Below are 57,358 nucleotides of genomic sequence, written 5' to 3'. Positions count from 1 at the left end.
AGGCGCGGCAGTTCTTGGTTATGTCGCCGATTTGACCAGTATCGAGCTGGTCTACCAAATCTGTGCTTTCCTGCCGCTGATCGGCATTATCACGGTGCTACTGCCCAATATGGAACATAAAGCGCAATAACCCCGCCGAACACCCGGATGAAATTATTTATTCATCCGGGTTATCCCACGGATAAACCAATGTTATTTGGCTTATCTGACACAAAATTGCCTCATTGCCGCGCCTTAAGTGAAATCCTCTGCTTTTTTACAAAAAAGGCCAAATTAGCCAAGCAAGCCGCGAACAAATGCAATAAACTAAATGTATCTTTTCGTAACTTTGTTGCGTTTCTCCCGTGCCGCGATGCATAGCCAGAAGGAGTATGGATGCATAATTCAACACCGCTCATTACCACCATCGTCGGAGGGTTAGTACTCGCCTTCCTCCTCGGCATGCTGGCGAACCGCCTGCGCATCTCCCCTCTGGTGGGGTATCTGGCCGCAGGGGTGCTCGCCGGCCCGTTCACCCCCGGTTTCGTCGCCGATACCTCACTGGCGCCGGAACTGGCGGAAATCGGCGTTATCCTGTTGATGTTCGGTGTTGGCCTGCACTTCTCTTTGAAAGACCTCCTCGCAGTAAAATCTATCGCCATTCCCGGCGCCGTGGCGCAGATAGCCGTCGCGACCCTGCTCGGCATGGGGCTGTCCAAGCTGCTCGGCTGGGATCTGATCTCCGGCCTGGTGTTCGGCCTCTGCCTCTCCACCGCCAGCACCGTGGTGCTGCTGCGCGCCCTGGAGGAACGGCAGCTGATCGACAGCCAGCGCGGGCAAATCGCCATCGGCTGGCTGATCGTCGAAGATTTGGCGATGGTGCTGACGCTGGTATTGCTGCCGGCCTTCGGCAATATGCTGGGCAACGACAACGCCAGCAGCAGCCAGCTGCTGATGGAGCTGGCGCTGACCATCGGTAAGGTCATCGCCTTCATCGCGTTGATGATCGTGGTCGGCCGCCGCCTGGTGCCGTGGATCCTGTCGAAAACCGCCAGCACCGGCTCGCGCGAGCTGTTCACCCTGGCGGTATTGGCGCTGGCGCTCGGCATCGCCTACGGCGCGGTGAAGCTGTTCGACGTCTCCTTCGCGCTGGGCGCCTTCTTCGCCGGCATGGTGCTGAACGAGTCCGAGCTGAGCCACCGCGCGGCGCACGACACCCTGCCGCTGCGCGACGCGTTTGCGGTGCTGTTCTTCGTCTCGGTCGGCATGCTGTTCGATCCGATGATCGTGATTAACGAACCGCTGGCGGTACTGGCGACGCTGGCAATCATCGTGTTCGGCAAATCCGCCGCCGCGTTCCTGTTGGTGAAAATGTTCGGTCACTCCAAGCGCACCGCGCTGACCATCTCCGCCAGCCTGGCGCAGATCGGCGAGTTCGCCTTTATTCTGGCGGGCCTCGGCATCGCGCTCGGCATGATGTCGGAACACGGGCGCAATCTGGTGCTGGCCGGCGCCATTCTGTCCATCATGCTCAACCCGCTGCTGTTCACCCTGCTGGAACGCTATCTGGCCAAGACCGAAACCATCGAAGAGCAAATCCTCGAAGAGGCGGTGGAAGAAGAGAAGCAGATCCCGGTGGACATGTGCAATCACGCGCTGGTGGTCGGCTACGGCCGCGTCGGCAGCCTGCTGGGCGGCAAACTGGCCGAGGCGGGCATTCCGCTGGTGGTGATCGAGAACTCCCGTCCGCGGGTGGAAGCGCTGCGCGAACAGGGCATCAAGACGGTGCTGGGCAACGCCGCCAATCCGGAAGTGATGGACCTGGCGCGGCTGGACTGCGCGCGCTGGCTGCTGCTGACCATCCCCAACGGCTATGAGGCCGGCGAGATCGTCGCCTCGGCGCGCGCCAAACGGCCGAACATCGAAATCATCGCCCGCGCCCACTACGACGACGAAGTGGCCTACATCACCGATCGCGGCGCTAACCAGGTGGTGATGGGCGAACGGGAGATCGCCAACAGCATGCTGAACATCCTGCAGCTGGACACCCTGAGCGAAGAAGAAAAAATGGGCGGCTGCCCGATCTGAAGCGCCACGGCGCACAAAAAAAGGTCCGGCATTGCCGGACCTTTTCTTTTTCAGCGGGTTAACGCTCCCAGTAAGACTCTTCCAGGCTGTCTTCCCGCTCCGGCAGGCCACGGGTGAGGCGCGGCGAATGCTGGTTCAACACCTGGTAGCTGACGCGGTTGGCGTATTTACACACCTGCGCCAGGGAGGAGTAAGTCAGGTAGCTACGCACGTGCTTGCTGGAATTCGGTACGTTATGGCGGTGATAGCCGTTGGCGGCGATATCGTGCAGCAACGCCGACAGCGCGCCGTCGCCGGCGCCGTTGGTGTTCATGATCCTCTCCGGCCCGCCCATATACGGCGCGATGTGCGAATAAACGCGCAGCGGATTTTCACAGTGTTCGCGGCGCATGGCGCGGCTGAACTCGTAGCGGTTGAACTCGGCGATATGCCCCGGCAGCAGCGGGTGCTGGGTCTGGCGCTTGTTGGCTTCTTCGGTGTAACCCGCCATGTACAGGCCGTTCGGCCCGGCGGTGCACAGCACCAGATCCACCCACTCCAGCGCCATGTCCGAGGCGGTCAGCGGATCGCTCAGCCCGGTCAGCTCCAGCGCTTCGTCTTCGTTCATCGCCAGAATCGTCACGTTTTCCTTCAGGAAGTCGCGCCACCACTGCGGGTTGTCGGCGATCACGTACTTGGTGCCCAGCGTCAACACCACCGGCACGTCGTGCTTTTTGGCGTATTCGATCGCCTGCAGGGTGGCGGCCTTCATCGGCTCTCCCTCCTTGCAGCGCACCAGATAAGAGCTCAGCACCAGCGCCGACGCGCCGGCGATCACCTCTTCAGGAATGCTTTCCGGGCGCAGCTGGTTCATTTGGCCTGGGTTGATGGCGAAGGTGCGCTCGCCGCTTTCACCGATCAGCGTGAAGCAGCGGCCGATGGCGCCGTCTACGCCCTGCAGATAGTTGAGATCGGTACGGCTGGAGGTATTGCACAGATAACGGTAGGCATAGCTGCCGATTTTCACGTTGCTGCACATCACGCCGAGCAGCACCGAGCGATCGTCCGCCAGCACCGAATAGTTGTGCATGGTATTGCCGATGGTGCCGCCGGCGAACTGATGGGTAACCAGGTTGTTTTCATTCAGTTCCTGATACAGCGCCTCGGCGACGTCGTCTTCGATCACCAGAGAGTGGCCCAGGCTCAGGCCGTAGCGCTGGACAAAAGCGTCGTCCACCTTCGCCTCGATATCCACCAGCGTCTGGTCGATGCCGACGATATACGAGGTGCTGATTTCACTTTCGGGCTGAGCCTGCTGCAGAAGCGGATCGCGGGCGCTCACCGGGAAATAGTGTTTGGACTTGCGTTTACCAGGAAATTTCATGTGATTGGCGGTGGTGGCGGTTTAACAAGCGGAGAATGTTAACACATTCCCGCCCGATCACGATGATTCTAATATACAGATTATGGATGATTAGAGGCGCTGCGCCACCAGCTGCTGCATCATATCGATATGCGCCGGCTCGTCGTTCAACGCCGAGATATACTCAAACTTCTCGCCGCCGGCCTTGAGGAAGATCTCGCGGTTCTGTTCTTTGATCTCTTCCAGCGTTTCCAGGCAGTCCGCCGAGAAGCCGGGGCAAATCAGCTGAATGTGCTTCACGCCCTGCGCCGGCAGCCCCTTCAGGGTCTCATCGGTGTACGGCGTCAGCCACGGCTCGCGGCCGAAGCGCGATTGGTATGTCATCATCACTCGTTCCGGCGCCAGCGGCAGCGTGGCGCTCAGCGCACGCAGCGTATCCTCGCAGCGTTGCGGGTAGTCGTCGCCCAGGCGCGCATAGCGTTTGGGAATGCCGTGGAACGACAGCAACAGCCGGTCCGGCTGGCCGTGCTCGGCGAACGAGCGCTCCACGCTTTGCTGCAGCGCGGCGATGTAGGCCGGGTGTTCGGCGTAATCGCGGATGAAGGCCACAGAAGGCAAACGGCGATAGCCTTTCAGCACCCGCGCTACGCCATCCCATACCGCCGCGCTGGTGGAACAGGAATATTGTGGATAGAGCGGCAGCACCACCAGGTTGGTCACGCCCTGAGCCAGCAGCTTGTCGATGGCTTCCGCCAGGCTCGGCGAGCCGTAGCTCATACCCAGCTCCACCGGCGTATTCGGCATGCGCGCCGCCAGCGCCCGCTGTTGGCGGCGGCTGAACACCAGCAGCGGCGAGCCCTCTTCCATCCACACCGACTGATACAGCTTCGCCACGCGCGGCGAGCGGATCGGCAAGATCGCGCCGTTGAGGATCGGCCACCAGATCAGCGGCGCCGTGTCGACCACGCGATCATCACTGAGGAATTCCTTCAGATAGCGTTTGACCGCCGACGAGGTCGGCGCATCTGGCGTGCCCAGGTTCACCAGCAATACGCCGTGTTTCTCTTGCTTCATCTCAGTTCCCCTCATTTCCTTTCCGGCCGGCATTCCGTTCTGGGTCGGGATGTCAGCAGCCATTAATGCCGGCTATTGTAACGGAAAAGTCCCGCGTCGGAACCGATAACAGCAACAGGCTATGCCTGTGGGCCTTCCCTTTGCGCCAATTGCCATACCGCCGCCACGTTGCGCGCCGTCACCTGCAGATTGCGATCGGCGTCCGCCAGCGCGTCTTCCAGCGTCACGATGCGGTCGAGCACCGAAAACGCCGCGTCGATACCGTGTTGATGCACCACCGAATAATCCGGCGTCAGGCTGCCGGCGATGGCGATCACCGGCACGCCGTGGCGCTTGGCCACCCGCGCCACGCCGATCGGCGTTTTGCCGTGGATCGACTGGCTGTCCAGCCGCCCTTCGCCGGTGATCACCAGATCGGCATCGCGCACCGCCTCATCCAGGCGCAGGGTTTCGGTGACGATCTCGATGCCCGGCCGCAAACGTGCATCAAGCATGCCGAGCAGCGCCGCCCCCATGCCGCCCGCCGCGCCCGCGCCCGGCTGGGTGAGCACCGCGCGGCCGGTTTCCCGTTCCAGCAGTTCGCCATAGTGATGCAGCGCCGCATCGAGCTGCGCCACCATCTCCGGCGTCGCCCCCTTCTGCGGCCCGAACACCGCCGAGGCGCCCTTTTCGCCGCACAGCGGATTATCGACGTCGCAGGCGGCGGTTACGCTCACCCGTTGCCAACGCGCATCCAGCCCGGCGAGATCGAGATGCGCCAGCTGCGCCAGCGCCGCCCCGCCCACCGGCAGCGATCGGCGCTCCTTATCCAGCAACTTCACGCCCAGCGCCTGCATCATCCCGGCGCCGCCGTCGTTGGTGGCACTGCCGCCGATGCCGAGAATGATCGCCTTCACGCCGCGCTCCAGCGCCGCCAGCATCAGTTCGCCGGTGCCGTAACTGGTGGTGATGCGCGGATCGCGCCGGCCGGGCGGCGCCAGGTGCAGCCCGGAAGCGGCGGCCATTTCAATCACTGCTGTTGCGCCGTCGCCCAGCAGGCCATAGAACCCCTGCACCGGCTCCCCCAGCGGCCCGGTGACCGTCACCTGAACGATTTCACCGCCGGTGGCCGCCACCATCGACTCCACCGTGCCTTCGCCGCCGTCCGCCATCGGCAGCTTCACATAGTGCGCCTGCGGGTAAATTTGGCGGAATCCCCGCTCGATGGCGTCGGCAACGCCGAGCGCGCTCAGGCTCTCCTTGAAAGAATCCGGGGCAATAACCACTTTTTTCAGCGTTTTCATCACTGTTCCTTATCCCGCCAGGTTAAATACGCCAAACATCAGCGCCGAGATTGCCGCGATGGTGAATCCCACCAGCGTTTCATACGGCAACAGCTTCAGCCGCTCGTGCACCGCCATATTGACGCTGCCGCCGGTAGCGTGGAAGAAGCTGCCGTGCGGCAGGTGATCCAGCACCGTGGCGCCCGCATGGATCATCGCCGCACCGGCCAGCCCGCTCACGCCCAGCTCGAGCAGCGTAGAGCTGAACACCCCGGAAGCCACGGCGGTGCCGGCGGTGGTCGATGCGGTCGCCATCGACATCAGCGCGCCGGACAGCGGCGCCAGCAGCCAGGCCGGCAGCCCGGTGTGCGTTAAGCCGTTAATCAAGACATCCTTCAGCGCCGAGTTGGCGATAATGCCCGCCAGCGTGCCGGTGCCGAGCAGCATGATCGCTACCGGTGCCATGCGCGACAGGCCGGAAACCATAAACTGATTGCATTGGCGGATGCGCCCCATCAGCAGCGCGCCCGCCAACCCGCCGGCCGGCAGCGCGATCAGCGGATCGACGGCGATACCGGCGATCGGCCGCAGCGACAGCAGCAGGATCGCCACCAGCGGCGCGCTGATCGCCGCAGCGAAGCCCGGCCGCGCCCCTTCGGCATGCTGAGTCAGCTCTTCGGCCATCACTTTGCTGCCTTTATCGCTCAGGCGACGCGCCAGCAGATAGGCCACCACCAGGCCGCACAGCCCCGGCACGATGCCGGCCATCATCACCGAGGTGAGCGGCACGTGGAAGTTGTCCGCCGCCGCGATGGTGTTCGGGTTAGGCGACATCACGTTGCCGGCCTTGCCGCCGCCGATCATCGCCAGCAGGATCGCCGCGCGCGAAATGCCGGCCTTCTGGGCGATCGATAGCGCGATCGGCGCGACGGTGATCACCGCCACGTCGATAAATACCCCCACCGCCGTCAGGATCAGTGTAGCCACCGCCAGCGCCAGCAGCGCGCGGGTTTCACCCACCTTGCGCACAATGGTTTCGGCGATGGTGTGCGCCGCGCCGGATTCGATCAGCACCCCGGCCAGCACCCCCGCCGCCAGAATGCGCATCACGGCGTTGGTGATGCCCTGCGCCCCGCCGATCATCAGCGTTACGGTCTGCACCAGATCGGCACCGCCGCACAGTCCGCCCGCCAGCGCGCCGGCAATCATGCCGTAAGCCGGTGGCACCTTGCGTAAAATCAGGACGATGGCGACGGCTAACGCCACCAGCGCTCCCAGAGTGGATACGGTTGTCATTGTTGTTTTCTCCGTGGTTGATGTGCAGGCCAACATATCCCGCGCGCCCGGCGTTAGCCTGAGGGGAAACAACAAAAAATCGCCGAAGGAACGGCATGGAATTTGTGGGTTGGCACAACTCAGTCGTGCATCAACATACCGATATACAACCGCAGAGCGTCGGTTAATTGATTGATTTTCATGCCGGTTATCGCTTCGATGCGCTGCAGGCGATAGCGCAGGGTATTGACGTGGATATGCAGCTGCGCGGCGGTCTGTGTCTGATCACAATTCTGCGAAAAATAGTGGCGCAGCGTGCCGCGCAGCACGCCTTTTTCGTCCTGTTCGCCCAGCGTCCGCCAGGGGCGCCCCAGCTCCTGCGCGCGCCAGTCCTCCCCCAGATCGCACAGCAGCGACGGCAGCGGATAGTCGTGGTAGAACAGCGTGGCGTGGCGCAGTTTCAGGCGCTGCGCCATCGCCTGGGTGGCGCGCGCCGTCAGGCTGGAACGGTAGGCGCTTTGCGGATCGTCATAAAAACCGCCGACGATCAAGCGCACCCGAAAGCGGTGTTTGAGCTGGTTTTGCAAACGCTGGGCCTGTTGGCGCTCCAGCTTCAGGCTCCATTCGCCCTGCGCCATACAGGCCGGGCGCAGCAGGGTCATTTCATTGAAGCCGGTAATGGCGATCAACGCGTCGCGCTGGGTGGCTTCCAGCTCCGCCAGCAACTCGCGCAGCAGGTGCGGCTGCGCCTCTTGCAGCTCGACGATCCACACGATGCGCGCCTGGCGCAGTTCCAATCCCAGGTACGCCGCCATCGCCGCCAGCGACGCAGTGTTCGGCTGCGGTTGCAGCAGCTGATTCGCCAGCTCTTCCCGATAGCGTTTTTCCCACTGGTGCTGATCCAGCAGCGCCGCCTGCTCTACCATCATCTCCGCCGCCATCTTCACCAGCTCGGCGTAGGCACGCACCTCGGCCGGTTCACCGGAGATGCCGATCACCCCCACCCGCTGGTTGCGAAAGCTGAACGGCAGGTTGATGCCGGGCCGCACGCCCTTCAGGTGTTCGGCGGTGACGCGGTCGATTTCCACCACCCGGTTCTCCGCCAGCGCCAGCACCGCGCCTTCGTGGCGCTGGAACAGGCGCTGCGGGTTGCCGGAGGCGATGATCACACCGTTGCTGTCCATCACGTTGACGGAATGGCTGATGATGCCCATCGCACGCTGGACGATCTGGCGCGCGGTGGCTTCCGCCAGAAGATTGGTCTGTCTGAACATGCCCGCTCCCTGCTGAGGGTGAAAACGCAGCCCTGTTATACGCCATTTGGCGTAAGCGATTAACGGGCACGGCCGCAACAAGCTGCCGCGATCACAATTTGGCGGGAAAACGGCAAAAAAAAACGCCGGGCCACGGGCCCGGCGTCATGCACAATGCGCTTGCGATCAACCGAGGATGGTCGCCAGCTCTGCGCTCACTTCGGCGACCTTGCGGGTGCCGTCGATTTTGCGGTATTGGGTGTTGCCCGCTGCCGCTTCTTTGCTGTAGTAAGAGATCAGCGGCGCGGTCATCTGATGGTATTCCACCAGGCGCTTGCGCACGGTCTCTTCCTGATCGTCCTTGCGCGTGGTCAGCTCTTCGCCGGTCACGTCGTCTTTACCTTCCACCTGCGGCGGATTGAACTTCACGTGGTATACGCGGCCGGACGGCGCGTGCACGCGGCGGCCAACGATGCGGTCAACGATCAGCTCGTCCGGCACGTCGAACTCCAGCACGAAGTCCACGTTGATGCCGGCTTCTTTCATCGCGTCAGCCTGCGGAATGGTGCGTGGGAAACCGTCCAACAGGAAGCCCTTGCGGCAATCTTCCTGAGCGATGCGCTCTTTGACCAGCGCGATCACCAGCTCATCGGTCACCAGCTTGCCGGCGTCCATGATCTCTTTCGCCTGCTTGCCCAGTTCACTGCCGGCCTTCACGGCTGCGCGCAACATATCACCGGTGGAGATTTGCGGAATGCCGTATTTCTCCATGATGAATTGAGCCTGAGTACCTTTACCAGCGCCCGGAGCGCCCAGCAGAATGATACGCATTGCGTAAATCCCCTTGCTATGTAGTTTTTATAAAATTGCGAAAACGCTCAACGATACCATTTCAGGGGGGGCAGGCTCAAGGCGCGCGAAGGAAATCGATTGCGGAATGTGCAAAAAAGCGGACAAGCAAAAGGCGAGAAAAAGCGGGGAAAAATCGGCAATGCGCCCCTAACGGTGCCGTTAAGGGCGCATACCTTCAGCTTTAGGCGGACAGTAACTTATTCATGCGACGGATGAACAGGTTCGGATCCTCCAGCGTGCCGCGTTCAGCCAGCAGCGCCTGATCCAATAACAGGTCGATCCATTCGGCGAAATGTTCGTTATCGCCCACGTCAGATGCGCGTTTGACCAACGCATGCTCAGGATTTAGCTCGAAAATGTACTTCACTTCCGGCGCCTGCTGGCCGGCGGCGGCGAACAGCTTGGCCATCTGGGTGCTCATTTCGTCGGCGTCGGTCACCACGATCGCCGGCGTATCGGTCAGGCGGTGCGTCAGGCGCACATCCTTCACGCGCTCGCCCAGCAGGGTTTTCACGCGTTCGATGAACGGTTCCAGCTGCTTCTCGGCGGCCTTCTGCTCTTCGGTTTCATCCGCCAGTTTATCCAGCGCTTCATCCGCTTTGCTGACCGACTGGAACGGCTTGCCGTCGAACTCGGTCAGGTAGCTCATCATCCACTCGTCGATGCGATCGGACAGCAGCAACACTTCGATGCCTTTCTTGCGGAACAGCTCCAGGTGCGGGCTGCTCTTGGCGGCGGCGTAGCTGTCGGCGGTGATGTAATAAATCTTCTCCTGCCCTTCCGCCATGCGGCCGACGTACTCTTCCAGCGACACGGTCTGCGCCGAACTGTCGCCGTGGGTGGAGGCAAAGCGCAGCAATTTGGCGATCGCTTCCTGGTTGCCGTTGTCTTCCGCCGGACCCTCTTTTAGCACCAGACCGAACTGCTGCCAGAATTTCTGGTAGCCTTCGGCGTCGTCTTTGGCCAGCTTATCCAGCATCTGCAGCACGCGCTTGGTCAGCGCGCCGCGCAGGTTTTGCGTCACGCGGCTGTCTTGCAGGATCTCGCGCGACACGTTCAGCGGCAGATCGTTGGAATCGATCAACCCGCGCACGAAGCGCAGGTAGTTCGGCATGAATTGCTCGGCGTCGTCCATGATGAACACGCGCTGCACATACAGCTTCAGGCCGTGCTTGTGATCGCGGTTCCACATGTCCCACGGCGCCTGCGCCGGGATATACAGCAGGCTGGTGTACTCCTGCTTGCCTTCCACCCGGTTGTGGCTCCAGCTCAGCGGATCGGTGAAGTCGTGGGCAATGTGCTTGTAGAACTCTTTGTACTCTTCGTCGGTCACGTCCGCCTTGCTGCGGGTCCACAGGGCCTGCGCCTTGTTGATCTTCTCCCAGGTGACGGTATCGTCTTCTTCGTTTTTGCTTTCGATCTCTACCGGCAAGGCGATGTGATCGGAATATTTGCCGATCACCGAGCGCAGGCGCCAGGCGTCGAGGTACTCATCTTCGCCTTCGCGCAGATGCAGGGTGATTTCGGTGCCGCGGGTCTCTTTGGTGATATCGGCGATGGTGTAGTCGCCTTCGCCGGCAGACTCCCAGAACACGCCTTCGTCATCGGCGGCACCGGCGGCGCGGGTGCGCACGGTCACTTTGTCCGCCACGATGAACGCCGAGTAGAAACCGACGCCGAACTGGCCGATCAGCTGGCTGTCTTTCGCCTGATCGGAACCGATGGATTCCAGGAACGCTTTGGTGCCGGACTTGGCGATGGTGCCGAGGTTTTCGATCACTTCTTCGCGGCGCATGCCGATGCCGTTGTCGGCGATGGTCAGGGTGCGCTGCTCTTTATCGAAGGACAAACGTACGCGCAGCTCGCCGTCGCCGGCGTACAGCTCTGGCGCGGACAGGGCGCGGAAGCGCAGCTTGTCGGCGGCGTCAGAGGCGTTGGAAATCAGCTCGCGCAGGAAAATTTCTTTGTTGGAGTACAGCGAATGGATCATCAAATGAAGCAGCTGTTTTACTTCAGACTGGAACCCGCGGGTTTCTTGACCTTTCATACTCATTGATTACCTCAAAAGACAATGGCTACCAAAATCGAACAATGAGGATCAGATGAGGGTCAGGGTCTTGTTTTTCAAGCGGACGGCGGGAGATTTTTGGCAAAAAAATGACGGGGCCGAACGGCCCCATCCGGGAAAACATCAGAACTTGATGGCGTGACGCCCGGCCAGCGAATGCGACAGCGTGGTGCCATCGACCATTTCCAGCTCGCCGCCCACCGGCACGCCGTGGGCGATACGGCTGGCGAGCACGCCATACTGGCCGCACATCTCAGCGATGTAGTTGGCGGTCGCTTCCCCTTCCACCGTCGGGTTGGTGGCGAGGATCACTTCGGTGATGCTTTCCTTTTCCAGCCGTTGCTCCAGGCGATCCAGACCGATATCGCCCGGCCCGATGCCGTCCAGCGGCGACAGATGCCCCATCAACACAAAGTAGCGCCCGGCGAACTGGCCGGTCTGCTCGATGGCGTGGATATCCGCCGGGCTTTCCACCACGCAAATCTGGCCGTTTTGCTGACGGCGCGGGTTGGCGCAGATGGTGCAGACGTCCTGTTCGGTGAAGGTGCGGCAATCGGCGCAGTGGCCGATCTCCGACATCGCGCGCGTCAACGCCTGCGCCAGGCGCATACCACCGCTGCGATCGCGCTGCAGCAGCTGAAACGCCATGCGCTGCGCCGATTTCGGGCCAACGCCCGGCAGGCAACGCAGCGCCTCCATCAGGGATTCAAGGAGCGGGCTGGTTTGCATCAGAACGGCATCTTGAAGCCAGGCGGCAACTGCATGCCGCTGGAAACGGAGGCCATTTTCTCTTTCTGGGTCTCTTCGATACGGCGCGCGGCGTCGTTAAACGCGGCGGCGATCAGATCTTCCAGCATGTCTTTGTCGTCTTCCATCAGGCTAGGATCGATCTCCACGCGGCGGCAGTTGTGCGCGCCGTTGATGGTGACCTTCACCAGGCCCGCGCCAGACTCGCCGGTTACTTCCAATTTGGCGACTTCTTCCTGCATCTGCTGCATTTTTTCTTGCATTTGCTGGGCTTGCTTCATCAGGTTGCCCAGACCGCCTTTACCAAACATAGTCGTCTCTCGTCGCTAGGGCCGCGCACCTCGCGCGGCGTTTAAAGGGGGCGGATACTCTCTTCATCCAGATCCGCGTCGAAGAACCGGCACAGCGTCTGAATATGGGTATCCGCAACGATGGACTGGCGCGCCTGCGCCAGCTTTTCTTCATAGATGGCTTGTCGCCACTCCAGCGGGGTGCGCTCCGCCGGATTATCGTCCTCTATCACGGTCAGCTCGATCGGGCTGCCGTACAGCTCACCGAGCGCTTCGGCCAACGTCTTCTGCGCCGAAGGCGAATTCAGATGACGCTGCGAAGACCGCAGATGGAGGCAAATCTTGCCCGCTTCCGGCTGCTGCTTGAAGGCGTTCAACGCCAGCTGCTGCACCAGTTTCGGGATCTTCAGCTTGTCGATTTCCGCCGCCCAGGCGTCGCGCTCCAGCGACTCCACCACCAGCTTGGCGGCCAGCTCCGGCGTTTTCTCGTGCTCCAACGCCGTGCGCAGCGCTTTCGGCGTCGCCAACGGTTCCGGCGCCGCTTCCGGCTCGGTCTGCGCGCGCCAGCGATAGGCTTCCGGCTTGGCCGGTTTTTCCGGCACCTTCTTCTCCGCCAGGCGCTGCTGGCTACGCTCGGTCACGGAAGCCAAACGCCCCAGTGCCGAGTTTGCCGGCCGCGCTATTCCTGGCGCCGCCGGCTCATTCTTTTTTGGTGTGGATGCTCCCTGCTGCCGTTGCAGCTGGGACCGCGCTTTCAACAGCTGGGCGGTGGCATCCGGTAATGGGGTCGATGATTGTCGCTGTGGCGCGGCCGGCTGCCCTAACGGCGGCGGCGCGTCCTGAAACTGCGGCGGCTGTTGCGCTGCGGCCGCCTGCGGTTGCGCCATCGGCGCCGGCGCGGTCTGCACCAACGCCACCGGCTCCGGGATCACCGCTTTCGGGTGAAACGCCAGCGCGCGCAGCAGGGTCATCTCAACCCCCATGCGGCGATCCGGCGCATAGGCCAGCTCTTTGCGGCCCACCAACAGCGTCTGGTAGTAAAGTTGCACATCGGCCGGCGGCAGGGTGCGCGCCAGCTCGCGCAGCCGTTGTTCCACGGCGGCGTAGTGGTTGTCGAGCATCGAAGGCAGCAGCTGCACCATCGCAATGCGGTGCAGCAGCGCCAGCGTCTCCACCAGCAGGTTTTCCCAGTCCACGCCGCGCGAAGCGGCCTGCGCGACCTGCGCCATCACCTTTTCGCCGTCGGCGCTGACCAGCGCTTCGAGGATCGCCAGCGGCTGCTCATCATCGAGCGTGCCGAGCATCTGGCTGACGGTGGCGGCGGTCACCTGCCCCTGCCCCATGGCGATCGCCTGATCGGTCAGGCTCAGCGCATCGCGCATGCTGCCGTCGGCGGCGCGCGCCAGCAGCTGCAGCGCGCGGGCGTCGCTGGTGATCTGTTCCGCCGTCAGCACCGTTTCCAGCTGCTGGCGGATCTGATCGACGTCCAGCGCCTTGAGGTGGAACTGCAGACAGCGCGAGAGAATGGTCACCGGCAGCTTTTGCGGATCGGTAGTGGCCAACAGGAATTTGACGTGCGGCGGCGGCTCTTCCAGCGTCTTCAGCAACGCGTTGAAGCTGTGGCGCGAGAGCATGTGCACTTCGTCGATCAGGTAGACCTTGAAGCGGCCGCGTGCCGGCGCGTACTGGACGTTGTCCAGCAGATCGCGGGTATCTTCCACCTTGGTTCGGGAAGCGGCGTCGATCTCGATCAAATCGACGAAGCGCCCCTGCTCGATCTCGCGGCAGTTGTCGCATTGACCGCACGGCGTGGCGGTGATGCCGGTTTCACAGTTCAGGCCTTTGGCCAGCAGGCGCGCGATAGTGGTTTTCCCCACGCCGCGGGTGCCCGAGAACAGATAGGCGTGATGGATCCGCCCCAGCGAGAGGCCGTTGGCCAGCGCGGTCAGGACATGTTCCTGGCCGACCACGTCTGCGAACGTTTGAGGGCGCCACTTACGGGCGAGAACCTGATAGCTCATTAATACCGGAGAAGTCGAGGAATCTGGAGGGTCATGCTAACACAGCCCCGCGGCGATCCGCGAGGCCGTTGTGCCCAAGGGGCGTTGCCGCATCAATGGCCGGCGAAGTCCACCAGGCAGTAGCAGTCGATGCCCAGCTTGTTCAGACGCGCTTCCCCGCCCAAATCCGGCAGGTTGATGATGAACGCGGCGTCTTTCACTTCACCGCCCAGGCGGCGGATCAGTTTGGTGGTCGCTTCGATGGTGCCGCCGGTCGCCAGCAGATCGTCCACCACCAGCACTTTGTCACCCGCGGTGATGGCGTCGGTGTGGATCTCCAGCTTGTCGGTGCCGTACTCCAGCTCATAGCTTTCGCTGAGCGTGGCGCGCGGCAGTTTGCCCGGTTTGCGCACCGGCACGAAACCGACACCCAATGCCAGCGCGACGGGCGCGCCGAACAGGAAACCACGCGCTTCGGTACCCACCACCTTGGTCACGCCCGCTTCGCGATAGCGCTCAACCAGCAGCTCGATGCTGGCGGCGTAGGCCAACGGGTGTTCCAGCAGGCTGGTCACGTCGCGGAACAGGATGCCCGGCTTCGGATAATCCGGGATGGTTTTGATACTGTCTTTAATAAACTGAAGCTGCTGCGCAGTAGCGGTCATAATTGTTGCCTGATAAAACTGCCTGAAAACCGGCGCGCCGCTCACCCACCGCCCCCGGGTGAAACACACCGGAGAAGAAATGGCAGGCGATCCGCGCACGAAAACGCCCAAATCTATGCAAACTGGCGGACAAATGCAACTCTCCCCTGCATCTTTCAACCCGCAGCGTTGCTGACCGCACGCATTCCCCCCCGGTCACTCACCTAAGTCAGCTCTTGGAGATGCCTGCGTTTGTCGCCTGGCTGCGGCTTGAAAGCTATTGGGGAGTTTAAGGGACAATCAGCGCTGTTTTTGTTGCGGCAGATCAATAACCGGCAGGCGCAGCATAAAGGTCAGCAAAATAGCCAGCATCAGCAGCAACAGCCCGCGCACCCACCAGATTTTCACCAGCCACAGCGAACAGGCGAAGGTGAGCACGATCACCAGCACAGCCTTCCACTTCGCCCCCGGTGGCAGCGCGCGATGCTGCTGCCAGTGGCGCAGATAGGGGCCGAACCAGGAACGGTGCAGCAGCCAGTGATGAAAGCGCGGCGAAGAGCGGGCGAAGCACCAGGCGGCCAACAGCAGGAACGGCGTGGTCGGCAGCAGCGGCAGCACCACGCCCAACGTCGCCAGCACCACCGCCAGCCAGCCTAAAATGATCAATAACCCACGCGCCATGCGGCTCTTCGCTCCTCAATCGGTTGCCGCCTACTGTAGCATCGGCGCCGCGCAGGTGGAATATGCGTGCGGCGCTTGTTTCACGGCAGGATCGCGGGCAAGCTTACGCCAGTTGAAATCAAGAGGGAGCTTATGTGAGCACTCAGCGTCTATTACAGGTGTTGGCACAGCAGATCGCGGCGCTGGCGGCCGAAGTGACCCCGCGCGGCGACGCCCCGATCCCGCAGGCACGCTTCGACGCTGCCCTGTTCGCCAACCGCGGCACGCGGCTGCGCGACTATTTGGCCGAAGTGGAGAAGAATTTCGCCCAGTTGCAAAGCGCCGCCAACGACAGCCGCACCAGCCAGGTGGCCTTTCTGGCCGAAAAACTGGTGGCTCAGATCGCCGCCCTGCAGCGCGAGCTGGCAACCCAGGCGCTGCGGCGCAAGAACCAGCCGAAAGAAGCCCCCGAGGCCGATCTGTACCACAAGCTGGCCGAGCATCAGGACTACGAACGCCGGCTGATCGCCATGATTCAGGATCGGGAAAGCCTGCTCGGCCGCCAAACCACGCTGGCGGCGCAGCAGAAGCTGCAGCACGAGCTGGCGGCGTTGGAGGGGCGCCTGATGCGCTGCCGCCAGGCGCTGGCGCGCATCGAGCGCAATATCGAGCGCAAAGAAAACGGTTTTTGAAGATTTATCACAATATTTTAATGATTATTCCCGGTTGCGCGCCGGGTTCACTATACTCTGCCGGTACGCGAGTGATTCATCCCATTAATTAATATAAGCGCAGGTGCTATGTCTCTGGAAAACGCCTCACCCGAACTGCAGCTGGCGGTAGACTTGATTTACCTGCTGGAGTGCAACGAGATCGATCCGGCCACCGCGCTGGCGGCGCTGGATATCGTCAAACGGGATTATCAGGAAAAACTGCAGCGCGCCGGCGTCACCTCTCCCTATCTGCCTGCCGGACAGTAATCAGGGACAGCGACGCTGTCCCTTTCGTCTTTCAACGCTTATCAGCCCGCCGTCTGGCCGCCTTCATCCGGCGACAGCGTTCTTTTCACTTCCTGCACTTCGTTGCCCTGCTGGTTATGCAGATAGACCTCCAGCTGGTTGAAGGCGATGTCGATGTCGTTCTCCCGACACAAACGATCGATTGAGCGGTTCAGCTCGTCGACGGTGTAGCTGCGATCGCGCAGTTCGCGCACATACAGCCGCAGCTCATGATCCAGCGTGCTGGCGCCGAAATTGAGGAAGAACACCTGCGGTTCGGGATCGGTCATCACCCGCGGGTTGTCGTGCGCCGCCTGCAGCAGCACCTTTTTCACCTTGTCGAGATCGGAACCGTAGGCCACGCCCACCTTGATCAGCACGCGGGTGATGGTGTCCGACAGTGACCAGTTGATCAACCGCTCGGTGACGAACGCCTTGTTCGGAATGATCACCTCTTTGCGATCGAAGTCGGTAATGGTGGTGGCGCGAATGCGGATCTTGCTGACCGAACCGGAGAAGGTGCCGATGGTGATGGTATCGCCGATGCGGATCGGGCGTTCGAACAGAATGATCAGGCCGGAGACGAAGTTGGCGAAGATCTCCTGCAGGCCAAAGCCCAGCCCGACCGTCAGACCCGCGGCCAGCCATTGCAGTTTGTCCCAGGAAACGCCCAGCGATCCCAATGCGACCACTGCGCCCACGGCGGTGATCAGGTAAGTGAGCACGGTGGTGATGGCATAGGACGCACCCTGCCGCAGCTGCAGCCGCGACAGTACCACCACCTCCAGCAGACCGGGCAGGTTGCGGGTGAGCACATAGGCGACGATCACCGCGGCGAACGCCACCATCATGTTGCCCAACGTCACCGCCTGCGACACGCTGCTGCCCGCCACGGTGCTGGTGTAATGCCACAGCGTGATGCTGTCCAGGTAGGCGATGACCGTCACCAGATCCGACCAAATGGCGTAGAAGGCGCTGGCGAAGATAGCAAACAGCACCAGGGTGGTCAGGCGCAGCGACTGCTGGTTGATCTGATCGAGCGCCAGCGGCGGCTCTTCCACCACCGGCTCGCCGCCTTCGGCCCCCTCCTTCGCCACGTTTTGCCGCCGCGCCAACGCGCGCCGGTAGGCCAGGCGCCGCGCCGCCACGCTCAGGCCGCGCAGCGCGGTCAGGTACACGATATTCCACAGGAAGAACAGATACAGGCTGTCTATCCAGCGGCTCGCCAGCCGCAGCGTGGTATAGAAGTAGCCGGCAAACATCAGCCCCAGCAGGATCAGCGGCGTGGCGGCGAGCGCGGTGACCACCACCAGCCGCACGGCGTGCGAGCCCTTTTCACGCCAGCTGTCGCGGCACAGCGGGAACACCAGCACCGTGAGCAGCGCCAGCGTCAACATCACCACGATCTGGCCGATGACGTCTTCCACCAGGCGCAGCGGCGCTTTTTCGCCCAAGACCGACCAGAAGATCAGCGGCTGCAGCGCCAGCCCCAGCCGCAGCGTCTGGCGGCGGTAATGCGCGCACAGGTTGGCGCCGAAGTTGAAATGCCGCTCGGCGATGCCGCCCGGTTTCAGCATGCGGTAGCTGAAGCCGAACACCAGCCACGACAACGCCAGCTGCTGCGACAGCGCCCAAATAAAGTCGCTGATGCCGAAATCCGCGCGATACATCCAGAAACCGACGCCGAGCAGCAGCGCGGCGCCGGGCAACACCTTCAGCAAGGTCAGCGCGATGGCCTTCGGCGTATGCAGTTGGCCGTCGCGTTTAAGCTGCCCCACGTCGTTGGCCAATTTTTGCAAATGGCCGTCGATCAGCCGATAGCGCCAGCGCAAAAGCCCGATCGCCAGCAGCATCGGGATCAGGAACACCAGCGCATTCAAGCCGCCCTGCAATAGCTTGCCGCCGTCGAATTTGATATCGAGCCCGGCGAGCTGATCGCGCACCGCCTCCGGCATCGCCTTCAGCCAGGCCAGATCGACCGGCTTGTTGCTGTTGACCCAGAAAATCTGCTGGGTCAGCGTATCCTGCAACGAACCGTAGACGCTGGTGAGCTGCTGCTGGTTGATCTGCAGGTTGATCGATAACGACAGCTGGTTGCTGAGCTGCTTGTTCAGCTGATCCAGCAGCTCGCGGCGCATGTCGATAATTTCCTTCAGCGCGTCGATCACTTCCGGGCCGGCCTTTTCCTTGCTTTCGGCCACCAGCTGGTTGATGTAATCCTCTCCCTTGAACAGATCGTCGCGTTGCTGATTGATATCGAACTGCTCCAGCCGCAGATCGGCGATGCGCGTGTCTATGTCCGCCAGCAGCGTGCCCTGCGGCAGGCTCTGCTGCTGCTGATACAGGATGCGCGACAGCACCAGGCTGCCCTTCAGCACCTGGATCTGCTCTTTCAGGTTACGTTCCGCCTGCAGACCGCGATCGAGCCAGTTTTTGACCCGAATATTCTGCTGGAACAGGGTGTTGCTCTCTTCGGTGGCAGCGATCAACTGCTGACTCAACTGGCGGTTGACGTCCAGCTGCTTGCTGACCAACTGATCGTGCTGGATATCGGTGGCGTCTTCCGGGTTCTGCGCCTCTTTGGCGGTTTTTTCAGACAGCGTCAGGCGCTTACTGTTGACGAGCTCCTGCAGCAGCTGCACCGACCGATCCAGCGCGTCGATATGCGCCGTGGTGTAATCGCGCTGTTTTTGCAGCAGATCTTGTAGCGTGGTGTTGGCTTCCAGACTCTTGCGCTGCAGCTCCAGCTGCGCGTTGAGCAGCGCCTGTTCGGTGTTCAGCATCACCTGCTGGCTGTTGCGCAGCGAATCTTGCCCCGGCGTCTGGCCGCTGAGCTGGCTGCGGATCTCCTGCAGGCGCTGCGAAGCGGCGTACATGGTGCTTTGCACCCGCTCGGGCTGGGTTTGCAGCGACACCAGTTGGCTGTTGTAAGTGGAGAGGCTCTCCTGCGCGCTTTGCAGCTCGTCGAGCGTTTGATACAGCCGGCTTTCCAGCTGGCGCAGCGACAGCGGCAACAGCGCGGCGCGCGCCGCCGCATTATCCACCGGCTGCTTCAGCGCATCCAGTTCGGCGGTGACCTGATTGAGCTTCGCCGGCGCCTGCTGCACCTGCTGTTTAAGCTGTGCGGTGTCCTGCCGGTTGCGCTCGATGGCGTCCAGCAGCTCCAGCGTGCGGGTCAAATCCTGCTGGGAGAGTTTTTCGACCGGCGTCAGGGCTTTTTGCTTGTTCAGCGTTTCCAGCTGGCTTTGCACGTCGCTGCGCTGCGGCAGATCGCCGTTCAGCGCCGCCTGCGCCGGCAAGCTGAGCGCGCAAATCAGGAAAAGGAGTGTCGCGGCGGCGATACGCCGCCGGCATGCGCCGACAAACGTGAGCGGCGCCAGAAAAGGCAGAGTCAACCAGCGATGCATGATTTAGCTTCGGATCGGTTAAGAAGCCTGAAGATTATCACGATCGCCGGCGGGCAACGAACAACAAAAGCGTTGCCGGTGATGTCCCGTTGTCGCGAAATCAGAAAGTCAGCACTTTCTCCGCCGCCAGCGTCCATTGCGCCAGCTCGACCAGCGTGCCGATCGCCACGCCGTCCGCCAGCGGCAAGCGGCTGACGCCGCGCGCGTCGGCGCAGGTCTTGCACAGCTTGATCGGCACCTGCTGCGCGGTGAGGATCTCCAGCATCTGCTGCAGGTGATACCCTTCATGCGGCTGCTGCCCGGCCAGCCCGGCCACCACCGCATCGGACATCAGAAACAGCCGCAGATCGAGGCTGCTCTGCTGCTCTTTCAGCGCAATGGCCAGCCGCAGCGCATTGAACAAGGATTCATGGCCATAGGCGGCGCCATTGGCGATGAGAACGATGGATGACATGAAATTTCTCCTTATAAAGGAAGGCGGTCGGCGCCAGGCGTCGCCGCGTCGGGTTTGAGGCGCAAGGTGGGGCAAAACTGCAGCATCTCCAAAAACGCGTCCACCAGCGCTTCGGCTTCGGCCCGCAGATCGAAACTTTCCGGCATAAACAGCCAGTTTTCCATCAGGCCGGTGATATAACCGCGCAGGATGATCGCCGCACGGCGGGTATGTAAATCGGCGGGCAATTGCTCGTGGTGAATGCAGTTATACAGCACCGCTTCTATGCGTTCGTAGCCGGCGAGGTACAGCACCTTGCGCGAATCCAGCAGCGGCATCATTTCACCGACAAACTCGCATTTGTGGAATATAATTTCCATCAACGCCCGCCTACGGCCGTCTTCAACCGTAGACGTCAGAATGTAAATCAGAATTTCTCGGATAACCCGCAGTGGATTATCGGGAAACTTTGCCTGATACTCTGTTTCGAGCTGGTCAATTTTCGGCTCGGTAGATTCCCAAACTTCATTAAACAGGTCTACCTTATTCTTGAAGTGCCAGTAGATGGCTCCACGCGTAACCCCGGCAGCGGTGGCAATATCTGTCAGTGACGTTGCAGCAACGCCACGTTCAGAGAACTCTCTCACCGCAGCATCAAGGATTTGCTGTCGGGTTTCTTGCGCCTGCTGTTTGGTTTTTCGTGCCATGGCATTGTTATTTAGGGGGAGTGTGATTTACATACATTCGCGAATGTATGTACCATAGCACGCACATATAATTAACGCAGCAATGGGTTTTAAAGCTTGTGATCCATTGATCATTTTGAAATCGGACACTTGAGGTTTTTCTATGAACAAAAACAGAGGGTTAACGCCTCTGGCGGCCGTTCTGATGCTTTCAGGCAGCTTAGTGCTAACAGGATGTAACGATAAAGAAACCCAACAGCAAGGCGCCCAACAACAGGCTCCTGAAGTGGGCGTAGTCACCTTGAAGGCCGAGCCTCTCAACATCACTACCGATCTTCCTGGCCGCACCGCTGCGTATCGTATCGCCGAAGTTCGCCCTCAGGTCAGCGGCATCATCCTGAAGCGCAACTTCGTTGAAGGCAGCGATATCAAGGCCGGGACGTCTCTGTACCAAATCGATCCCGCCACTTATCAAGCCAGCTACGACAGCGCGAAAGGCGATTTGGCCAAAGCACAGGCCAGCGCTTCCATCGCACGCGTGACGGTAAACCGCTACAAGCCATTGCTGGGCACGAGCTACATCAGTAAACAGGACTACGACAACGCCGTCTCCACGCTGCAGCAGGCGGACGCCGCCGTGGTGGCCGCCAAGGCCGCCGTGGAAACCGCGCGCATCAACCTGGCGTACACCAAGGTGACCTCCCCGATCTCCGGCCGCATCGGCAAGTCCGCCGTGACCGAAGGCGCACTGGTCAGCAACGGCCAGGCAACCGCACTGTCTACCGTGCAGCAGCTGGATCCGATGTATGTCGACGTCACCCAGTCGAGCACCGACTTCCTGCGCCTGAAGCAAGAACTGGCCAGCGGCGCGCTGAAGCAGGAAAACGGCAAGGCCAAAGTGAAACTGATGCTGGAAAACGGCACCGAATACGCGCAGGAAGGCACGCTGGAGTTCTCCGATGTCACCGTCGATGAGACCACCGGCTCCATCACCATTCGCGCTTTGTTCCCTAACCCGAACGATACGCTGTTGCCGGGCATGTTCGTACGCGCCCGTCTGGACGAAGGCGTGCGCAGCGATGCGCTGCTGGTACCTCAGCAAGGCGTTACCCGCAACCCGCGTGGCGACGCGACGGCGTTGGTGGTAGGGGCAGACGACAAAGTTGAGCTGCGCACGCTGAAGGCAGACCAGGCGATTGGCGACAAATGGCTGGTTACCGATGGCCTGAAAGCCGGCGATCGCGTGATCGTCACCGGCCTGATGAAAGTGCATCCGGGCGCGCAGGTAAAAGTGCAGGAAGTTGACACTCAGGCGCAAAAACAGCCGCAGTCTGAAGCGCAGAAGTCATAAAAAGGAGCCTGTAATACATGGCTAAGTTCTTTATAGACCGCCCAATTTTCGCCTGGGTAATCGCCATCATCGTCATGTTGGCGGGGGTGCTTGCAATAATGAAACTGCCTATCGCGCAGTATCCCACTATTGCACCGCCGGCGGTGAGTATTTCCGCCAACTACCCGGGCGCAGATGCCAAAACGGTGCAGGATACCGTCACGCAGATTATCGAACAGAACATGAACGGTATCGATAACCTGATGTACATGTCCTCCACCAGTGATTCCTCTGGTAGCGTCACCATTACCCTGACGTTTGATTCCGGCACCGATCCTGACATCGCGCAGGTTCAGGTCCAGAACAAACTGTCGTTGGCCACCCCGTTGCTGCCGCAAGAAGTTCAGCAACAGGGCCTGAAAGTAGAAAAATCCAGCAGCAGCTTCCTGATGGTGGCCGGCTTCGTTTCCGACGATCCGAACATGACTCAGGACGATATTGCGGACTACGTGGCGTCCAACATCAAGGACCCGATTAGCCGTTCGTCCGGCGTGGGTGAAGTGCAGCTGTTCGGTGCCCAGTACGCGATGCGTATCTGGCTGGATCCGAACAAGCTGAACAACTACCAACTGACGACTACGGACGTGACCTCCGCCATCACCGAGCAGAACAACCAGATCGCCGCAGGCCAGCTGGGCGGCCTGCCGCCGGTGCCGGGGCAGCAGTTGAACGCCTCGATCATCGCGCAGACCCGTCTGACTTCGCCGGAAGAGTTCGGCAAGATCCTGCTGAAGGTGAATACCGACGGTTCCCAGGTGCGCCTGCGCGACGTCGCTCACATCGAGCGCGGCGCGGAAAGCTACGCGGTTACGGCTCGCTATAACGGTAAGCCTGCCGCCGGTCTGGGTATCAAACTGGCTACCGGTGCCAACGCACTGAACACCGCCAAAGGTGTGAAAGACGAGTTGGCCAAGATGGCGCCATTCTTCCCGCAAGGGATGAAAGTGGTTTATCCGTACGACACCACCCCGTTCGTTAAAATCTCCATCAACGAAGTGGTGAAAACGCTGATCGAAGCCATCATCCTGGTATTCCTGGTGATGTATCTGTTCCTGCAGAACTTCCGCGCGACGCTGATCCCAACCATCGCGGTGCCGGTGGTACTGCTGGGGACGTTTGCGATCCTTGCGGCGTTCGGCTTCTCGATAAACACCCTGACGATGTTCGGCATGGTGTTGGCGATCGGCCTGCTGGTGGATGACGCCATCGTGGTGGTGGAAAACGTCGAGCGCGTCATGTCCGAAGAGGGGCTGCCGCCGAAAGAAGCGACCCGTAAATCGATGGGCCAGATCCAGGGCGCGTTGGTGGGTATCGCCATGGTGCTGTCGGCGGTATTCGTGCCGATGGCGTTCTTCGGCGGTTCAACCGGTGCCATCTATCGCCAGTTCTCGATCACCATCGTGTCCGCGATGGCGCTGTCGGTGCTGGTGGCCTTGATCCTGACGCCGGCGCTGTGCGCCACCATGCTCAAACCGATCCCGAAAGGCGATCACGGGGTTAAAACAGGCTTCTTCGGCTGGTTTAACCGCATGTTCGAGAAGAGCACGCATCACTATACCGACAGCGTGGGCAACATCCTGCGCAGCACCGGTCGCTACCTGATCATCTACCTGCTGATCGTGGTTGGCATGGGCCTGCTGTTCCTGCGCCTGCCTTCCTCGTTCCTGCCGGACGAAGATCAGGGCATCCTGTTGACCATGGTGCAGTTGCCTGCCGGCGCCACCGAGTCCCGTACCAACAAAGTGCTGGAAGAAGTCTCCGACTACTTCCTGAACAAGGAAAAGGACAACGTGGTTTCGGTGTTTACCGTCGCGGGCTTCGGCTTCAACGGTAACGGCCAGAACAACGGCCTGGCATTCGTCAGCCTGAAAGACTGGGGTGAGCGCCCAGGGGCCGGGAACAAGGTCGAGGCGATCGCAGGCCGTGCCATGGGCGCGTTCTCGCAGATTAAAGAAGGCCTGGTGTTCCCGTTCAACCTGCCGGCGATTATCGAACTCGGTACCGCAACCGGCTTCGACTTCGAGCTGATTGACCAGGGCGGCCTGGGGCACGAGAAACTGACCGAAGCGCGTAACCAGCTGTTGGGCATGGTTGCTCAGCACCCGGACGTGCTGGTGGGCGTGCGCCCGAACGGCCTGGAAGATACGCCGCAGTTCAAACTGATCGTCGATCAGGAGAAAGCCAAGGCGTTGGGCGTCAGCATCACTACCATCAACAGCACGCTGAGCACCGCACTGGGTGGCTCGTACGTCAACGACTTCATCGACCGCGGTCGTGTGAAGAAGGTGTACGTACAGGCCGAGGCGCCGTTCCGTATGCTGCCGGAAGACATCAACAAGTGGTACGTGCGCGGTACCAGCGGCCAGATGGTGCCATTCTCCGCCTTCTCTTCGGCGAAGTGGGAATACGGCTCACCGCGTCTGGAACGCTATAACGGCTTGCCGTCGATGGAAATTCTGGGCCAGGCCGCACCGGGCAAGAGTACCGGTGAAGCGATGAACCTGATGGAACAGCTGGCGTCCAAACTGCCAAGCGGCATCGGTTACGACTGGACCGGCATGTCCTATCAGGAACGTCTGTCGGGCAACCAGGCGCCGGCGCTGTATGCCATCTCGATTCTGGTGGTGTTCCTGTGTCTGGCGGCACTGTATGAAAGCTGGTCTGTGCCGTTCTCGGTCATGCTGGTATTGCCGCTGGGGGTTATCGGTGCGTTGCTGGCCGCGACGATGCGCGGCATGAACAACGACGTGTACTTCCAGGTGGGGCTGCTGACCACCATAGGTCTGTCGGCGAAGAACGCCATCCTGATCGTGGAATTCGCCAAAGACCTGATGGAGAAAGAAGGCAAAGGCCTGATCGAAGCGACGTTGGAAGCGGTGCGTATGCGTCTGCGTCCAATCCTCATGACGTCTCTGGCCTTCATCCTCGGGGTTCTGCCGCTGGTTATCAGCAGCGGTGCGGGCTCCGGCGCACAGAACGCGGTAGGTACCGGCGTAATGGGCGGGATGATCACCGCCACCGTCTTGGCGATCTTCTTCGTACCGGTGTTCTTCGTGGTGGTTCGCCGCCGCTTCAGCAAGAAGAACGAGGACCTGGAACACAGCCATCCGGTAGAGCACCACTGATCGCTCAGTGATATGAGCTCCACCCGATAATCGAAAGGCCGCGCATGCGGCCTTTTTCTTTTGCTTCAGCTGCTTAATGCAAACCGTTCTCATTAATTCACTCTTGTGTGCAATTTGCGCTTGATCGCGATGCCAGGTCGGCGCATAATTGATGTTATAGTATAACATTACATGAGAGGGCCATTATGAAACCCGGCATACATCCCGATTACCGCACCGTGGTGTTCCACGACGTCAGCGCCAACGCCTACTTCAAAGTGGGATCGACCATCAAAACCGATCGCACCATCGAACTGGACGGCGAAAGCTGGCCATATGTCACCCTTGACGTCTCTTCCGCTTCGCATCCGTATTACACCGGCAAGCAGAAAGACTATTCCAAAGAAGGCAGCACGGCGCGCTTCCAGCAGCGCTTTGGCCGCTTTATCGGCAATAAGTAACAAGGAAATCCCATGCAGGTATTGAGTTCATTGCGTTCGGCGAAAAATCGCCACCCGGATTGCAAAGTCGTGCGTCGTCGTGGCCGCATCTATGTGATCTGTAAAAGCAATCCGCGATTCAAAGCGGTACAGGGACGTAAGAAAAAGCGTTAACTCCCCAGTGTCATCTGTCGCCAAGCCCCGTTGCTGCTCAACGGGGCTTTTTTTATGGCGAGAAAGTGCCTGCAAGCCGTCCCCCGCCGGCAGGCGGGGGCGGAGATTACTTCATGCTGCTCAGCAGCGCGTCGACATTGTGCTTGAACGCCTGCTCATAGGTGGCCGCCGGGCCGCCCGCGCGGGAGAGCGCTTCAGGGTACAGCTCGCCGCCCGCCTTGGCGCCGGTGGCGGCGGCAATCTGTTTCACCAGCCGCGGATCGGTCTGATTTTCGATAAAGTAAGCGTTAACCTTTTCCTGTTTGATCTGCTTGATCAGGCCCGCCACGTCGCTGGCGCTGGCTTCGGCCTCGGTGGAAAATCCGACCGGGGCAAGGAAGGTGACGCCATACTCTTGCCCAAAGTAGCCAAAAGCGTCATGGCTGGTCAGCACCTTACGTTTCTGTGGCGGCACTGCGGCGAACTGGGTTTTGGCCCACAGGTCCAGCTTTTGCAACTGCTGAATGTATTCGGCTCCGCGCTGGCGAAAATAGTTGGCATCCTCGGGGTCGGCGGCAATCAGGGCGTTCATCACGTTGGTGGCGTACTGCACGCCGTTTTTCATGCTGTTCCAGGCATGGGGATCGGTAATCGGTTTGCCGTCCTCCTCCATCTGGCGGGTGCTGATCCCCTGTGAAGCGGTGATTACCTGCCCTTTATAACCCGAAGCTCTGACCAGGCGATCGATCCACCCTTCCAGCCCCAGGCCGCTGACGAACACCACATCAGCCTGAGCCAGCTTCTTGCCGTCCTGCGGCGAAGGTTCGAAACTGTGCGGATCGCCATCCGGCCCCACCAGCGTGCTGACCTTGACGTGATCGCCACCCACCTGTTTGACGATATCGCCCAGAATGGAAAAGCTGGCGACGGCGTCGACGGTCTTCGCCATCGCCCATGGGCTGGCCAGCAGAGCAGCAACCGCCAGCGATATAGGTAAACGTTTCATACTTTCTCCTTGCAAATGGCACTTCTCAACGGCGCGCGAAGGCGCAAATGCCTCCGCGCGTTCCAAACAGGATCGAGACGAAAAAGATGACGCTGGCGCTGAGCACGATCGCCGGGCCGGCAGGCAGCGACGCATAATAGGACCACACCAGCCCAATCAGGCTGGAAAGCGCGCCGATGCCCATCGCCACCGCCAGCGTCTGCGGCAGATTGCGCGCCCAGAAGCGCGCGCTGGCGGCGGGCAGCATCATCAGCCCCACCGACATCAGGGTGCCGAGGATCTGGAATCCCGCCACCAGATTGACCACCACCAGCGACAGAAACAGGCCGTGGATCAGCGCCAACCGGCGTGGGGCGTTGACGCGCAGAAAAGTCACGTCGAAGGATTCGATCACTAACGCGCGGTACAGCGCCGCCAGCGCCAGCAGCGAAACCGAGGCGATCGCACCGACCATCAGCATCGCCTGGGCATCCACCGCCAGGATCGAACCGAACAGCACGTGCAGCAGATCTACGCTGGAGCCACGCAGCGAGACCAGCGTGACCCCCAGCGCCAGTGAGCCCAGATAGAACCCGGCGAAGCTGGCATCCTCTTTCAGCGGCGTGCGGCGGCTCACCAGGCCGGACAGCATCGCCACCGCCAGTCCGGCGATAAAGCCGCCCACGCCCATCGCCACCAGCGACATGCCGGAGATCAGATAGCCGATCGCCGCGCCCGGCAACACCGCGTGGGATAACGCATCCCCCACCAGGCTCATGCGGCGCAACAACAGAAACACGCCCAGCGGGGCGGCGCTGAGCGACAATGCCAGGCACGCCATGAGCGCGCGGCGCATAAAACCGAAAGAGAGAAAAGGATCGATAAGCCCATGCCACAGCATCATGGCGCCACCGCCCGCAGATCCGGCTGCCGTTCGGCGACACGATACCTCGGCACCTGTTCCAGCACCCGCTCGGCCGCGCCCCAATGGCAAGCCTGTGGCGTCAGCAACAGCGCCTGTGGAAAATGCTCGGCAACCATCGACATATCGTGCAGCACGGCGATCACCGTTCTCCCCTGCCGATGCAGTTGCGCGATCGCCTGCAGCAAAATCTGCGTGGTGGCGCTGTCGATGCCGGTAAAAGGCTCATCCAGCAAAATCAGCGGCGCCTGTTGGACCAGCAGGCGCGCAAACAACACCCGCTGCAGCTGGCCGCCGGACAGTTCGCCCACCGGGCTACGCGCCAGCGCGCTCATGCCAACGTTCGCCAGCGCCTCATTGACCTGGCTCGCCGCACGCTTGTTCATGCCGCCGAACATGCCGCTTTGTGGCCAACAGCCCATCGCCACCAGATCGCTCACCGCGATGGGGAACTGCCGATCCAGCTCCGCCTGCTGCGGCAAATAAGCTCTGCGCGGTAGCTTTCCGCCGCTAAAACTCAGGCAGCCCCCCAACGGCGGCAACAATCCGGCGAAGGTTTTCAACAGCGTCGACTTACCTGCCCCGTTGACGCCCACCACAGCGGTTAACGATCCGGCGGTAAACTGCCCGCTCAGCGGCGGGAAAAGTGGCTTGGTCCCATAGCCTATCGCCAGCTGACGCAAGGTAATCATGGCAGTGACACCGCCCAGAAGATGCCGAGCCACAGCAGGGCCAGCAGCATAACGGCACCTGCGCAACGCGCGGCAGCGGAGGTGGTGAACAACGAATTCAGTGACGGCGCGGCGTCATGTTGCGAAGTGGGGGTCAATGTCGTGGCCAAAATGGTGAGTTAATAGTTATAATATAACATCACAACAACTACCGTATCTCAAGCTATGGCGCGACAATAATGCAACGGAACGTAACAGTCCCTCGTGCAGCGGATCTTCCCCCCATAACCCTCCCTTACCAAACCCAGGGATATTTCCGTTCGGTTGGAATGTTGGCGTAAGGTAAAGAACAGCGATAAATCGAAAAATTTACCGACGAGGCCGGAAAAGGAGTAAGATAAGTAGATAACATTGTTGTTGGCCGAGATTAATGCTTGTTACCCTTGCCTGTAACCTGGAAGTCAACGCACTTTCTGTTAAAGAATTAAAGAAAGTGATTAATGACAATATAGCGGAGTTAGTGCCAGCGCTGACCAGCGGACTCAGCTTTTATTCTGAAAGCGCACGCTATGTCGAGGATTCATTAGAAATACTTGATATAGTGCAACAAGGTGACGGCGATTATTCAATGAGTTATCGCTATAAGTGGGGCATTTTTAATGCCTGCCTGGATATCAACAGCGAAGATATCATCAACGACAGCGTCCGGTTTCGAGTGACGGCGCGGGGTTTAATCTTCGACATCATTGATAACTCACGCCCATCAACTGCGGATGAATTGTAAGTTTACGTAATAACTACAGGCCAAACGCGAAAAAATGATTTATATTCATTTTACGGGAAGTTTATTTAACCACCGTTAAGCTGCCTCCGTTCATGATGTAAATCAGCTTACTCACATAGTGTTATCACACCGCAATTAAGACTTACGGAGGGGATGATATGGATGAGTATTCGCCTAAGCGACACGACATTGCTCAGCTCAAATTCTTGTGCGAAAATTTGTATGATGAAGGTATCGCTACCCTGGGAGACAGCCATCATGGGTGGGTCAACGATCCGACGTCCTCCGTCAACCTGCAGCTTAATGAGTTGATCGAACATATCGCTTCGTTTGTGATGAGCTATAAAATTAAATACATGGACGAATCTGACCTGTCGGAGTTAGTCGAAGAATATCTCGACGATACCTATACGCTGTTCAGCAGCTACGGTATCAATGATTCCGACCTGCGCCGCTGGCAAAAAACCAAGGCGAGATTATTCAGAATGTTCTCAGGAGAGGACATCTGTACGACAATGAAAACTTAGGGGATAATTATTCCCGAGCTATTTTACGGTTATTAAACTAAAGGCCACCATGACTAAAACCGACTATCTGATGCGTTTACGTAAATGCACCACGATTGATACTCTCGAACGTGTTATTGAGAAAAATAAGTACGAGCTGTCCGATGATGAACTGGAGCTGTTTTACTCAGCGGCCGATCACCGTCTGGCCGAGCTCACCATGAACAAACTGTATGACAAAATCCCCACCTCCGTTTGGAAATATGTCAGATAATCAGCCCCCCGACGCGTTGAGCCGATGCTTTTATCGGCTTCAATGGCCACGTTGAATGCGTACTTTTCCTATTGACAGTAAAACTTCATTTACGCTCCCTCTTTCGAAAATAATATTGCCCGGAAACAATTTTCTTTTTTAATCGAGGCAGGTTACCTCATCGCCCACCTCACTATGCCCGCTCCCCAGAACCGCTAATTCATTATCCAAAAGAATTGAGGGCGGGAAGAAATGAAATGCGTGTCGCTCTGCCTGATGGCAGAAATGGATAATAGATACGTGGAAGAGAGGTAACAAAAACGCGGATTGGCGAAGCCCAAATGGGTGGGGACCCTGCCAGCTACATCCCGGCACACACGTCACCTGCTGCGGCTGCTTCCTTCCGGACCTGACCGAGTTCACAAGTTAGTGTTGCGGGAGAACCAACAGGGCCCCCATTGACGGCTTCTGTACTCCGAAGCGGTGGGCATTATCGGCGATACCCTATCAAATAGCAAGCCAACCGGGACCAACCGCTGTTTTCTTACCCACCTGCGCTGTGGCACACTCTCCGCCTGGGTTTTGACTCGCGCAGGAACAGCAATATGCAACCAGAAGACGCCTCTTTCAGCCAGCGGGTATTCCACGTCGTGGCCGCCATTCCTTACGGCAAAGTAACCACCTACGGCGAAGTCGCCCGGCTGGCCGGCTCGCCGCGCGCCGCGCGTCAGGTCGGCGGCGTGCTGCGGCGTTTGCCGGAAGGCAGCACGCTGCCCTGGCACCGGGTGATCAACCGCCACGGACAGATATCGCAGCAGGGGGAGGATTTTCAACGGCAACGGCAGGCATTGCTGGCGGAGGGGATTATTTTCGGCCCGCACAGCACGGTCGATTTCGATCGCTACGGCTGGCGCTGGTAAAACAAAACAGCCTTTGGCCGAAGCGCAAAGGCTGTTGATTTCATCTTGCTGTACCGCAGTAAGATTACTGCATGGCGGTTGGCGCAGCCTGAATCGGCACACCCTGAACCGGAACCAGCAGCAGATCGGCACGGGTGCCGTTGCGGTTAACCACTTCCTGGATGGTGTCGGTAATAAACATCAGTCGCCCGTTGACCGTCACCGCCGCGCTCAGAATGATACGCGCATTCGGTTGGATGTCGGACGGGTTATACGGCAGCGTAAAGTTGAACGGCGCCTGTTGCCCTTCAGTGCGTACCGCGCGCTGTGCAATCACTTTGGACGGCGCATCCGCCAGCGAGGCGTCAGAGAGGGTGACCGTCAGCACGGCGTCCGGCGGCAGCGCAATGCGCTGACGTATATTAACCGAACCTGTCACCGCCGGGCCCTGAATCTGCGTTTGCGCAGCCGCCGGGTTACCGGCCGCCTGTGTAGGCACATCAGCACTCTTTTGCGCGCATCCTGCCAGCGTGATCGTCAGTGCCGCGGCACCGCCTACGATTTGCCAGAGTTTCATGGATCGGTCTCCTTTTTTATTATCAACATGTTGGTGGCTTTCACCACCTCACCTATTAAACCTAGCACAAAACACTGATAAATCCACTTTGCCCCACCTATTAATCACTTAAACAGGCCAAGGCGCCCAGGATTAAGAGCATTCTCATCGGCCCTTTAACGCAAAATGTTGACGCCGCGCCGTGATATTCCGCACACTGCGCAAAATGATTATTAGAAAGGTAACAATTTTATGAGCCAGGCATTGCAAAACCTCCTCGATCTGCTGGATCTGGAGAAAATCGAAGAAGGGCTGTTCCGCGGCCAGAGTGAAGATCTGGGGCTGCGCCAGGTGTTCGGCGGACAGGTGGTCGGCCAGGCGCTGTACGCCGCCAAGCAGACGGTGCCTGACGAGCGCAGCGTGCATTCGTTCCACAGCTACTTCCTGCGCCCGGGCGACAGCAGCAAGCCTATCGTTTACGACGTGGAAACCCTGCGCGACGGCAACAGCTTCAGCGCACGCCGCGTCAGCGCCATCCAGCACGGCAAACCTATCTTCTATATGACCGCCTCCTTCCAGAGCCCGGAGGCAGGTTTCGAGCACCAGAACCTGATGCCGGACGTGCCGCCGCCGGAAGGGCTGTTGTCCGAATCAGAGATCGCCCAGAAGCTGGCGCATATGCTGCCGGAAAAAGTGCGCGAAAAATTTATCGGCCAGAAGCCGATCGAAATGCGCCCGGTGAAATTCCACAATCCGTTGAAAGGCAGCGTGGAAGAACCCCATCGCTACGTGTGGTTCCGCGCCAACGGCAGCATGCCGGACGATCAACGCATCCACCAATACCTGCTGGGCTACGCGTCGGACTTTAACTTCCTGCCGACCGCGCTGCAGCCGCACGGCGTCGGCTTCCTCGAGCCGGGCATGCAGGTGGCCACCATTGACCACTCCATGTGGTTCCACCGTCCGTTCCGCATGGATGACTGGCTGCTGTACGCGGTGGAGAGCTCCTCCGCCTCCGGCGCACGGGGCTTTGTACGCGGCCAGATCTATACCCGCGACGGCGTACTGGTCGCCACCACCGTGCAGGAAGGGGTGATTCGCCAGCGCGACGCCTGATCCGCAGCATAAAGAAAGGGGCGATGTTTCCATCGCCCCTTTTGGCTTCATCATTATTTTAGTCTTTAGCGCACTGCCCTGCTTCGAGTCTTATTGGTTGTAGGCGCTCTCGCCGTGGCTGTTGACGTCCAGCCCCTCGCGTTCCTGCTCTTCCGGCACTCTCAGACCCACCATCGCTCCCGCGATCTTGAAGGCGATAAAGGCGACGACGCTCGACCATACCAGCGTGATCAGCACGCTCACCAGCTGGATCCAGACCTGATGGCCCATCGTCACCCCTTCGGCATAGCCGGTGCCGCCCAGTGAAGAGGCGGTGAACACCCCGGTCAGCAGACAGCCGACGATGCCGCACACCCCGTGTACGCCGAACACGTCGCAGGTGTCGTCCACTTTCAGCCATTTCTTCAGCGTCACTACGCCCCACAGGCCGGCGACGCCGCCCACCAGGCCGATGATCAACGCCCCGCCCACGCCCACGGTGCCCGCCGCCGGCGTCACCGCAACCAGCCCGGCGATCATGCCGGAGCAGGCGCCCAGCAGCGAAGGCTTGCCGCGCAGCACCCACTCGGCGAAGGTCCAGGAGAGAATGGCGCCCGCAGTGGCGACCACGGTATTGAGGAATGCCAGGGCCGCAATGCCGTTGGCCGCGCTGGCGGAGCCGGCGTTGAAACCGAACCAGCCGATATACAGGATGGACGCCCCGGTAAACACCATCGGCAGGTTGTGCGGTTTGAACGCCTCTTTACCGAAGCCGGCGCGCTTGCCGATCAGGTAGGCACCGATCAACCCGGCGCTGGCGGCGTTGATGTGCACCACGGTGCCGCCGGCGAAGTCCAATGCGCCGTCGGCGGCCAGGTAGCCGCCGCCCCACACCATGTGCGCAATCGGCAGATAAGACAGGGTGAACCATACGATCGCGAAGATCAGCACCGCCGAGAAGCGAATGCGTTCGGCGAAGCCCCCCACCACCAGCGCCACGGTAATGCAGGCGAAGGACGCCTGGAAGGCGACGTGGATCATCTGGCTGATGCTGCCGGTGACGCTGTCGATGCCGATGCCTTTCAGCATCGCCGTTTCGAACCCGCCGAACACCGCATTGCCCTCGCTGAACGCCAGGCTGTAGCCATACAACACCCACAGTACGCAGACCAGCGCGAAGGTGACGGTGACCTGCGTCAGCATCGACAGCACGTTTTTGCCGCGCAGCAGGCCACCATAAAACAGCGCGATGCCCGGCAGCGTCATGAACAGCACCAACGCGGTGCAGATCATCATAAAGGCGTTGTCGGCCTTATCGGCGACCGCCGGGGCGGCCAGGGCCAAAGAAGGAACCAGGGTTACCGAACTCAGGCCCAACATGGATAACAGTCTTTTCATTATCAATCCATCCCCATCACTTAACTGAGTTCGCGGTTACAGTGCCGATTCGTCGGTTTCGCCGGTGCGAATGCGGATCACGCGTTGCAACTCGGCAACGAAAATTTTGCCGTCGCCGATTTTGCCGGTGTAGGCGGCTTTGCTAATCACATCAACCACTTCATCCAACTGATCGTCGGCAATGGCGATATCGATTTTGACCTTGGGCAGGAAGTTGACGTTATACTCGGCGCCGCGATACAGCTCGGCATGCCCCTTCTGGCGGCCAAAGCCCTTCACTTCGGTTACGGTCAACCCTTGAATGCCCACGGAGGACAGAGCCTCGCGCACGTCCTCCAGCTTGAACGGTTTGATTACCACGGTCACCAGCTTCATATTGCCCCTCCACGAATTAAGCCCAAACTCACCCCTGGTACGCGTCATATGTAGCAAGGGCTATGCCATATTTAATTTTGCATGGTGATTCAGTGGATTAGCGGGTACGCGGGCACCATCAGGCCCCGTCGCCGTACCGATACCTTAAATTGATTAAATATCGCGCACTAATTTGGTGCGCATCGCGTCGAAAAAGTGCAGAAAGGGGGCGTGATGCAGGCGGGTTGCCTGCTTGTGGTGCGAGGGAAAGAAAGAAGGGCCGCGATCGCGGCCCATGTTCAGGCGGGTTGGCTCTCTTCGCGCACCGCTTCCGCCAGCTGCTCGCCCGCCAGCTGCAGCTGGTACATCTGGTAGTAGCGCCCCTGCTGCGCCAGCAGCTGCTGATGGTTACCCTGCTCTACCGCCTGGCCGCGATGCAGCACCAGGATGGAATCGGCATCGACGATGGTCGACAGCCGGTGGGCGATCACCACCAGCGTGGTGTGCTCGCGGATCGCACGCAACGCGCGCTGGATCGCCTGTTCGGTGCCCGAGTCGATGTTGGCGGTCGCCTCGTCGAGGATCAGGATCTGCGGCGCCTGCACCAAGACCCGCGCCATCGCCAGCAGCTGTTTCTGCCCGACCGACAGGTTATTGCCCTGCTCCCCCAGCCGGGTGTGAATACCCTGCGGGAAGCCGCGCACCAGATCCGCCAGCTGCACCGTTTCCAGCGCCCGCCACACGGCGTCTTCCTCGATGTTGCGCCCCAACGTGACGTTGGCCAGCACCGAATCGGCGATCACCACCGGATCCTGCTGCACCATCGCCACGCCCTGGCGCAGCGTGCGGTGCGACAGGCTGGATAGCGGGCGGCCATCGAGGTGCACTTCCCCCTCGCTGACCGGGTAATAGCCCATCAGCAGGTTGGCTAAGGTGCTCTTGCCGCTGCCGGTATGCCCAACCAGTGCCACGAAGCCGCGCGAAGGCACCGCCAGCGAAATGTGCTGCAGCACCTTTTTGTCCGCGCGGTAAGCGAAGCTCAGATCGGTGATGTCGATGCGGCCACCGGCCAACGGACGATCGTCGGCGCCGTAACTCTGCTGGCTGCGATCCATCAGCTCGAAAATGCGTTCGCCGGCCACTACCGCCTGCTGCAGGATCGATTGCTGCGACGTGAGCTCGATCAGCGGTTCGTTCAGGCGCCCCAGGTAGTTGATGAAGGCGTAGAGCACGCCGACGCCAATCACCCCCTCGCCGCTGAAGCCGAACAGCATCAGCAATCCGCACAGCACCAGCGCCGAAAACAGGCTGAGCAGCGGCCGCAGCAGGAAACCGTCGAGCCGCAGGGTCTGCATACGCGCCAGATAGTGCGACTGGCTGGCGGCGCTCATGCGTTCGCCGAAGCGCACCTGCTGGCGGAACTGCTGAATCACGCCCATGCCGTTGATCACTTCGTTGAAGCCGTCGTTGATGTCCGCCAGATAGCTGCGCACCCGTCGCACGATCGGTGTGCTGTAGTATTGATAGATGCCCATCACCACGAACACCGCCGGGAAGATGCAGACCGCCACCAGCGCCATGCGCCAGTCGAGGCTGAACATCGCCACCAGCATGGTGCCGATCAGCGCGGCGCTTTTCAGCACCGTGGAGACCACCATCACGTACAGATCCTTGATCACCTCGGTGTCGTTGGTGACGCGCGAGATCAATTGCCCGACCGGCTGCGTATCGAAGGCGCTGAGCGGCTGGCGCAGCGCGGCGTCCATCACGTCGGTGCGCAGCCGCTGCACCACGCCCACCGCCGCCTGGTTGAACAGCAGCGCCTGAAAGTAGTGCAGCGCCGCCGCCAGCAGCTCCAGCAGAATGTAAGCCGCCGCCAGCCCGCCGACAATCATCAGCGGCAGTTGTCCTTTGGCGACGTAGTTATCGATAAAATAGCTCACCAGGATCGGCCCGGCGACTTCCGCCGCCGCCGCTATCCACAGCATCAACACCGCCAGCCCCAGCGGTTTGCGGTACGGCGAGCCGTAGGCCAGCAGCCGCTTCAGCGTCGGCCACAGCTTTTGCACTTTATTCATCGGCCAACGCCTCCTCGCCGTTTTCCGGCGCTTCGTCCAGCGCCGCTTCCAGCTGCTGATAACGGTACATATCGCGATACCAGCCCGGCTGCGCCGCCAGCGCCGCCGGATCGCCGCGCTGGGCAACGCCACCGTGCTGCATCACCAGGATCTCGCTGGCTTCAGTCAATGCCGACAGCCGGTGCGCGCTGATGATCACCGTGCGATCTTGCCCCCAGCTGCGCAGGTTATGCAGGATCTGGTGTTCGGTACGGCCGTCCACCGCCGACAACGCGTCGTCGAGGATCAGGATCTCCGCATCCAGCAGCAGCGCACGCGCAATGGAGATACGCTGTTTCTGCCCACCCGACAGCATCACGCCGCGCTCGCCCACCTCGGTGTCATAGCCCTGCGGCAGCCGCAGAATGTCCTCATGAACGCTGGCCAACCGCGCCGCCTGTTCGATCTGCGCCTGCGTCGCGCCCGGATGGCCCAACGCGATGTTGTTCGCCACGGTATCGGAGAACAGGAACGGCGTTTGGCTCACCACCGACAGCCGCGAACGCCAGTCGTCGAGTTTGACCTGCGGCAACGGCAGGCCGTGATAGCGGATCTGCCCTTCGTTGACATCGAACTGGCGCTGAATTAGCGACAGTAATGTCGATTTACCGGCCCCGGTCGGCCCGCACAGCCCCAGCATTTGCCCCGGCTTTAGCGTCAGCGTCACGTCATGCAGCGCCGGGCGCGGGTTTTCCGGGTAGTGGAACGCGCGGATATCCACGTCCAGCACGCCGCGCCCGGCCGGCAGCGCCTGCGGGCCGTCCTGCACCGCCGGCGCCTCGTCGAGCAGGCTGCGGATGCGGCTGTAGGCCGCGCTGCCGCGCTCGACGATGTTGAACATCCAGGCCAGCGCCAGCATCGGCCAGATCATCAGGCCGAGATACATCACAAAGCTGGTCAGTTGCCCGAGCGTCAGCGAACCGTTCACCACCATCCAGCTGCCACCGCCGATGGCCAGCAGATTAGAGGCGCCGATGGCGATATAAATGGTCGGATCGAAGCGTGCATCCACCCGCGCCACGTGCATGTTCTTGGCGCCGGTCTGCGCCGCGACTTCGGCGAAGCGGTTGGATTGGTGATCTTCCAGCCCGAAAGCCTTGATCATGCGGATGCTGGTCATGCTTTCCTGCGCCTGATCGTTCAGGCTGGAAAACGCCGCCTGCGCCGATTTAAAGCGCTGGTGCAGCTGGTCGCCGTAATATTTGATGGCGATCGCCATCAGCGGCATCGGGATCAATGCCAGCACCGTCAGCTGCCAGCTGATTTGGGTGCTCATCACCACCAGCACCACCAACCCCATCACCAGCGAATCCACCAGCGTCAGCACGCCTTCACCGGCGGCGAACACCACGCGGTCCACGTCGTTGGTGGCACGCGCCATCAGATCGCCGGTGCGGTGGCGCAGGTAGAACGCCGGGTTTTGCCGGCTGAGCTGGCGGTAAAAGTTTTCGCGCAGCTCGACCGCCAGCTGATAGGACGCGCCGAACAGCAACACCCGCCACACATAGCGCAGCAGGTAAACGACGATCGCGGTGCCGATCATCAGCCCGAGCCAGGCCATCAGCACGCCGGTAGACATTTGTTTTTCGGTGACGCCGTCCACGATGATGCCGACCAGCTTAGGCGGCAGCAGTTGCAGGATGGCGATGACGATCAGCAGCACCACCGCCCCGAGGTAGCGGCGCCACTCCCGGCGGAAGTACCAGCCGATTTGAGCAAATAATCTCACGCAGTTTGATTCCAGGGTTTTATGGGATTTGTCTCTTTTTCTGCTTCAGCAGAGCAGGATACCACCGTTGAGCCGCCCGTCCGGTGAACTTTTCACTCCGGCACCGGCAGCGCGGTGGTGTATTTGATTTTTTCCATGGCAAAGCTCGAGGTGACGTCGATGAGGCCCGGTACGCCGTTCACCAGGCGCTTGTAAAAACCGTCGTAGCTTTTCATGTCCGCCACTTCGACCTGCATCAGGTAGTCGTACTCCCCCGCCATGCGGTAGAACGCCAGCACCTCGGGCATCTGGCTGGTCAGCTGCACAAACGCCTGATACCACTCGCTGCTGTGCTGCTGGGTCTTGATCAGCACGAACGCCGTCAGCCCCAGGCCGAGCTTTTCGTTATCCAGCAAGGCCACCCGGCCGCGGATATAACCCTCGTCTTCCAGGCGCTTCAGCCGTTTCCAGCACGGCGTCGAGGTCAAATTGACCGCATCGGCCAGCGCCTGCAGCGACTGGGTGCAGTCTTGCTGCAGCATGCACAGCAGCTTACGGTCTGTTTTATCTAACATAGCGGCCACCAGGAGAAAAATTTTCTCTCATTAGGCGATTAAACAGGGAAAATAGCAATCCTTTTTTCCTGCCGACAGGCTATGCTACGCCATAAACCTGCCCCCTATTCTGAGGCCAAATCATGACAAACTCTTGGGTAAAATATGCTATCGGTGAAATAGAAGCGGATTTTCAGCGCTCCGCCGATACGCACCTGATTCGCCTGAACCTACCGGCATTTCCCGGCATTTGCCTGTATCTGAAGGATGAGAGCACCCACCCGACCGGCAGCCTGAAACACCGTCTGGCGCGCTCGCTGTTCCTTTACGGCCTGTGCAACGGCTGGATCACCGAGAACACCACCATCATCGAGGCCTCTTCCGGCAGCACCGCGGTGTCCGAAGCCTACTTCGCTCGTCTGATCGGCCTGCCGTTCATCGCAGTGATGCCGTCCTGCACCGCACGCCGCAAGGTGGAGCAGATCGCCTTTTACGGCGGCCGCTGTCACTTCGTCGATCACGCCGCCCAGATCTACGCCGCCTCCGAACAGCTGGCGAAAGAGCTGAACGGCCACTATATGGATCAGTTCACCTACGCCGAGCGCGCCACCGACTGGCGCGGCAACAACAACATCGCCGACAGCATCTTCCGCCAGATGGCGCGCGAACCCTTCCCGGTGCCGAAACACATCGTGATGAGCGCCGGCACCGGCGGCACCTCCGCCACGCTGGGGCGCTACATCCGCTATCAGGGGCACGACACCCAATTGACAGTGGTCGATCCGGAAAACTCAGTGTTCTATGACTGCTTCCACCACGGCGATCGCACCCTGATCGGCAGCTGCGGCAGCCGTATCGAAGGCATTGGCCGCCCGCGCGCCGAGCCGTCGTTCATCCCGTCGGTGGTCGACAACATGCTGCGGGTGCCGGATGCCGCCAGCGTCGCCACCATTCACTGGCTGGAAGGCGTGCTCGGCCGCAAGGTTGGCGCCTCCACCGGCACCAACGTCTGGGGTGCGCTGCAGTTGGCGAAACAGATGCGGGAAAACGGCGAGCAAGGGTCGATCGTCACCCTGCTGTGCGACAGCGGCGAGCGTTATCTGGATACCTATTACAACCCGGAATGGGTCAGCAATAACATCGGCGATTTGCAGCCGTATCTGGCGCAGCTGGCGGATTTATAACGTCAGGCTCCGGATAAAAAAAAGCCGGGTAGTCATACCCGGCCGGCTGTAAGGAGAACCTCATTCTTCGGGGGAATAGGTGAGGCAAGGTGAACGCAGCCAATGTTGTAAATAGTGGGCCACCGCCTGCTGTTGGCAATGGCCGATAACCGGTAGTTGCGGCAGCAGGGATTTCAGCTGCGGCAGGGCGTTGCCCATCACCACGCCGTGCCCCACCGCCCCCAGCATCTCTTTGTCGTTCATCGCGTCGCCGAACGCCATGCAGTCGGCCATCGTCAACCCCAGATGGCGGCTCAGCCGGTCCAGCGCCGTGCCCTTGTTGCAACCGAGCGGCAGCACCTCCAGGCAGTCGTAGGCGGAAAAGCACAGGTCTGCCTCGTCACCCAGCTGCGCCCGCAGCTGCACTTGCAACGCCAGCAGCTCCTCGTGGGGCGCGACAAAGCACACTTTGCTGTTGCCGAACGCCGGCAGGCGGCGTACGTCGGCCAGCTGAAAACGAAAGCCGCTCAGGTGGTGCGCCCGCAGCATCTCTTCCGGCACGGGAAACTCGGTCAGCCAACCTTCGTCGCGGAACACATGCATGCTGGCGCGGGTGTGCCAATGATGATGCAGCACCTCTTCGGCGACCGCCGCCGGCAAATCGGTGGCGTGCAGCTGTTGGCCGCGGTTGTCATACACTCGCGTGCCATTGCCGGTGATCAGGTAACCCTGCAGCCCCAGTTGCGCCATGATCGGTTGCGCGTCGAGGTAGTGCCGCCCAGTGGCGAACGTCACCACCATCTCCCGTTCCACCAGCTGGTTCAGCACCGCCAGCGTTTCCGGGCCAACCCGGTGATCCGGCATCAACAGCGTGCCGTCCATATCGAAAGCTGCCAGGCGATACATAAAGACCTCTTGAATGTGAACGCGATTACAATCAATGCAGTATGGGATGGTATTTACGGAAGTAATAGTGAACAATTTGAGAAAACTGTTCCGGATTTCTGCCCATGCGCCTGGTTCACCGTCTCAGCCAATATCAACGCCTGTTCCAACAGCTCGGCAGCGCGCCGGTCGCCGTGACCATCGGCGAGCTGGCGGCGATGTTCTACTGCAGCGAACGGCACGCCCGCACGCTGGTGCAACAGCTGCAGGATCAGGGCTGGCTGAGCTGGCATTCGCAACCCGGACGCGGCAAACGCGCCCGCCTGCACTGCCTGAAAACCCCGGATGAACTGCGCGCACAGCTGCTGCAACAGCTGCTGCAACAGGGCAACCATCAGGGGGCGCTGGAGATGGCGCAGCTCGATCCGCAGCACCTACAGGATCTGCTCAGCCCGCACCTCGGCGGGCAATGGCAGGCCGGCAGCCCGACGCTACGCATTCCCTATTACCGCACGCTGGAAACGCTCGACCCGCTCACGCTGACCGGCCGCGCCGAGCAACATCTGGTATCGACCCTGCACGCCGGGCTGACACGCCTGATGACCGGTAACCCGGAACCGCAGCCCGATCTGGCGCACCACTGGCAGATTGGCGAGCACGGCCTGCGCTGGCGCTTCTTTCTACGCAGCCAGCTGCGCTGGCACAACGGTGAATCGCTGACCGGCCAACAGCTGCTGCAAACGCTGGAAAAACTGCAGCGCCACCCGCGCAGCCAACCCAGCCTGGCCAACGTCGCGCACATCAGCCTGCCGCATCCGCTGTGCATCCAGTTCGATCTGCACCTGCCGGACTACTGGTTGGCCCACCGGCTGGCGGAGCTGCCTTGCCTGATGACCCACCCGGAGCTGCCGGCCATCGGCGCCGGCCCGTTCAAGCTGACGTTGAATGAGCCGCAGTTGGTGCGGCTGGAACAGCACGCCGGTTACCACCTGCAGCATCCGTATCTGGACACCATCGAATACTGGATCACCTCCGACCTGCACATCGCCGGCGCCGACACCAGTTGCCAGCATCCAGTGCGCATCACCATCGGTCAGCAAGACGATTTGGCGCAGGCCCGGCCGGTGCAGCGCAGCATGAGCCTGGGCTGGTGTTATCTGGCGCTGAACCTGCGCCACGGCGTGCTGAGCGAGGCCCAGGGGCAAAAGCTGCTGATGCTGATCCAGCAGTCCGGCCTGCTAAGCCATCTGCCAATCCCCAACAGCGTGATCACCCCCAGCCATGAAATGCTGCCCGGCTGGCGTATTCCCAGCCAACGGATTGAGGAGGACGTCACTCTGCCCGCCCGGCTGACGCTGCTGTATCGGCCGCCGGTCGAGTTGGAAACGGTGACGGTCGCACTGCAGCGGTTGCTCGCACAGCACGGCTGCGAGCTGGAGGTGCGCTACTATGCCGGCAAGCGCTGGCAAAGCGAAGCGCAGATCGCCCAGGCCGACCTGCTGCTGGCGGACAACCTGATCGGCGAGGCGCCGGAGGCGACGCTGGAGAGCTGGCTGCGGCAGGATACGCTGTGGCGCGGCATCCTGACGGAAAGCCGCTGGCAGCAGCAACAGGAGACGCTGCGGCAGATCCAGCAGCTGCAGGCGCAGCAACCGCGCTTCGAGCGGCTGCAGGCCTATTATCAACGGCTGATGGCCGCCGCCATCATCACGCCGCTGTTTCACTACCAGTATCAGATCAGCGCGCCGCCGCGCATGCATGGCGTGACGCTGACCGCCCACGGCTGGTTCGATTTTTGCCAAGCGTGGCTGCCGCCGCCGGTGGACGATGCCCCGGCCTGAGCCGAACCGCCCTGCGCCTGACGGCCCTTTCTGCTACTATTGTCGCCGCAACGCAATTTTATCCTGCCGCCCGAATGTGTATCGGGAGAGGCCAAAGCCCAAAAAGGTGATTTTATGAAGCGCGCGGTTGTCGTTTTCAGCGGTGGACAAGACTCCACGACCTGCTTGATCCAGGCATTGCAACAGTATGATGAAGTTCACTGCGTCACGTTCGATTACGGCCAGCGCCATCGCGCCGAGATTGAAGTGGCTCAGGAGCTGTCGGTGGCCCTCGGCGCCAAGGCGCACAAGGTGCTGGACGTAACGCTGCTCAATGAACTGGCCGTCAGCAGCCTGACGCGCGACAATATTCCGGTTCCCGCCTACGATCCCAATCAGAAAAATGCGCTGCCGAGCACCTTCGTGCCGGGCCGCAACATCCTGTTCCTGACGCTGGCGGCGATCTACGCCTACCAGGTGGAAGCGGAAGCGGTGATCACCGGCGTGTGTGAAACCGATTTCTCCGGCTATCCGGATTGCCGCGACGAGTTCGTTAAAGCGTTGAACAAGGCGGTGACGCTGGGCATCGCCCGCGATATCCGCTTCGAAACGCCGCTGATGTGGCTGAACAAGGCCGAGACCTGGGCGCTGGCGGATTATTACCACCAGCTGGATCGCGTGCGCCAGGATACGTTGACCTGCTACAACGGTATCAAGGGTGACGGCTGCGGCGAATGTGCCGCCTGCAACCTGCGCGCCAATGGCCTGATGCAGTACCGGGCCAACCAGGCGGAAGTGATGGCGGCGTTGAAACAGAAGGCCGCTCTGGCCTGAGGCAGTGACGGTGGCAGCCACTGCCACCCGTGAGCTTACTGCAGATTATCCTTCGGCGTGAGTACCTCCAGGTGCTCACGCAATTCTCCTTCGATCGGCAGCGCACGCTGCGTTTTCAGATCGACACACACGAAAGTCAGCAGCGCGTCGGCCACCGGCGTCCCCGCCGGATCCTGCGTCACCTTTTGGCTCAGCACCCCACTCTTGCCGTTGAGCTGCACCATCTGGCTGTCGATACGCAGCTTATCCCCCAATACCGCCGGGCTGCGGTAATTGATATTGATGTTCACCACGATGAAGGCGATGTTGTTTTCCGTCATCCAGCGGAATCCGGCCTCGTTCTCCAGCCATTCCCAGCGCGCCTCTTCCAGAAACTCCAGATAGCGGGCGTTGTTAACGTGCTGGTAAACATCAAGGTGATAACCGCGAACTTTGATAAAGGTTTGCATAGGGAACGATCGCTCCTGCCTGGTGATTACAGAAAAAGGGAGCCGCGGCGGCTCCCTCGCCCGTTTGGTCAATGCGCCAAACTGGTAAGACCTGTAAAATGTAGCAGAGGAGTCACGGCCTCAGCGGCATTTTGCCACGCAGCCGCGACCGGGATCACATTTTCAGCCGGGTGCGGTTCTTCTCAAACAGCGCCGGCCCGATGCCCGGCACCTCCTGTAACTGCTCAACCTGGGTGAACGGCCCGTTCTGCTCGCGGTAGCGCACGATGCCTTCCGCCTTCTTCAGACCGACACCGCTCAAGGCGGCGGCCAGCTGTTCGGCGGTGGCCTGATTGATGCTGACCGCCGCCTCTTCGGTTGCCTTGGTCATCACCGATTGCCCGCCATTGTTCGCTGGTGTTGAGAGCATCGGCGCCTCGGTTTTATCCACCGCGGCGGCCGGCCCCGCCAGGCACAACAGCAGCGCGGTCAGCGCAGCTTTAATGTGATGCTGATAACCTGATAACGCTGATTTTTTCTCTGTATGTTGCATGCTGTATCCTCCTTGTGTGTGACAGCATGGCTACCTTGCCGCGGCGGCGGATATTCAGCAATCGGCCGATATCAGATATGGAAAAGGCCGCGAAAGCGGCCTTTGTTTGTTGCACTGCGTTGCAGAAAAATGCGGCGATTACTGCGGCTGTTGCTCAGCGGCGCCCATTTTGATCTTGGCTTCTTTACGCAGGCTCGCCAGCAGCGAATCGAAGGAAACGCCGGTCGCGCCCTCTTCCATCTTGCCGACGAAGGTTTTCATTTCGTCTTCCGGCAGCGTGCCTGGCTTCACCGCATCGAGTGCGATCAGCACCACGTTATCCTGGCGATCCTGCGACATGCCGTACACCGGTTTGCCGTCCTGCGGGTGCGGCAGCGCGAACACGCTCTCCACCAGCTGGCTGTCTTCCGGCGCGCGCGCCATCTTCTGCACGGCGCCAAAGCTCAGGCCGGCGGCTTTCATCGCCTCATCGCCCTTGCCCTGCTTCAACTCAACCAGCAGCTTCTCGCCCTGCAGCTTCGCTGTCTGCAGCGCCTTGTTGCGCTTCACCAGCTCAGCCACGCGATCTTTCACCTGGTCGAACGGTTCGATGCCTTCCGGCTTGTGGCCGCTCACGCGCACCACGAAAGCGCGGTCGCCGTCTACGGTGATCACGTCGGAGTTGCTGCCCGGCGCGCCGTTCTCGCCGATCAGCGAGCCGTCGAAGATCGCCTGCACGACCGGCTTGAAGTTCAGCGCGGCAGGAATGTTGTCACGGGTGAACCAGTCGCTTTGCGCCGCTTTCACGCCGGCCGCTTCTTCAGCCGAGGCCAGAGATTCGTTGTCGCTGGTCGCCGCTTCGCTCACCTTCTGCTGCAGCGCGTAATACGCGTCTACCGCTTTCTCCTGCTGCACCTGCTTGGCGATGGCGTCATGCACTTCGCTCAGCGGCTTCACTTTTTCAGGTGCGATATCGTTCAAACGCACGATCAGGTAGCCGACGGAAGATTTCACCACGCCGGACAGTTGCCCTTTCTCGGTCAGGTTAGCCTGCTTCAGCTCGTCGGCGGTGGTTTCCGGCTCCAGCCAACCCAGCTCACCGCCGGTACGGCGTGAGATGATGTCGGTGGACTTCTCTTTCGCCAGGGTGGCGAAATCGGCGCCCTTCTTCAGCTCGTCCAGCACCGCGTTGGCTTCCGCCTCGGTTTTCAGCTGGATCACGCTGTAGTTTTTACGCTCCGGCTGGCCGTAGCTGCTCTTGTGCTGGTCGTAGTAAGCGCTGATGTCCTCTTCGCTCACTTTCACCTTGTCCTGCATGGACGCGGCGTCCAGCGGGATATAGCTCACCTTCACCTGCTCAGGCGCGATGAAGCTGTTCTTGTTCTGATCGTAATACGCCTTCAGTTCGTCGTCGCCGGCGCTCTGTTTCGTTTGCAGCGCTTTCAAATCGATGGTCGCCAGGCGCACGTCGCGCTCCTGCAGCACCAACGCTGCCATGGCTTGCGATTCGGACGGCAGCACGAAGCCGGAGTCGCCGAAGGCCTGGATCACCTGCTGATTGACCAACTGCTGGCGCATCGACTGCGCGAAGTTGTCAGCGGTGTAGCCCATGCGGCCGATCAGATCGAGGTATTTGGCGTTATCGAACTGGCCATTGGTCTGGAAGTAAGGCGCCTTGCGGATGGCGTCCTTGATCTGATCGTCGCTGACCGCCAGGCCCAGCTTCTTGGCGTACTGGTCGAGCAGCATGTTGTCGATCAACTGGGACAACACCTGACGGCGCATCTGCTGCATGTAGCCTTCGTTGCCGGCCAGCGCAGAGAACTGGTCACCCAGCTGCTGCTGCATGCGGCTACGCTCGCTTTGGAAAGCCTGTTCCAGCTGAGCGCGTTCGATCGTCTGACCATTTACTTTCGCAGCATAATCGCCGGAGCCGCCGATCAGGTAGTTACCCACCCCGGTCAGAACGAATGACAGGATGATCAGGGCCAGGATGATTTTGAGCACGACGTGATTAGCAGCCGCGCGTAAATTGTCCATCATAGTGTGACAACACTCCGCTGTGATGTGGATTAACAACCCTTGTGCAGGCGCGTTCCCTGCGACAAAAATAAAAAAAGCGCATCAATCCGATGCGCCTTGTATCTTACCTTACCAGCACCGCTGCGTCAGGTGATTGTTTATTACAAAACCCTGTTACGCTAAACGGTTAGACGCTAAATCAGTTTACAGCGTCTTTCAGCGCTTTCCCTGCACGGAAGGCCGGTACTTTGGCTGCCGCGATTTTGATCTCTTTACCGGTCTGCGGGTTACGGCCGGTACGAGCCGAACGTTCACGCACGGTGAAGGAACCGAAACCTACCAGAGCCACGTCATCCCCTGCTTTCAGAGAGTCGGTAACGGAAGCGATTACTGCGTCTAAAGCACGTCCCGCTGCCGCTTTGGAAATATCAGCACCTGCGGCAATCTTGTCGATCAGTTGTGACTTATTCACTCTATCATCCCCTCTAGAATTCTATCGTCGCACCGAAAAATCCCTACGGTTGCGACAGCGCAGCTGTTATATCAATCCCATCGAACCTTGGCAAGCCACCGACTAGGTGGCAAAACGCCGGCCGACAGAGATCTAACTTAGCGGTACAAAAAAATACTGGCAAGTCCGAAATGGCTTGCCAGTATAAGTTTTATCAATGGTTTTTGCGATTCGTCACTATTTTGCCGCTACCGGCAGTGCGCCGAAGGCCGGGTTTTGCAACGCAATGTTCAAAACTTCATCGATTCGCTGCACCGGATGAATCTCCAGATCGGCGATAACATTGTCCGGAATCTCTTCCAGATCGCGCTTGTTCTCGTAAGGGATCAGCACGGTTTTGATGCCGCCGCGATGCGCCGCCAACAGCTTCTCTTTCAGGCCGCCGATCGGCAACACCTGACCGCGCAGCGTGATCTCGCCGGTCATCGCCACATCGGCGCGTACCGGGTTGCCGGTCAGGCAGGAGACCAGCGCGGTGCACATCGCGATACCGGCGCTCGGGCCGTCTTTCGGCGTCGCCCCTTCCGGCACGTGTACGTGGATGTCGCGTTTCTCGTAGAAATCGGCGTTGATGCCCAATTTCTCCGCGCGTGCGCGCACCACGGTCAGCGCCGCCTGAATCGATTCCTGCATCACTTCACCCAGGGAACCGGTGTAGGTCAGCTTGCCTTTGCCCGGCACGCAGGCGGTTTCGATGGTCAGCAGATCGCCGCCCACTTCCGTCCACGCCAGCCCGGTGACTTCACCCACGCGGTTTTCGGTATCCGCACGGCCGTAATCGACGCGCTGCACGCCCAGGTAATCCTTAAGGTTGTCGCCGTTGATCTCGATATGCTTAAGCTTCTTGTCCATCAGCAGCGTTTTCACCGCTTTACGGCACAGCTTGGAGATTTCACGCTCCAGGCTACGCACCCCGGCTTCGCGGGTGTAGAAGCGAATGATGCCGATGATGGCGCTGTCGTCGACCGTCAGCTCGCCTTTTTTCAGCGCGTTGCGCTCAAGCTGCTTCGGCAGCAGGTGCTGCTTGGCGATGTTGAGCTTCTCGTCCTCGGTGTAACCCGACAGGCGGATCACTTCCATACGGTCCAGCAGCGGCGCAGGAATGTTCATCGAGTTCGAGGTGGCAACGAACATCACGTCGGACAGATCGTAATCCACTTCCAGGTAGTGGTCGTTGAACGCCACGTTCTGTTCCGGATCCAGCACCTCCAGCAGAGCGGAGGCCGGATCGCCGCGCATGTCGGAAGACATCTTATCGATCTCATCCAGCAGGAACAGCGGGTTCTTCACCCCAACCTTGGCCATCTTCTGGATCAGTTTGCCCGGCATCGAACCGATGTAGGTACGACGGTGACCGCGGATTTCCGCTTCGTCACGCACGCCGCCCAGCGCCATGCGCACGTACTGGCGACCGGTCGCTTTGGCGATCGACTGCCCCAGCGAGGTTTTACCCACGCCCGGCGGCCCCACCAGACACAGGATCGGCCCCTTGATCTTGCTGACGCGGCTCTGCACCGCGAGGTACTCGAGGATGCGATCCTTGACGCGCTCCAAGCCGTAGTGATCGGTATCGAGCACTTCCTGCGCCTTGTTCAGGTCTTTTTTCACCTTGCTGCGCGCATTCCACGGCACCTGCAGCATCCAGTCGATATAACCGCGTACCACAGTCGCTTCCGCCGACATCGGCGACATCATCTTCAGCTTTTGCAGTTCCGCTTCGGTTTTCTCGCGCGCCTCTTTCGGCATTTTCGCCGCATCGATCTTGCGCTTCAGCGCTTCGTGCTCGTCCGGCGCGTCGTCCATCTCGCCCAGTTCTTTCTGAATCGCCTTCATCTGCTCATTCAGATAGTACTCGCGCTGGCTCTTCTCCATCTGCTTCTTGACGCGGTTGCGGATACGTTTCTCGACCTGCAGCAGGTCGATCTCCGATTCCATCATCGCCATCAGGTATTCCAGACGTTCGGTGATGTCGGACATCTCGAGCACCGACTGCTTGTCGCTGAGTTTCAGCGGCATATGGGCGGCGATGGTGTCCGCCAGGCGCGCGGCGTCGTCGATGCTGTTCAGTGAAGTCAGCACCTCCGGCGGGATTTTTTTGTTCAGCTTGATATAGCCTTCAAACTGATTGATCGCAGTGCGCACCAGCACTTCCTGCTCGCGCTCGTCGATCGCCGGCGACTCAAGGTATTCCGCCTGCGCGGCGAAATGCTCACCGCTGTCGGACAGCGTAGTGATGCGCGCGCGCTGCAGCCCCTCGACCAGCACTTTTACCGTGCCGTCCGGCAGCTTCAGCATCTGCAGGATCGACGCTACGGTGCCAACCGAGAACAAGTCGTTAATGCCAGGTTCATCCGTTGAGGCCTCTTTCTGTGCCACCAGCATGATCTTCTTATCGTGATCCATTGCGGCTTCGAGGCACCGAATCGATTTTTCCCGGCCAACAAATAACGGGATCACCATGTGCGGATAAACCACCACGTCGCGCAATGGCAGAACGGGGATTTCAATGCGTTCGGAACGCTCAGGGTTCATAGAGCTCTCTCTTAGTTTAATTTCCGCCAGGTTGAGGGGGAATCTCATGAGACGCAAGCATCTAACGTTTCATAAAATCTGGTTAATGAGTATATGGGGATGAATCGCTTACATTCAACGGCAAGAATGCAGGAAAAAGAAATGGGGGATGAAATCCCCCATTTTGCTGATAACGCTCTGGTTTGACTGGCTAATTATTCACCAGATGCCTGGGCTTCCGGCTTGCCGTAAATCAGCAGCGGCTTGGATTGGCCGGCGATGACCGACTCGTCGATCACCACTTTGTCTACGCTGTCCATCGACGGCAGATCGTACATGGTGTCGAGCAGCGCGCCTTCCACGATGGAACGCAGGCCGCGGGCGCCGGTTTTGCGTGCCATGGCTTTCTTGGCGATGGCGTTCAGCGCTTCGTCGCGGAACTCCAGCTCCACGCCTTCCAGATTGAACAGCGCCTGATACTGCTTGGTCAGGGCGTTCTTCGGCTCTTTCAGGATCTGAATCAGCGCGTCTTCGCTCAGCTCGCTCAGGGTCGCTACCACCGGCAGACGGCCGATGAACTCTGGGATCAGACCGAACTTGATCAAATCTTCCGGTTCGGCCTGCAGCAGCAGTTCGCCTTCGGTCGCCTTCTCGGACTCGCCCTTGACGGTCGCGCCGAAGCCGATGCCCGAGCCGGTGTTGACGCGCTGGCCGATCACCTTATCCAGGCCGGCGAATGCGCCACCGCAGATAAACAGGATCTTGGAAGTGTCAACCTGCAGGAACTCCTGTTGCGGATGCTTGCGCCCCCCCTGCGGCGGAACCGCGGCGATGGTGCCTTCAATCAGCTTCAGCAGCGCCTGCTGCACGCCTTCACCCGAGACGTCACGCGTGATCGACGGGTTGTCGGACTTACGGGAAATCTTATCGATTTCATCGATATAAACGATGCCGCGCTGCGCTTTCTGCACGTCATAGTCACATTTTTGCAACAGCTTCTGGATAATATTTTCCACGTCCTCGCCCACGTAACCGGCTTCGGTCAGCGTGGTGGCGTCGGCCATGGTGAACGGCACGTCCAGGAAGCGCGCCAGCGTTTCCGCCAGCAGGGTTTTACCGCTGCCGGTCGGGCCGATCAGCAAGATGTTGCTCTTGCCCAACTCGATACCGTTGCTGGTATCGCCGTTGCGCAGGCGTTTGTAGTGGTTGTACACCGCAACCGCCAGCACTTTCTTCGCCTGCTCCTGGCCGATGACGTAGTCATCCAGGTGGTGGCGAATTTCGTGCGGCGTCGGCAGCGCACTGCGCTCACGATGCGGGGCAACTTCTTTAATCTCTTCGCGAATAATGTCGTTACACAGATCGACACATTCATCGCAGATATACACTGACGGCCCGGCAATCAGCTTACGCACTTCATGCTGGCTTTTGCCGCAAAAAGAGCAGTACAGCAGCTTTCCTGAACCGTCTTTGCGCTTATCTGTCATCAGTCAAACCTCTTCTTTAGTCTTGTCCCGCAGGAAAATCACGGCGGCAGTGCGCCCAAACTCATATCGGGAACGCCGAGGGGCCACAACAGAGCGAGCCCCTGCCCACTCTGATTACTATAGTCCATCGGCGCCGCGTGGTTCTAGCTGCGGTGTGTCAGAATGCCGTCAACCAGGCCGTATTCCACGGCTTCTTCCGCGGTCATAAAGCGATCGCGCTCGGTGTCGCGCTCGATCTGCTCCAGCGGCTGGCCGGTATGCTCGGCCATCAGTTCGTTCATGCGCGCTTTCACCTTGAGGATTTCACGCGCATGGATTTCGATGTCCGTCGCCTGGCCCTGGTAGCCGCCCAGCGGCTGGTGAATCATCACGCGCGAGTTCGGCAGGCAGAAACGTTTGCCTTTGGCACCCGCGGTCAGCAGGAAGGAGCCCATCGAGCACGCCTGGCCCATACAAATGGTGCTGACGTCCGGCTTGATGAACTTCATGGTGTCGTAAATCGACATGCCCGCGGTGATCACCCCGCCCGGCGAGTTGATGTAGAGGAAAATGTCTTTTTCCGGGCTTTCCGCTTCGAGGAACAGCATTTGCGCCACGATCAGGTTGGCCATGTGATCTTCCACCTGGCCGGTCAGGAAAATGATGCGCTCTTTCAGCAGGCGGGAATAGATGTCGTAAGAACGCTCCCCGCGTGAAGTCTGCTCTACCACCATCGGCACCAGCGCCATGTTCGGTGCAAATTGATCTCGTTCGCCACTGTATGACATTACCGTCTCCTAATAGAAATTGCCTTGGCGGCCAGGGTGTCACCCTAATACGCCGATTCTACTTGAGAACGGCCATGATGACTATGCTCAAGCATTCGACCCGCGCCACACGTACCCGACGGTTATTTCATCCCGCGCACTTTGGCAAACAGCCCCAGAATTATTCTTTACAGATTGGGGGATCCCGGCGCGATTTCAAGCCCAGGGGCCGATTTTCTCCGCGCGCCGAAAACGATGCCGTTAATCTGACCGTTATCATGCCAGCCAGTTCCCCAGGCAACAGGGTAAATATAGTGCATATTGCCCCGCTTAACCTGAGATTAATCAGCAACGTGGCAAAAAGAAAAGCCCGCAACCTCAGGTTGCGGGCTTTTTCATCGTGCGCCGGTTCGCCAGGCGAAACCGGGGGCGCCGTTCATCGCGCCCGGCACGCCGGCATTACGCCTGTTGAGTCTGGTTCATCAGCTCGCTGAAGGTAGTGGCTTTTTCAGTCACTTTCGCTTTTGCCAGCAGGGCTTCAACCGCTTGCTCTTCCAGAGCCACGTTGCGCATGTTGTTCATCAGCTCTTTGTTTTTGCTGTAGAACTCGATGACTTCGCTCGGATCTTCGTAGGCAGAAGCCATTTCTTCGATCAGCGTCTTCACGCGGTCTTCGTCAGCTTTCAGATCGTTGGTGCTGATCACTTCGCCCAGCAGCAGGCCAACCACTACGCGGCGCTTCGCTTGCTCTTCGAACAGCTCGCGTGGCAGTTCCAGCGCTTGCTTCTCGTTGCCACCGAAACGCTGTGCAGCCTGACGACGCAGTACGTCGATTTCGCCGTCGATCAGGGCAGCTGGCACGTCGATTTCGTTCGCGCTCACCAGGCCGTCGATCGCCTGAGACTTGATGCGGTTACGCACGGCGCCTTTCAGCTCGCGCTCCATGTTCTTGCGAACTTCGGTGCGCAGGCCGGCAACGGAACCGTCCGCCACGCCGAAACGCTTGATGAACTCTTCGGTCAGTTCCGGCAGCTCGCGCTCTTCAACTTTCTTCAGCACGATAGCGAATTTGGCCGCTTTGCCCTTCAGGTTTTCCGCGTGGTAATCTTCCGGGAAGTTCACGTCGATGGAGAACTCTTCGCCCGCTTTGTGGCCGACCAGACCTTCTTCGAAGCCTGGGATCATGCGGCCCTGGCCCATTGCCAGTACGAAGTCGGACGCTTTGCCGCCTTCGAACTCTTCACCGTCGATAGAACCGGTGAAGTCAACGGTCACGCGATCTTCAGCTTCCGCTGCGCGATCGGTTTCTTTCCAGGTCGCCTGCTGCTTGCGCAGGGTGTCCAGCATCGCGTCGACGTCTTCGTCGTTCACTTCAACCACAGGTTTTTCAACTTCGATGTTTTCCAGGCCTTTCAGCTCAACTTCTGGATACACTTCGAACTCAACGGCGAAAGTGAAGTCTTCACCTTCTTTGTACTCGCCCGGCACGTAGTTTGGTGCGCCGGCCGGATTAATCTTTTCTTTGATGATCGCGTCAACGAAGCTGCGCTGCATCGCTTCGCCCAGCACGTCCTGACGAACAGAAGCGCCGTAACGCTGTTCCACGATGTTCATCGGCACTTTGCCTTTGCGGAAGCCGTCGATACGCACGCTTTTCGCTGCGTTGATCAGCTCTTTCTTCACCGCCTGCTTGATAGTATCAGCCGGTACAGTAATAGAGAGACGGCGCCCAAGGCCTTGAGTGGTTTCTACTGAAACTTGCATCTTGTTACCTCAAAAAAATCACAGTGCTCGGTCAACTCCGTTCCAAGAACCAGGACGGCTACAAATAAGAACCGAGTTCCCTGATGACAGAAGCGTCCCGAAACCATTCCGGAAAAATAAGACGCGACATTATAGCGGCGCATGCATGGCGAGTCGAGGAAAGCTAGGCGGCGCAGGCGCGCTAAAACTCACACTTTTGCCGATTCGATCGCCAAAAGGCCGCCAAAACAGACCGAACGTTGGCCACATTGCGCATCGGCCGTGTCGTCGTCAAAAACAGAAACGGCCCGCAGGCCGTTTCAAAATTCGTCAGTAGTAATACCCTAATTCAAGGGCAAAGTTCCACTGATACCTGAAAATTTCCCCCTCAGGCCAGCGTCCCGGCGCCGCGGCACGGCGGCGAGGCCGGCACGGTATCCTGCAACCCTTCCCACTCCTTGAGCGTATAGGTGTGCAGCGCCAGCGCGTGTACGCCGTCCGCCAGCTCCTCCGACAACACGCCGTAGATGGAGCGGTGGCGCGTCAAAAAACGTTCGCCAACGAAGCGATCGCTGACCAATACCACTTTGAAATGGCTTTCTGAACCCGCCGGAACGTTATGACGATAGCTTTCATCAACGACTTCCAGATACGCGGGCTCAAACGCCGCCCTTAACTTTGCTTCTATTTGCTCGCGAATCATAGGATCTCCTTACAACACCGGCAGAGGACCGTGCCCATCTAGTTCAATATTAGCCGGTTTTCCCCCGTTTAGACCATCGCCGGGACAAATTTCTCTTTTCTGCGGTCAAATGATGAGCGCCATCCCCGTCGCTTGGGGGATTATCCGATTGAGCGGGCCAAAAAAGCGTGTTTTTATCAACGGCAGGTAAAAATTTGTCACTCAGGCGCCTTCCGCGCTTCCACCGCACGGCGGCGATGCTATGATGTCGGCAATTTGTTGTCGGCTATCCCGCTCTGATTATTGCTAAATCCATCGAGAATGAGACAGAAAACATGTTAAAGAAACTTTGTCTTCCTTTGCTGGCCGCCCTGCTGCTGGCTGGCTGCGCGACCAGCAGCAACACCCTGAACGTCACGCCGAAAATCGTTCTGCCGCAGCAGGATCCAACCCTGCAGGGCATCACCGTCAGCATCAACGGCGCGGATCAGCGCACCGATCAGGCGCTGGCCAAGGTGAATCGCGACGGCCAACTGGTCACGCTGACGCCATCGCGCGATCTGCGTTTCCTGCTGCAGGAAGTGCTGGAGAAACAGATGGGTGCTCGCGGCTACATGATCGGCGCCGACGGCCCGGTGGCGCTGCAGATCGTCGTGAATAATCTGTACGCGGACGTCGCCGAAGGTAACCTGCGCTACAACATCACCACCAAAGCCGACATCTCGATCATCGCCCAGGCGAAGAACGGCAACAAGCAGGTGAAGAATTACCGCTCGACCTATAACGTGCAGGGCGCCTTCACGGCGACCAACGAGAAGATCACCGACGCCGTCAACTCCGTGCTGGGCGACGTGATCGCCGACATGGCCCAGGACACCAGCGTCAACGATTTCATCAAGCAAAACGCGCGCTAATCACCGCGCCTTGTGCCGCCCGGCGGATCGGGCGGCACAGACAGGGACCTCATGTCGAAACACTATCTGAACATCTTCACCCAGCGTAACTCCGCCATTCTGCTGCTGCTGGGCTTCGCGTCGGGTCTGCCGCTGGCATTGACCTCCGGCACGCTGCAAGCCTGGATGACCGTCGAAAATATCGATCTGAAAACCATCGGCATCTTCTCGCTGGTGGGCCAGGCCTACGTCTTCAAATTCCTCTGGTCGCCGTTCATGGACCGCTATACCCCACCGTTCCTCGGGCGGCGGCGCGGTTGGCTGCTGATCAGCCAGCTGCTGCTGGTGGTAGCGATCGTGGCGATGGGCTTTATGCAGCCCGCGCAGCACCTGTGGTGGCTGGCGGCGTTGGCGGTGCTGGTGGCGTTCTGCTCCGCCTCGCAAGATATCGTGTTCGACGCCTACAAGACCGACCTGCTGAAAGCCGAAGAACGCGGGGCGGGTGCGGCGATCTCGGTGCTGGGCTACCGGCTGGCGATGCTGGTTTCCGGTGGCCTGGCGCTGTGGCTGGCGGATCGCTATTTCGGCTGGCAAGCCACCTACTGGCTGATGGCCGGATTGATGCTGATCGGCGTGGCCGCCACGCTGCTGGCACCGGAGCCGGACGAAAGCATCCCGGCGCCGCGCACCATGGAACAGGCGGTCGTCGCGCCGCTGCGCGATTTCTTCGGCCGCAACAACGCCTGGCTTATCCTGCTGCTGATCGTGATGTATAAAATGGGCGACGCCTTCGCCGGCAGCCTGAGCACCACGTTCCTGATCCGCGGCGTGGGGTTCGACGCCGGTGAAGTCGGGTTGGTGAACAAAACCCTCGGCCTCTTCGCCACCATCGTCGGCGCCCTGTTCGGCGGCGTGCTGATGCAGCGTCTCAGTCTGTTCCGCGCGCTGATGCTGTTCGGCGTCCTGCAGGCGGTCTCCAACCTCGGGTATTGGATCCTGGCGGTGACCGACAAGAGCCTGCTCACCATGGGCAGCGCCATCTTCCTCGAAAACCTGTGCGGTGGCATGGGCACCGCGGCCTTCGTCGCGCTGCTGATGACGCTGTGCAACCGGTCGTTCTCCGCCACCCAGTTCGCGCTGCTGTCGGCGCTGTCTGCCGTGGGGCGCGTCTATGTCGGCCCGATCGCCGGCTGGTTCGTCGAAGCCCACGGCTGGCCGTTGTTCTACCTGTTCTCTATCGCCGCCGCCCTGCCCGGCTTGCTGTTGCTCAGCATCTGCCGCCAGACGCTGGAGCACACCCAGCAGCATGACAACTTTATGCCGCGCACCGAGTTTTCAGAATCTTACCGTTGGGCGCTGCGCTTGCTGACGCTAGGCTGTTCGCTGTTGGGCCTGTGGTTGCTGTTGCTGATCGCCAATGCGCTGGACTGGACGCAGGCACCGCTGTTGGCCGATCGGCTGCTGCAGGTCGGCGCCGCGCTGAGCCTGCTCGGCGTCGCGATGGGCAGCACGCTGGATTACCTGGCCCTGCGCCGCACCCGTTTGGCATAATCTGACCGGCCGGTGATTTCGCCGGCCGAAAAAAAAGCGATCCGGGGGTATATTTATTTCGCTAAAAAAAGATAATCGGTGCGGAAATTATTTTTTTATCCGACTGCGGCGCTCGGAAATAAAATTAAATTCACCTTTAAGACACAATTATTTTACATTAAATAAACCTTTTCTGCGTATTTCCCCGTCGCGCATTTCTTCGCCAAATTCATCATACCTTTAGTTTTCCTTAACATACGGGCTGCTCGTCACGATTCAGCGTGCCAACGCGTTGTTGTCATTGGTAAATTGTCACGCAGGGTTACATCTGTGACCCCCTTAACAGAAAGTGTCAACAAGCCGCTGACACTCCCTTAAGCATGTTTACAGTACTGCAACCTTCCCGTAAAATGCCCGCACACATGAAACGACAATTGAGCCTTTGTTATTGAGGTCGTTAGATGAGACTTAAGAAATACAATAAAAGTATTGGGATGCTGTCATTAATCGCAGGCACTGTATTGCTCAGTGGCTGCGATATGGTTTTGATGAATCCCAAAGGAGCAATTGGTGTTGAGCAACGGACACTGATTATCACTGCAATCGCGTTGATGTTGATCGTGG

53 protein-coding genes, 1 other RNA gene and 1 other annotated feature (2 of these 55 only partly in view) are annotated in these 57,358 nt (G+C 59.9%); of the genes, 19 read left to right on the top strand and 35 right to left on the bottom strand.

What is annotated here, in order from left to right; all coding sequences use genetic code 11:
• On the top strand, positions 1–130 hold the final stretch of the coding sequence (locus tag C9411_RS13080; RefSeq protein WP_107227195.1) for an MFS transporter. Its footprint begins 1,091 nt before the window's first position; 130 of the gene's 1,221 nt are visible here — the last part of the coding sequence; the start codon falls outside the window, past its left edge; it ends in the stop codon at positions 128–130.
• A 245-nt stretch (positions 131–375) separates the two neighbouring features.
• On the top strand, positions 376–2,067 hold the full coding sequence (gene ybaL / locus C9411_RS13075; protein ID WP_004940247.1) for a YbaL family putative K(+) efflux transporter: 1,692 nt from the start codon (positions 376–378) through the stop codon (positions 2,065–2,067).
• Between the two features lie 58 nt (positions 2,068–2,125).
• On the opposite strand, the gene C9411_RS13070 is transcribed toward ybaL, so the two are convergent.
• From C9411_RS13070 to C9411_RS13015, 12 genes are all read right to left on the bottom strand, one after another.
• Positions 2,126–3,430, bottom strand: coding sequence for an inosine/guanosine kinase (locus C9411_RS13070; protein ID WP_025301797.1), 1,305 nt, complete (start codon positions 3,428–3,430; stop codon positions 2,126–2,128).
• A gap of 90 nt (positions 3,431–3,520) precedes the next feature.
• Complete coding sequence (gene hemH, locus C9411_RS13065; protein WP_107227194.1) at positions 3,521–4,483, bottom strand: ferrochelatase; 963 nt, start codon at positions 4,481–4,483, stop codon at positions 3,521–3,523.
• A 119-nt stretch (positions 4,484–4,602) separates the two neighbouring features.
• Entirely contained in the window at positions 4,603–5,766 is a 1,164-nt protein-coding gene (locus C9411_RS13060; protein ID WP_107227193.1) for a glycerate kinase, read from the bottom strand.
• A gap of 9 nt (positions 5,767–5,775) precedes the next feature.
• Positions 5,776–7,041, bottom strand: coding sequence for a GntP family permease (locus tag C9411_RS13055; protein ID WP_015376868.1), 1,266 nt, complete (start codon positions 7,039–7,041; stop codon positions 5,776–5,778).
• Between the two features lie 119 nt (positions 7,042–7,160).
• A complete protein-coding gene (locus C9411_RS13050; RefSeq protein WP_063990993.1) occupies positions 7,161–8,294 on the bottom strand; it encodes a sugar diacid recognition domain-containing protein in 1,134 nt (377 codons plus the stop codon).
• Positions 8,295–8,459: 165 nt separating this feature from the next.
• A complete protein-coding gene (gene adk, locus C9411_RS13045; RefSeq protein WP_004940261.1) occupies positions 8,460–9,104 on the bottom strand; it encodes an adenylate kinase in 645 nt (214 codons plus the stop codon).
• 202 nt (positions 9,105–9,306) lie between these two features.
• Complete coding sequence (gene htpG, locus C9411_RS13040; RefSeq protein WP_165384402.1) at positions 9,307–11,172, bottom strand: molecular chaperone HtpG; 1,866 nt, start codon at positions 11,170–11,172, stop codon at positions 9,307–9,309.
• A gap of 144 nt (positions 11,173–11,316) precedes the next feature.
• Positions 11,317–11,922: a recombination mediator RecR gene (gene recR / locus C9411_RS13035; protein ID WP_004940263.1), complete on the bottom strand. Its 606-nt coding sequence runs from the start codon at positions 11,920–11,922 to the stop codon at positions 11,317–11,319.
• On the bottom strand, positions 11,922–12,251 hold the full coding sequence (locus tag C9411_RS13030) for a YbaB/EbfC family nucleoid-associated protein (RefSeq protein ID WP_025301790.1): 330 nt from the start codon (positions 12,249–12,251) through the stop codon (positions 11,922–11,924). The genes recR and C9411_RS13030 overlap by 1 nt, the downstream gene beginning before the upstream one ends.
• A 41-nt stretch (positions 12,252–12,292) precedes the next feature.
• Positions 12,293–14,251, bottom strand: a complete 1,959-nt coding sequence (gene dnaX, locus C9411_RS13025; protein WP_107227191.1) for a DNA polymerase III subunit gamma/tau — start codon at positions 14,249–14,251, stop codon at positions 12,293–12,295.
• Positions 12,896–12,960: a sequence feature (DnaX frameshifting element), on the bottom strand. (Overlaps the previous gene by 65 nt.)
• Positions 14,252–14,343: 92 nt before the next feature.
• On the bottom strand, positions 14,344–14,895 hold the full coding sequence (apt, locus tag C9411_RS13020; RefSeq protein ID WP_063991172.1) for an adenine phosphoribosyltransferase: 552 nt from the start codon (positions 14,893–14,895) through the stop codon (positions 14,344–14,346).
• Positions 14,896–15,174: 279 nt separating this feature from the next.
• Entirely contained in the window at positions 15,175–15,555 is a 381-nt protein-coding gene (locus C9411_RS13015; RefSeq protein ID WP_063990990.1) for a DUF454 family protein, read from the bottom strand.
• A gap of 134 nt (positions 15,556–15,689) precedes the next feature.
• On the opposite strand from C9411_RS13015, the gene priC reads away from it, so the two are divergent.
• Together priC and rsmS are read left to right on the top strand one after the other, a co-directional pair.
• Complete coding sequence (gene priC / locus C9411_RS13010; protein WP_033637350.1) at positions 15,690–16,226, top strand: primosomal replication protein PriC; 537 nt, start codon at positions 15,690–15,692, stop codon at positions 16,224–16,226.
• A gap of 108 nt (positions 16,227–16,334) precedes the next feature.
• On the top strand, positions 16,335–16,514 hold the full coding sequence (rsmS, locus tag C9411_RS13005) for a pleiotropic regulatory protein RsmS (protein ID WP_016928837.1): 180 nt from the start codon (positions 16,335–16,337) through the stop codon (positions 16,512–16,514).
• 41 nt (positions 16,515–16,555) lie between these two features.
• Here rsmS and mscK read toward each other — a convergent pair whose 3' ends face one another.
• The 3 genes from mscK to acrR form a co-directional block, all read right to left on the bottom strand.
• Complete coding sequence (mscK, locus tag C9411_RS13000; RefSeq protein WP_107227190.1) at positions 16,556–19,939, bottom strand: mechanosensitive channel MscK; 3,384 nt, start codon at positions 19,937–19,939, stop codon at positions 16,556–16,558.
• A gap of 100 nt (positions 19,940–20,039) precedes the next feature.
• Entirely contained in the window at positions 20,040–20,393 is a 354-nt protein-coding gene (locus C9411_RS12995) for a DsrE/DsrF/TusD sulfur relay family protein (protein ID WP_063990988.1), read from the bottom strand.
• An 11-nt stretch (positions 20,394–20,404) separates the two neighbouring features.
• A complete protein-coding gene (acrR, locus tag C9411_RS12990) occupies positions 20,405–21,079 on the bottom strand; it encodes a multidrug efflux transporter transcriptional repressor AcrR (protein ID WP_063990987.1) in 675 nt (224 codons plus the stop codon).
• 142 nt (positions 21,080–21,221) lie between these two features.
• On the opposite strand from acrR, the gene sdeX reads away from it, so the two are divergent.
• The 4 genes from sdeX to ykgO all read left to right on the top strand — a co-directional run bounded on the left by sdeX (position 21,222) and on the right by ykgO (position 26,166).
• Entirely contained in the window at positions 21,222–22,409 is a 1,188-nt protein-coding gene (gene sdeX, locus C9411_RS12985) for a multidrug efflux RND transporter periplasmic adaptor subunit SdeX (RefSeq protein WP_063990986.1), read from the top strand.
• Positions 22,410–22,426: 17 nt separating this feature from the next.
• Positions 22,427–25,573, top strand: coding sequence for a multidrug efflux RND transporter permease subunit SdeY (sdeY, locus tag C9411_RS12980; RefSeq protein WP_060423439.1), 3,147 nt, complete (start codon positions 22,427–22,429; stop codon positions 25,571–25,573).
• 185 nt (positions 25,574–25,758) lie between these two features.
• A complete protein-coding gene (locus C9411_RS12975; RefSeq protein ID WP_004940303.1) occupies positions 25,759–26,013 on the top strand; it encodes a type B 50S ribosomal protein L31 in 255 nt (84 codons plus the stop codon).
• 12 nt (positions 26,014–26,025) lie between these two features.
• Positions 26,026–26,166, top strand: a complete 141-nt coding sequence (ykgO, locus tag C9411_RS12970; protein ID WP_004940304.1) for a type B 50S ribosomal protein L36 — start codon at positions 26,026–26,028, stop codon at positions 26,164–26,166.
• Positions 26,167–26,272: 106 nt separating this feature from the next.
• On the opposite strand, the gene C9411_RS12965 is transcribed toward ykgO, so the two are convergent.
• From C9411_RS12965 to C9411_RS12955, 3 genes are read right to left on the bottom strand one after another with little or no spacing between them, the layout of a single operon-like run.
• Positions 26,273–27,151: a metal ABC transporter solute-binding protein, Zn/Mn family gene (locus C9411_RS12965; protein WP_107227189.1), complete on the bottom strand. Its 879-nt coding sequence runs from the start codon at positions 27,149–27,151 to the stop codon at positions 26,273–26,275.
• Between the two features lie 25 nt (positions 27,152–27,176).
• Complete coding sequence (locus tag C9411_RS12960; protein WP_063990984.1) at positions 27,177–28,034, bottom strand: metal ABC transporter permease; 858 nt, start codon at positions 28,032–28,034, stop codon at positions 27,177–27,179.
• Entirely contained in the window at positions 28,031–28,744 is a 714-nt protein-coding gene (locus C9411_RS12955; RefSeq protein WP_107227188.1) for a metal ABC transporter ATP-binding protein, read from the bottom strand. The genes C9411_RS12960 and C9411_RS12955 overlap by 4 nt, the downstream gene beginning before the upstream one ends.
• Before the next feature lie 409 nt (positions 28,745–29,153).
• Between C9411_RS12955 and C9411_RS12950 the strand changes: the two genes are divergently transcribed.
• The 3 genes from C9411_RS12950 to C9411_RS12940 all read left to right on the top strand — a co-directional run bounded on the left by C9411_RS12950 (position 29,154) and on the right by C9411_RS12940 (position 30,287).
• Complete coding sequence (locus C9411_RS12950; protein WP_063990982.1) at positions 29,154–29,507, top strand: hypothetical protein; 354 nt, start codon at positions 29,154–29,156, stop codon at positions 29,505–29,507.
• A gap of 158 nt (positions 29,508–29,665) precedes the next feature.
• Complete coding sequence (gene tomB, locus C9411_RS12945) at positions 29,666–30,034, top strand: Hha toxicity modulator TomB (RefSeq protein ID WP_004940312.1); 369 nt, start codon at positions 29,666–29,668, stop codon at positions 30,032–30,034.
• A 49-nt stretch (positions 30,035–30,083) separates the two neighbouring features.
• On the top strand, positions 30,084–30,287 hold the full coding sequence (locus C9411_RS12940) for an HHA domain-containing protein (RefSeq protein ID WP_004940313.1): 204 nt from the start codon (positions 30,084–30,086) through the stop codon (positions 30,285–30,287).
• Between the two features lie 331 nt (positions 30,288–30,618).
• Here C9411_RS12940 and ffs read toward each other — a convergent pair.
• An RNA gene (ffs, locus tag C9411_RS12935) (signal recognition particle sRNA small type) lies at positions 30,619–30,715 on the bottom strand.
• 156 nt (positions 30,716–30,871) lie between these two features.
• Here ffs and C9411_RS12930 point away from each other — a divergent pair.
• A complete protein-coding gene (locus tag C9411_RS12930) occupies positions 30,872–31,186 on the top strand; it encodes an MGMT family protein (RefSeq protein WP_019454177.1) in 315 nt (104 codons plus the stop codon).
• Positions 31,187–31,250: 64 nt separating this feature from the next.
• On the opposite strand, the gene C9411_RS12925 is transcribed toward C9411_RS12930, so the two are convergent.
• On the bottom strand, positions 31,251–31,742 hold the full coding sequence (locus C9411_RS12925; protein WP_060426627.1) for a YbaY family lipoprotein: 492 nt from the start codon (positions 31,740–31,742) through the stop codon (positions 31,251–31,253).
• Between the two features lie 231 nt (positions 31,743–31,973).
• On the opposite strand from C9411_RS12925, the gene tesB reads away from it, so the two are divergent.
• Positions 31,974–32,837, top strand: coding sequence for an acyl-CoA thioesterase II (gene tesB, locus C9411_RS12920; protein WP_004940320.1), 864 nt, complete (start codon positions 31,974–31,976; stop codon positions 32,835–32,837).
• Between the two features lie 90 nt (positions 32,838–32,927).
• Here tesB and amtB read toward each other — a convergent pair whose 3' ends face one another.
• From amtB to C9411_RS12895, 5 genes are all read right to left on the bottom strand, one after another.
• Complete coding sequence (amtB, locus tag C9411_RS12915; protein ID WP_063990981.1) at positions 32,928–34,214, bottom strand: ammonium transporter AmtB; 1,287 nt, start codon at positions 34,212–34,214, stop codon at positions 32,928–32,930.
• A gap of 36 nt (positions 34,215–34,250) precedes the next feature.
• Entirely contained in the window at positions 34,251–34,589 is a 339-nt protein-coding gene (gene glnK, locus C9411_RS12910) for a P-II family nitrogen regulator (RefSeq protein ID WP_004940327.1), read from the bottom strand.
• 278 nt (positions 34,590–34,867) lie between these two features.
• Positions 34,868–36,646: a multidrug efflux ABC transporter permease/ATP-binding subunit SmdB gene (smdB, locus tag C9411_RS12905; RefSeq protein WP_107227186.1), complete on the bottom strand. Its 1,779-nt coding sequence runs from the start codon at positions 36,644–36,646 to the stop codon at positions 34,868–34,870.
• Positions 36,639–38,414, bottom strand: a complete 1,776-nt coding sequence (smdA, locus tag C9411_RS12900; RefSeq protein ID WP_063990979.1) for a multidrug efflux ABC transporter permease/ATP-binding subunit SmdA — start codon at positions 38,412–38,414, stop codon at positions 36,639–36,641. The genes smdB and smdA overlap by 8 nt, the downstream gene beginning before the upstream one ends.
• Positions 38,415–38,506: 92 nt before the next feature.
• Positions 38,507–38,968, bottom strand: coding sequence for an Lrp/AsnC family transcriptional regulator (locus tag C9411_RS12895; protein WP_004940330.1), 462 nt, complete (start codon positions 38,966–38,968; stop codon positions 38,507–38,509).
• A gap of 122 nt (positions 38,969–39,090) precedes the next feature.
• Here C9411_RS12895 and C9411_RS12890 point away from each other — a divergent pair, with 122 nt between their 5' ends.
• A complete protein-coding gene (locus C9411_RS12890) occupies positions 39,091–40,131 on the top strand; it encodes a PLP-dependent cysteine synthase family protein (RefSeq protein WP_015376851.1) in 1,041 nt (346 codons plus the stop codon).
• 60 nt (positions 40,132–40,191) lie between these two features.
• Here the strand turns inward: C9411_RS12890 and cof are convergent, their stop codons facing one another.
• On the bottom strand, positions 40,192–41,016 hold the full coding sequence (gene cof, locus C9411_RS12885) for an HMP-PP phosphatase (RefSeq protein ID WP_107227185.1): 825 nt from the start codon (positions 41,014–41,016) through the stop codon (positions 40,192–40,194).
• Positions 41,017–41,120: 104 nt separating this feature from the next.
• Here cof and C9411_RS12880 point away from each other — a divergent pair, with 104 nt between their 5' ends.
• Together C9411_RS12880 and queC are read left to right on the top strand one after the other, a co-directional pair.
• Positions 41,121–42,836, top strand: coding sequence for an SgrR family transcriptional regulator (locus C9411_RS12880; RefSeq protein WP_107227184.1), 1,716 nt, complete (start codon positions 41,121–41,123; stop codon positions 42,834–42,836).
• A 114-nt stretch (positions 42,837–42,950) separates the two neighbouring features.
• Complete coding sequence (queC, locus tag C9411_RS12875; RefSeq protein ID WP_025301770.1) at positions 42,951–43,649, top strand: 7-cyano-7-deazaguanine synthase QueC; 699 nt, start codon at positions 42,951–42,953, stop codon at positions 43,647–43,649.
• Positions 43,650–43,684: 35 nt separating this feature from the next.
• Here queC and C9411_RS12870 read toward each other — a convergent pair whose 3' ends face one another.
• The 9 genes from C9411_RS12870 to bolA all read right to left on the bottom strand — a co-directional run bounded on the left by C9411_RS12870 (position 43,685) and on the right by bolA (position 54,332).
• Positions 43,685–44,098 (bottom strand): thioesterase family protein, encoded by a 414-nt coding sequence (locus C9411_RS12870; RefSeq protein ID WP_063990977.1) that lies wholly within the window; start codon positions 44,096–44,098, stop codon positions 43,685–43,687.
• Between the two features lie 154 nt (positions 44,099–44,252).
• Entirely contained in the window at positions 44,253–44,630 is a 378-nt protein-coding gene (locus C9411_RS12865) for a helix-hairpin-helix domain-containing protein (protein WP_107227183.1), read from the bottom strand.
• Between the two features lie 138 nt (positions 44,631–44,768).
• Positions 44,769–46,652: a peptidylprolyl isomerase gene (gene ppiD, locus C9411_RS12860; protein ID WP_063990975.1), complete on the bottom strand. Its 1,884-nt coding sequence runs from the start codon at positions 46,650–46,652 to the stop codon at positions 44,769–44,771.
• 178 nt (positions 46,653–46,830) lie between these two features.
• Entirely contained in the window at positions 46,831–47,103 is a 273-nt protein-coding gene (hupB, locus tag C9411_RS12855) for a nucleoid-associated protein HU-beta (protein ID WP_004940351.1), read from the bottom strand.
• Positions 47,104–47,319: 216 nt separating this feature from the next.
• The gene (gene lon / locus C9411_RS12850; protein ID WP_033647305.1) at positions 47,320–49,674 is read right to left on the bottom strand and encodes an endopeptidase La; all 2,355 of its coding nucleotides are present in this window, start codon (positions 49,672–49,674) and stop codon (positions 47,320–47,322) included.
• A 194-nt stretch (positions 49,675–49,868) separates the two neighbouring features.
• Positions 49,869–51,140, bottom strand: coding sequence for an ATP-dependent protease ATP-binding subunit ClpX (clpX, locus tag C9411_RS12845; protein WP_004940354.1), 1,272 nt, complete (start codon positions 51,138–51,140; stop codon positions 49,869–49,871).
• Between the two features lie 143 nt (positions 51,141–51,283).
• Positions 51,284–51,907, bottom strand: coding sequence for an ATP-dependent Clp endopeptidase proteolytic subunit ClpP (gene clpP, locus C9411_RS12840; RefSeq protein ID WP_016928858.1), 624 nt, complete (start codon positions 51,905–51,907; stop codon positions 51,284–51,286).
• Positions 51,908–52,345: 438 nt separating this feature from the next.
• The gene (gene tig / locus C9411_RS12835) at positions 52,346–53,650 is read right to left on the bottom strand and encodes a trigger factor (protein WP_004940358.1); all 1,305 of its coding nucleotides are present in this window, start codon (positions 53,648–53,650) and stop codon (positions 52,346–52,348) included.
• Between the two features lie 367 nt (positions 53,651–54,017).
• Entirely contained in the window at positions 54,018–54,332 is a 315-nt protein-coding gene (gene bolA, locus C9411_RS12830) for a transcriptional regulator BolA (protein WP_004940361.1), read from the bottom strand.
• Positions 54,333–54,646: 314 nt separating this feature from the next.
• Between bolA and C9411_RS12825 the strand changes: the two genes are divergently transcribed.
• The 3 genes from C9411_RS12825 to cyoA form a co-directional block, all read left to right on the top strand.
• Positions 54,647–55,225, top strand: coding sequence for a lipoprotein (locus C9411_RS12825; RefSeq protein ID WP_004940363.1), 579 nt, complete (start codon positions 54,647–54,649; stop codon positions 55,223–55,225).
• A 51-nt stretch (positions 55,226–55,276) separates the two neighbouring features.
• Complete coding sequence (ampG, locus tag C9411_RS12820) at positions 55,277–56,755, top strand: muropeptide MFS transporter AmpG (RefSeq protein ID WP_107227182.1); 1,479 nt, start codon at positions 55,277–55,279, stop codon at positions 56,753–56,755.
• A gap of 440 nt (positions 56,756–57,195) precedes the next feature.
• A protein-coding gene (gene cyoA, locus C9411_RS12815) for a cytochrome o ubiquinol oxidase subunit II (protein WP_004940365.1) crosses the window boundary here: on the top strand, positions 57,196–57,358 show its 5' end (the start). The gene runs 788 nt beyond the window's last position; 163 of the gene's 951 nt are visible here — the first part of the coding sequence; the start codon lies at positions 57,196–57,198; its stop codon lies off the right edge, out of view.

Source organism: Serratia sp. Nf2 (genome assembly GCF_003028435.1).
GTDB lineage: Bacteria > Pseudomonadota > Gammaproteobacteria > Enterobacterales > Enterobacteriaceae > Serratia > Serratia marcescens_L.
This window is presented reverse-complemented; position numbering and strand designations above follow the sequence as displayed.

Coding starts and splice junctions, on each gene's coding strand:
- ybaL (WP_004940247.1), top strand. CDS start 376: ATGCATAATTCAACACCGCTCATTACCACCATCGTCGGAGGGTTAGTA.
- C9411_RS13070 (WP_025301797.1), bottom strand. CDS start 3,430: ATGAAATTTCCTGGTAAACGCAAGTCCAAACACTATTTCCCGGTGAGC.
- hemH (WP_107227194.1), bottom strand. CDS start 4,483: ATGAAGCAAGAGAAACACGGCGTATTGCTGGTGAACCTGGGCACGCCA.
- C9411_RS13060 (WP_107227193.1), bottom strand. CDS start 5,766: ATGAAAACGCTGAAAAAAGTGGTTATTGCCCCGGATTCTTTCAAGGAG.
- C9411_RS13055 (WP_015376868.1), bottom strand. CDS start 7,041: ATGACAACCGTATCCACTCTGGGAGCGCTGGTGGCGTTAGCCGTCGCC.
- C9411_RS13050 (WP_063990993.1), bottom strand. CDS start 8,294: ATGTTCAGACAGACCAATCTTCTGGCGGAAGCCACCGCGCGCCAGATC.
- adk (WP_004940261.1), bottom strand. CDS start 9,104: ATGCGTATCATTCTGCTGGGCGCTCCGGGCGCTGGTAAAGGTACTCAG.
- htpG (WP_165384402.1), bottom strand. CDS start 11,172: ATGAAAGGTCAAGAAACCCGCGGGTTCCAGTCTGAAGTAAAACAGCTG.
- recR (WP_004940263.1), bottom strand. CDS start 11,922: ATGCAAACCAGCCCGCTCCTTGAATCCCTGATGGAGGCGCTGCGTTGC.
- C9411_RS13030 (WP_025301790.1), bottom strand. CDS start 12,251: ATGTTTGGTAAAGGCGGTCTGGGCAACCTGATGAAGCAAGCCCAGCAA.
- dnaX (WP_107227191.1), bottom strand. CDS start 14,251: ATGAGCTATCAGGTTCTCGCCCGTAAGTGGCGCCCTCAAACGTTCGCA.
- apt (WP_063991172.1), bottom strand. CDS start 14,895: ATGACCGCTACTGCGCAGCAGCTTCAGTTTATTAAAGACAGTATCAAA.
- C9411_RS13015 (WP_063990990.1), bottom strand. CDS start 15,555: ATGGCGCGTGGGTTATTGATCATTTTAGGCTGGCTGGCGGTGGTGCTG.
- rsmS (WP_016928837.1), top strand. CDS start 16,335: ATGTCTCTGGAAAACGCCTCACCCGAACTGCAGCTGGCGGTAGACTTG.
- mscK (WP_107227190.1), bottom strand. CDS start 19,939: ATGCATCGCTGGTTGACTCTGCCTTTTCTGGCGCCGCTCACGTTTGTC.
- C9411_RS12995 (WP_063990988.1), bottom strand. CDS start 20,393: ATGTCATCCATCGTTCTCATCGCCAATGGCGCCGCCTATGGCCATGAA.
- acrR (WP_063990987.1), bottom strand. CDS start 21,079: ATGGCACGAAAAACCAAACAGCAGGCGCAAGAAACCCGACAGCAAATC.
- sdeX (WP_063990986.1), top strand. CDS start 21,222: ATGAACAAAAACAGAGGGTTAACGCCTCTGGCGGCCGTTCTGATGCTT.
- sdeY (WP_060423439.1), top strand. CDS start 22,427: ATGGCTAAGTTCTTTATAGACCGCCCAATTTTCGCCTGGGTAATCGCC.
- C9411_RS12975 (WP_004940303.1), top strand. CDS start 25,759: ATGAAACCCGGCATACATCCCGATTACCGCACCGTGGTGTTCCACGAC.
- ykgO (WP_004940304.1), top strand. CDS start 26,026: ATGCAGGTATTGAGTTCATTGCGTTCGGCGAAAAATCGCCACCCGGAT.
- C9411_RS12965 (WP_107227189.1), bottom strand. CDS start 27,151: ATGAAACGTTTACCTATATCGCTGGCGGTTGCTGCTCTGCTGGCCAGC.
- C9411_RS12960 (WP_063990984.1), bottom strand. CDS start 28,034: ATGATGCTGTGGCATGGGCTTATCGATCCTTTTCTCTCTTTCGGTTTT.
- C9411_RS12955 (WP_107227188.1), bottom strand. CDS start 28,744: ATGATTACCTTGCGTCAGCTGGCGATAGGCTATGGGACCAAGCCACTT.
- C9411_RS12950 (WP_063990982.1), top strand. CDS start 29,154: ATGCTTGTTACCCTTGCCTGTAACCTGGAAGTCAACGCACTTTCTGTT.
- tomB (WP_004940312.1), top strand. CDS start 29,666: ATGGATGAGTATTCGCCTAAGCGACACGACATTGCTCAGCTCAAATTC.
- C9411_RS12940 (WP_004940313.1), top strand. CDS start 30,084: ATGACTAAAACCGACTATCTGATGCGTTTACGTAAATGCACCACGATT.
- C9411_RS12930 (WP_019454177.1), top strand. CDS start 30,872: ATGCAACCAGAAGACGCCTCTTTCAGCCAGCGGGTATTCCACGTCGTG.
- C9411_RS12925 (WP_060426627.1), bottom strand. CDS start 31,742: ATGAAACTCTGGCAAATCGTAGGCGGTGCCGCGGCACTGACGATCACG.
- tesB (WP_004940320.1), top strand. CDS start 31,974: ATGAGCCAGGCATTGCAAAACCTCCTCGATCTGCTGGATCTGGAGAAA.
- amtB (WP_063990981.1), bottom strand. CDS start 34,214: ATGAAAAGACTGTTATCCATGTTGGGCCTGAGTTCGGTAACCCTGGTT.
- glnK (WP_004940327.1), bottom strand. CDS start 34,589: ATGAAGCTGGTGACCGTGGTAATCAAACCGTTCAAGCTGGAGGACGTG.
- smdB (WP_107227186.1), bottom strand. CDS start 36,646: ATGAATAAAGTGCAAAAGCTGTGGCCGACGCTGAAGCGGCTGCTGGCC.
- C9411_RS12895 (WP_004940330.1), bottom strand. CDS start 38,968: ATGTTAGATAAAACAGACCGTAAGCTGCTGTGCATGCTGCAGCAAGAC.
- C9411_RS12890 (WP_015376851.1), top strand. CDS start 39,091: ATGACAAACTCTTGGGTAAAATATGCTATCGGTGAAATAGAAGCGGAT.
- cof (WP_107227185.1), bottom strand. CDS start 41,016: ATGTATCGCCTGGCAGCTTTCGATATGGACGGCACGCTGTTGATGCCG.
- C9411_RS12880 (WP_107227184.1), top strand. CDS start 41,121: ATGCGCCTGGTTCACCGTCTCAGCCAATATCAACGCCTGTTCCAACAG.
- queC (WP_025301770.1), top strand. CDS start 42,951: ATGAAGCGCGCGGTTGTCGTTTTCAGCGGTGGACAAGACTCCACGACC.
- C9411_RS12870 (WP_063990977.1), bottom strand. CDS start 44,098: ATGCAAACCTTTATCAAAGTTCGCGGTTATCACCTTGATGTTTACCAG.
- C9411_RS12865 (WP_107227183.1), bottom strand. CDS start 44,630: ATGCAACATACAGAGAAAAAATCAGCGTTATCAGGTTATCAGCATCAC.
- ppiD (WP_063990975.1), bottom strand. CDS start 46,652: ATGATGGACAATTTACGCGCGGCTGCTAATCACGTCGTGCTCAAAATC.
- lon (WP_033647305.1), bottom strand. CDS start 49,674: ATGAACCCTGAGCGTTCCGAACGCATTGAAATCCCCGTTCTGCCATTG.
- clpX (WP_004940354.1), bottom strand. CDS start 51,140: ATGACAGATAAGCGCAAAGACGGTTCAGGAAAGCTGCTGTACTGCTCT.
- clpP (WP_016928858.1), bottom strand. CDS start 51,907: ATGTCATACAGTGGCGAACGAGATCAATTTGCACCGAACATGGCGCTG.
- tig (WP_004940358.1), bottom strand. CDS start 53,650: ATGCAAGTTTCAGTAGAAACCACTCAAGGCCTTGGGCGCCGTCTCTCT.
- bolA (WP_004940361.1), bottom strand. CDS start 54,332: ATGATTCGCGAGCAAATAGAAGCAAAGTTAAGGGCGGCGTTTGAGCCC.
- C9411_RS12825 (WP_004940363.1), top strand. CDS start 54,647: ATGTTAAAGAAACTTTGTCTTCCTTTGCTGGCCGCCCTGCTGCTGGCT.
- ampG (WP_107227182.1), top strand. CDS start 55,277: ATGTCGAAACACTATCTGAACATCTTCACCCAGCGTAACTCCGCCATT.